This window comes from Kocuria subflava (genome assembly GCF_012163155.1).
Lineage (GTDB): Bacteria > Actinomycetota > Actinomycetes > Actinomycetales > Micrococcaceae > Kocuria > Kocuria subflava.
In genome coordinates this window covers 173,015-230,685 of sequence record NZ_JAAVUN010000002.1, presented here as the reverse complement: position 1 = coordinate 230,685, position 57,671 = coordinate 173,015, and the positions used below count along the sequence as shown (strand labels likewise).

The 57,671-nt window shown below is 63.7% G+C and carries 54 protein-coding genes (2 of these 54 running past the window's edge); 22 read left to right on the top strand and 32 right to left on the bottom strand.

Annotated features, from left to right (window positions below):
- On the top strand, positions 1-833 hold the 3' portion of the coding sequence (gene serB, locus GTW58_RS02545) for a phosphoserine phosphatase SerB (RefSeq protein ID WP_119933674.1). It extends 100 nt beyond the left edge of the window; 833 of the gene's 933 nt are visible here — the last part of the coding sequence; its start codon lies beyond the left edge, outside the window; the stop codon is at positions 831-833.
- Between the two features lie 139 nt (positions 834-972).
- Here serB and GTW58_RS02540 read toward each other — a convergent pair whose 3' ends face one another.
- Both GTW58_RS02540 and fabG read right to left on the bottom strand, forming a co-directional pair.
- Complete coding sequence (locus GTW58_RS02540) at positions 973-1,743, bottom strand: SDR family oxidoreductase (RefSeq protein WP_047690905.1); 771 nt, start codon at positions 1,741-1,743, stop codon at positions 973-975.
- Positions 1,744-1,911: 168 nt separating this feature from the next.
- Positions 1,912-2,643, bottom strand: coding sequence for a 3-oxoacyl-ACP reductase FabG (fabG, locus tag GTW58_RS02535; protein WP_119933666.1), 732 nt, complete (start codon positions 2,641-2,643; stop codon positions 1,912-1,914).
- Between the two features lie 316 nt (positions 2,644-2,959).
- Here fabG and GTW58_RS02530 point away from each other — a divergent pair, with 316 nt between their 5' ends.
- The 3 genes from GTW58_RS02530 (at position 2,960) to GTW58_RS02520 (ending at position 4,820) form a co-directional block, all read left to right on the top strand.
- Complete coding sequence (locus tag GTW58_RS02530) at positions 2,960-3,484, top strand: DUF3099 domain-containing protein (protein ID WP_157980574.1); 525 nt, start codon at positions 2,960-2,962, stop codon at positions 3,482-3,484.
- Between the two features lie 98 nt (positions 3,485-3,582).
- Positions 3,583-3,834 carry a hypothetical protein gene (locus GTW58_RS02525; RefSeq protein ID WP_047690892.1) on the top strand — a complete coding sequence of 84 codons (252 nt, stop codon included), beginning with the start codon at positions 3,583-3,585 and terminating at the stop codon, positions 3,832-3,834.
- Positions 3,831-4,820: an SURF1 family cytochrome oxidase biogenesis protein gene (locus tag GTW58_RS02520; protein ID WP_052209626.1), complete on the top strand. Its 990-nt coding sequence runs from the start codon at positions 3,831-3,833 to the stop codon at positions 4,818-4,820. Before GTW58_RS02525 ends, GTW58_RS02520 begins: the two co-directional genes overlap by 4 nt.
- An 81-nt stretch (positions 4,821-4,901) precedes the next feature.
- On the opposite strand, the gene GTW58_RS02515 is transcribed toward GTW58_RS02520, so the two are convergent.
- Positions 4,902-5,600, bottom strand: a complete 699-nt coding sequence (locus GTW58_RS02515; RefSeq protein WP_157980575.1) for a hypothetical protein — start codon at positions 5,598-5,600, stop codon at positions 4,902-4,904.
- A 418-nt stretch (positions 5,601-6,018) separates the two neighbouring features.
- Here GTW58_RS02515 and GTW58_RS14965 point away from each other — a divergent pair, with 418 nt between their 5' ends.
- Complete coding sequence (locus GTW58_RS14965) at positions 6,019-7,140, top strand: PqqD family peptide modification chaperone (protein ID WP_119933669.1); 1,122 nt, start codon at positions 6,019-6,021, stop codon at positions 7,138-7,140.
- 20 nt (positions 7,141-7,160) lie between these two features.
- On the opposite strand, the gene GTW58_RS02505 is transcribed toward GTW58_RS14965, so the two are convergent.
- Positions 7,161-8,759: an ABC-F family ATP-binding cassette domain-containing protein gene (locus GTW58_RS02505; RefSeq protein WP_119933670.1), complete on the bottom strand. Its 1,599-nt coding sequence runs from the start codon at positions 8,757-8,759 to the stop codon at positions 7,161-7,163.
- Between the two features lie 286 nt (positions 8,760-9,045).
- Here GTW58_RS02505 and GTW58_RS02500 point away from each other — a divergent pair, with 286 nt between their 5' ends.
- The 6 genes from GTW58_RS02500 to GTW58_RS02475 all read left to right on the top strand — a co-directional run bounded on the left by GTW58_RS02500 (position 9,046) and on the right by GTW58_RS02475 (position 13,911).
- Positions 9,046-10,356: an MFS transporter gene (locus tag GTW58_RS02500; protein WP_119933671.1), complete on the top strand. Its 1,311-nt coding sequence runs from the start codon at positions 9,046-9,048 to the stop codon at positions 10,354-10,356.
- A gap of 99 nt (positions 10,357-10,455) precedes the next feature.
- On the top strand, positions 10,456-11,100 hold the full coding sequence (locus GTW58_RS02495) for a biotin transporter BioY (protein WP_047690883.1): 645 nt from the start codon (positions 10,456-10,458) through the stop codon (positions 11,098-11,100).
- Complete coding sequence (locus GTW58_RS02490) at positions 11,097-11,885, top strand: energy-coupling factor ABC transporter ATP-binding protein (protein ID WP_231559434.1); 789 nt, start codon at positions 11,097-11,099, stop codon at positions 11,883-11,885. The genes GTW58_RS02495 and GTW58_RS02490 overlap by 4 nt, the downstream gene beginning before the upstream one ends.
- A complete protein-coding gene (locus tag GTW58_RS02485; protein ID WP_119933672.1) occupies positions 11,882-12,520 on the top strand; it encodes an energy-coupling factor transporter transmembrane component T family protein in 639 nt (212 codons plus the stop codon). The genes GTW58_RS02490 and GTW58_RS02485 overlap by 4 nt, the downstream gene beginning before the upstream one ends.
- Positions 12,521-12,671: 151 nt before the next feature.
- Positions 12,672-13,610 carry a KPN_02809 family neutral zinc metallopeptidase gene (gene ypfJ / locus GTW58_RS02480; protein ID WP_119933673.1) on the top strand — a complete coding sequence of 313 codons (939 nt, stop codon included), beginning with the start codon at positions 12,672-12,674 and terminating at the stop codon, positions 13,608-13,610.
- Positions 13,611-13,635: 25 nt separating this feature from the next.
- Entirely contained in the window at positions 13,636-13,911 is a 276-nt protein-coding gene (locus GTW58_RS02475; protein WP_047690877.1) for a muconolactone Delta-isomerase family protein, read from the top strand.
- A 104-nt stretch (positions 13,912-14,015) separates the two neighbouring features.
- On the opposite strand, the gene GTW58_RS02470 is transcribed toward GTW58_RS02475, so the two are convergent.
- The 12 genes from GTW58_RS02470 to GTW58_RS02415 all read right to left on the bottom strand — a co-directional run bounded on the left by GTW58_RS02470 (position 14,016) and on the right by GTW58_RS02415 (position 24,648).
- The gene (locus GTW58_RS02470; protein ID WP_157980576.1) at positions 14,016-14,336 is read right to left on the bottom strand and encodes a helix-turn-helix domain-containing protein; all 321 of its coding nucleotides are present in this window, start codon (positions 14,334-14,336) and stop codon (positions 14,016-14,018) included.
- Positions 14,337-14,347: 11 nt separating this feature from the next.
- On the bottom strand, positions 14,348-14,674 hold the full coding sequence (locus tag GTW58_RS02465) for a type II toxin-antitoxin system RelE/ParE family toxin (protein WP_157980577.1): 327 nt from the start codon (positions 14,672-14,674) through the stop codon (positions 14,348-14,350).
- Positions 14,675-14,850: 176 nt separating this feature from the next.
- Positions 14,851-15,189, bottom strand: a complete 339-nt coding sequence (locus tag GTW58_RS02460; protein WP_047690225.1) for a metal-sulfur cluster assembly factor — start codon at positions 15,187-15,189, stop codon at positions 14,851-14,853.
- 31 nt (positions 15,190-15,220) lie between these two features.
- Positions 15,221-15,982, bottom strand: a complete 762-nt coding sequence (gene sufC, locus GTW58_RS02455; RefSeq protein WP_119933015.1) for a Fe-S cluster assembly ATPase SufC — start codon at positions 15,980-15,982, stop codon at positions 15,221-15,223.
- A gap of 43 nt (positions 15,983-16,025) precedes the next feature.
- Complete coding sequence (sufD, locus tag GTW58_RS02450) at positions 16,026-17,234, bottom strand: Fe-S cluster assembly protein SufD (protein WP_119933046.1); 1,209 nt, start codon at positions 17,232-17,234, stop codon at positions 16,026-16,028.
- Positions 17,235-17,343: 109 nt separating this feature from the next.
- Positions 17,344-18,795 (bottom strand): Fe-S cluster assembly protein SufB, encoded by a 1,452-nt coding sequence (gene sufB / locus GTW58_RS02445; RefSeq protein ID WP_119933016.1) that lies wholly within the window; start codon positions 18,793-18,795, stop codon positions 17,344-17,346.
- Between the two features lie 67 nt (positions 18,796-18,862).
- Positions 18,863-19,615 carry a helix-turn-helix transcriptional regulator gene (locus GTW58_RS02440; RefSeq protein WP_119933017.1) on the bottom strand — a complete coding sequence of 251 codons (753 nt, stop codon included), beginning with the start codon at positions 19,613-19,615 and terminating at the stop codon, positions 18,863-18,865.
- Positions 19,616-19,734: 119 nt separating this feature from the next.
- Entirely contained in the window at positions 19,735-20,799 is a 1,065-nt protein-coding gene (locus GTW58_RS02435) for a COX15/CtaA family protein (RefSeq protein ID WP_232818039.1), read from the bottom strand.
- 122 nt (positions 20,800-20,921) lie between these two features.
- Complete coding sequence (locus GTW58_RS02430; RefSeq protein WP_189587233.1) at positions 20,922-21,725, bottom strand: ABC transporter permease; 804 nt, start codon at positions 21,723-21,725, stop codon at positions 20,922-20,924.
- On the bottom strand, positions 21,722-22,726 hold the full coding sequence (locus GTW58_RS02425) for an ABC transporter ATP-binding protein (RefSeq protein WP_119933048.1): 1,005 nt from the start codon (positions 22,724-22,726) through the stop codon (positions 21,722-21,724). Before GTW58_RS02425 ends, GTW58_RS02430 begins: the two co-directional genes overlap by 4 nt.
- A gap of 53 nt (positions 22,727-22,779) precedes the next feature.
- Positions 22,780-23,688 (bottom strand): dihydrodipicolinate synthase family protein, encoded by a 909-nt coding sequence (locus GTW58_RS02420; protein ID WP_232818040.1) that lies wholly within the window; start codon positions 23,686-23,688, stop codon positions 22,780-22,782.
- Positions 23,689-23,706: 18 nt separating this feature from the next.
- Positions 23,707-24,648: a heme o synthase gene (locus GTW58_RS02415; RefSeq protein ID WP_255409143.1), complete on the bottom strand. Its 942-nt coding sequence runs from the start codon at positions 24,646-24,648 to the stop codon at positions 23,707-23,709.
- Positions 24,649-25,073: 425 nt separating this feature from the next.
- On the opposite strand from GTW58_RS02415, the gene tkt reads away from it, so the two are divergent.
- The 6 genes from tkt to GTW58_RS02385 all read left to right on the top strand — a co-directional run bounded on the left by tkt (position 25,074) and on the right by GTW58_RS02385 (position 33,393).
- Entirely contained in the window at positions 25,074-27,191 is a 2,118-nt protein-coding gene (tkt, locus tag GTW58_RS02410; protein WP_119933019.1) for a transketolase, read from the top strand.
- A 26-nt stretch (positions 27,192-27,217) separates the two neighbouring features.
- Positions 27,218-28,324 (top strand): transaldolase, encoded by a 1,107-nt coding sequence (gene tal / locus GTW58_RS02405; RefSeq protein ID WP_119933020.1) that lies wholly within the window; start codon positions 27,218-27,220, stop codon positions 28,322-28,324.
- Positions 28,325-28,435: 111 nt separating this feature from the next.
- Complete coding sequence (locus GTW58_RS02400; RefSeq protein ID WP_119933021.1) at positions 28,436-30,055, top strand: glucose-6-phosphate isomerase; 1,620 nt, start codon at positions 28,436-28,438, stop codon at positions 30,053-30,055.
- A gap of 14 nt (positions 30,056-30,069) precedes the next feature.
- Positions 30,070-31,611, top strand: a complete 1,542-nt coding sequence (gene zwf, locus GTW58_RS02395) for a glucose-6-phosphate dehydrogenase (protein WP_119933022.1) — start codon at positions 30,070-30,072, stop codon at positions 31,609-31,611.
- A complete protein-coding gene (locus tag GTW58_RS02390) occupies positions 31,608-32,552 on the top strand; it encodes a glucose-6-phosphate dehydrogenase assembly protein OpcA (RefSeq protein WP_052209544.1) in 945 nt (314 codons plus the stop codon). Before zwf ends, GTW58_RS02390 begins: the two co-directional genes overlap by 4 nt.
- Positions 32,536-33,393: a 6-phosphogluconolactonase gene (locus tag GTW58_RS02385; protein WP_157980493.1), complete on the top strand. Its 858-nt coding sequence runs from the start codon at positions 32,536-32,538 to the stop codon at positions 33,391-33,393. Before GTW58_RS02390 ends, GTW58_RS02385 begins: the two co-directional genes overlap by 17 nt.
- Before the next feature lie 131 nt (positions 33,394-33,524).
- On the opposite strand, the gene secG is transcribed toward GTW58_RS02385, so the two are convergent.
- The 11 genes from secG to GTW58_RS02330 form a co-directional block, all read right to left on the bottom strand.
- Complete coding sequence (secG, locus tag GTW58_RS02380; protein WP_047690206.1) at positions 33,525-33,785, bottom strand: preprotein translocase subunit SecG; 261 nt, start codon at positions 33,783-33,785, stop codon at positions 33,525-33,527.
- Between the two features lie 55 nt (positions 33,786-33,840).
- Positions 33,841-34,656 carry a triose-phosphate isomerase gene (gene tpiA / locus GTW58_RS02375; RefSeq protein ID WP_119933024.1) on the bottom strand — a complete coding sequence of 272 codons (816 nt, stop codon included), beginning with the start codon at positions 34,654-34,656 and terminating at the stop codon, positions 33,841-33,843.
- Positions 34,657-34,701: 45 nt separating this feature from the next.
- The gene (locus tag GTW58_RS02370) at positions 34,702-35,922 is read right to left on the bottom strand and encodes a phosphoglycerate kinase (RefSeq protein ID WP_047690202.1); all 1,221 of its coding nucleotides are present in this window, start codon (positions 35,920-35,922) and stop codon (positions 34,702-34,704) included.
- 184 nt (positions 35,923-36,106) lie between these two features.
- Positions 36,107-37,111 carry a type I glyceraldehyde-3-phosphate dehydrogenase gene (gap, locus tag GTW58_RS02365; RefSeq protein WP_119933025.1) on the bottom strand — a complete coding sequence of 335 codons (1,005 nt, stop codon included), beginning with the start codon at positions 37,109-37,111 and terminating at the stop codon, positions 36,107-36,109.
- A gap of 352 nt (positions 37,112-37,463) precedes the next feature.
- Positions 37,464-38,447 carry a DNA-binding protein WhiA gene (gene whiA / locus GTW58_RS02360; RefSeq protein WP_119933026.1) on the bottom strand — a complete coding sequence of 328 codons (984 nt, stop codon included), beginning with the start codon at positions 38,445-38,447 and terminating at the stop codon, positions 37,464-37,466.
- Positions 38,448-38,554: 107 nt separating this feature from the next.
- Positions 38,555-39,637: a gluconeogenesis factor YvcK family protein gene (locus tag GTW58_RS02355; RefSeq protein ID WP_052209540.1), complete on the bottom strand. Its 1,083-nt coding sequence runs from the start codon at positions 39,635-39,637 to the stop codon at positions 38,555-38,557.
- A gap of 1 nt (position 39,638) precedes the next feature.
- Positions 39,639-40,472: an RNase adapter RapZ gene (gene rapZ, locus GTW58_RS02350; protein WP_119933050.1), complete on the bottom strand. Its 834-nt coding sequence runs from the start codon at positions 40,470-40,472 to the stop codon at positions 39,639-39,641.
- Between the two features lie 153 nt (positions 40,473-40,625).
- A complete protein-coding gene (gene uvrC / locus GTW58_RS02345; protein WP_119933051.1) occupies positions 40,626-42,695 on the bottom strand; it encodes an excinuclease ABC subunit UvrC in 2,070 nt (689 codons plus the stop codon).
- Complete coding sequence (locus tag GTW58_RS02340; protein ID WP_119933027.1) at positions 42,688-43,374, bottom strand: lysophospholipid acyltransferase family protein; 687 nt, start codon at positions 43,372-43,374, stop codon at positions 42,688-42,690. The genes uvrC and GTW58_RS02340 overlap by 8 nt, the downstream gene beginning before the upstream one ends.
- Positions 43,371-46,265: an excinuclease ABC subunit UvrA gene (gene uvrA, locus GTW58_RS02335; RefSeq protein ID WP_119933028.1), complete on the bottom strand. Its 2,895-nt coding sequence runs from the start codon at positions 46,263-46,265 to the stop codon at positions 43,371-43,373. The genes GTW58_RS02340 and uvrA overlap by 4 nt, the downstream gene beginning before the upstream one ends.
- A gap of 113 nt (positions 46,266-46,378) precedes the next feature.
- The gene (locus GTW58_RS02330; protein WP_047690191.1) at positions 46,379-46,801 is read right to left on the bottom strand and encodes a hypothetical protein; all 423 of its coding nucleotides are present in this window, start codon (positions 46,799-46,801) and stop codon (positions 46,379-46,381) included.
- A gap of 68 nt (positions 46,802-46,869) precedes the next feature.
- On the opposite strand from GTW58_RS02330, the gene GTW58_RS02325 reads away from it, so the two are divergent.
- The 4 genes from GTW58_RS02325 to GTW58_RS02310 all read left to right on the top strand — a co-directional run bounded on the left by GTW58_RS02325 (position 46,870) and on the right by GTW58_RS02310 (position 51,512).
- On the top strand, positions 46,870-47,526 hold the full coding sequence (locus tag GTW58_RS02325; protein ID WP_047690190.1) for an MBL fold metallo-hydrolase: 657 nt from the start codon (positions 46,870-46,872) through the stop codon (positions 47,524-47,526).
- 117 nt (positions 47,527-47,643) lie between these two features.
- Positions 47,644-50,256 carry a DEAD/DEAH box helicase gene (locus GTW58_RS02320; protein WP_119933029.1) on the top strand — a complete coding sequence of 871 codons (2,613 nt, stop codon included), beginning with the start codon at positions 47,644-47,646 and terminating at the stop codon, positions 50,254-50,256.
- Between the two features lie 79 nt (positions 50,257-50,335).
- On the top strand, positions 50,336-50,953 hold the full coding sequence (locus GTW58_RS02315) for a sigma factor-like helix-turn-helix DNA-binding protein (RefSeq protein WP_047690184.1): 618 nt from the start codon (positions 50,336-50,338) through the stop codon (positions 50,951-50,953).
- A gap of 49 nt (positions 50,954-51,002) precedes the next feature.
- Entirely contained in the window at positions 51,003-51,512 is a 510-nt protein-coding gene (locus tag GTW58_RS02310; RefSeq protein ID WP_052209539.1) for a hypothetical protein, read from the top strand.
- Positions 51,513-51,647: 135 nt separating this feature from the next.
- Here GTW58_RS02310 and GTW58_RS02305 read toward each other — a convergent pair whose 3' ends face one another.
- From GTW58_RS02305 to coaE, 5 genes are all read right to left on the bottom strand, one after another.
- Positions 51,648-52,901 carry a TerC family protein gene (locus GTW58_RS02305; protein ID WP_052209538.1) on the bottom strand — a complete coding sequence of 418 codons (1,254 nt, stop codon included), beginning with the start codon at positions 52,899-52,901 and terminating at the stop codon, positions 51,648-51,650.
- A gap of 224 nt (positions 52,902-53,125) precedes the next feature.
- Positions 53,126-53,347 (bottom strand): hypothetical protein, encoded by a 222-nt coding sequence (locus GTW58_RS02300; protein WP_047690181.1) that lies wholly within the window; start codon positions 53,345-53,347, stop codon positions 53,126-53,128.
- A gap of 35 nt (positions 53,348-53,382) precedes the next feature.
- Positions 53,383-54,639: a Na/Pi symporter gene (locus tag GTW58_RS02295; RefSeq protein ID WP_168023449.1), complete on the bottom strand. Its 1,257-nt coding sequence runs from the start codon at positions 54,637-54,639 to the stop codon at positions 53,383-53,385.
- Positions 54,640-54,765: 126 nt separating this feature from the next.
- Positions 54,766-56,886: an excinuclease ABC subunit UvrB gene (gene uvrB / locus GTW58_RS02290; protein ID WP_047690180.1), complete on the bottom strand. Its 2,121-nt coding sequence runs from the start codon at positions 56,884-56,886 to the stop codon at positions 54,766-54,768.
- Positions 56,887-56,954: 68 nt separating this feature from the next.
- Positions 56,955-57,554: a dephospho-CoA kinase gene (gene coaE, locus GTW58_RS02285; RefSeq protein ID WP_047690179.1), complete on the bottom strand. Its 600-nt coding sequence runs from the start codon at positions 57,552-57,554 to the stop codon at positions 56,955-56,957.
- A gap of 71 nt (positions 57,555-57,625) precedes the next feature.
- On the opposite strand from coaE, the gene GTW58_RS02280 reads away from it, so the two are divergent.
- Positions 57,626-57,671, top strand: the 5' end (the start) of a protein-coding gene (locus tag GTW58_RS02280; RefSeq protein ID WP_119933031.1) for a YigZ family protein. It continues 653 nt past the right edge of the window; the window shows 46 of its 699 coding nt (coding positions 1-46); it begins with the start codon at positions 57,626-57,628; its stop codon lies beyond the right edge, outside the window.

Below are 57,671 nucleotides of genomic sequence, written 5' to 3'. Positions count from 1 at the left end.
AGCACTACGGCCGCGTTCGCGTGACCTCCACCGCCTCCGGCGGCAGCGAAGAATCTGAAGCATCCGGGTACTCCGCCATGACCGCCAGGGTCACCGGTGGCGACCTGGAGAAGCTGCGCACCCAACTGCGCCCGGATCCCATGGGCTTCCGTTGGCACAGCGTTGACGTCAACGTCATTCCAGGTCAGCTCTTTGATCCCGATGCCAAGAAAATGCTGATCATGGACGTGGATTCCACCCTGATCCAGCAGGAGGTCATTGAACTCCTGGCAGGTCACGTGGGCCGCCAGGAGGAGGTCGCTGCCGTCACGGACCGTGCCATGCGCGGCGAACTGGACTTTGCGCAATCCCTGCGCGAGCGGGTGGCGGTGCTCAAAGGCCTGCCCGTGTCCGTTCTGGAGGACGTGGTGGCACAGGTCCGTTTCAGCGTGGGCGCCCGCGTTCTGGTGGACACCTTCCACCGTGCCGGGCACACCGTTGCCGTGGTGTCCGGGGGCTTCAGCCAGATCCTCACTCCCCTGGCTCAGAAGCTGGGGCTGGATCACCACTTGGCCAATGAACTGGAAATTGAGGACGGTCACCTGACCGGACGCGTGGTGGGCCCCATTGTGGATGCCGACGTCAAAGAACGCATGCTGCGGGAATGGGCCCAAGCCGATCAGGTCAGCCCGGAACAGGTGATTGCCGTGGGCGATGGCGCCAATGACGCCAAGATGCTGGAAACCGCCGCGGTCGGCATCGCCTTCAACGGCAAGCCGAACCTGCGCGCGGAGGCCGACGCCCAGATCAACCTGCCCAACCTGGACTCGGTCCGCTTCTTCGCGGATCTCTGAGCAATCGGCGGCGGTCACTCCCCAGCTGCTGGCCCAGTTCGCCTCACAACACTGATACCCCACGCATTGCGTGGGGTATCAGTCCGTTGGTGGGAGATCGGCGGCGCGGCAGGGCGTCGTCGTCGTGCCGGGTGAAGCCTCAGTTCACGGGCTGTGCGGCACCACCGTCAGCGGGGAAATCCCCGGAGCCGCCCGCCAACTCGATGTGGCCGGTCTCAACGTCGGCGGTGACCATCTTGGCGATCTCCGTGGCGAACTCGTTGACGGACAGCAGCTTGCCGGCGGCCTCGCGGCGGGCCTCAAGGGCACCGGGCTGTGCGCGGTTGAGCAAGGTGGCGGTGACGGTGCCTTCGATCATGTCGCCGGAGACCACCACAAAGTCCACGCCTGCTTCCGTCATCTCCGGGATACGGGAGGTCAACTGATCCTCACCGGCGCGCTTGGACTTGGCCACGTCAGCGTAGGCATCCATGGTTTCCACCTCGCGGATGAAGTGGGCCTGGTGGCTGGTCACGAACACCACGCGGCCACCCTGCGGCAGGTACTTCAAGGCTGTGGTCAGGGCATCGTTCTGGGCATCGCGGTTCAGGCGCATGGCGTAGTCCTCGCCCATGCCGGATTCCATGCCGCCGGAGGCGTTGAGGATCACCACGTCCACGGAGCCAAAGGCTTCCACGGCCTGATCAAACAGAGCCTGCACGGTGTCGGTGTCCGTGAGGTCGGCGCCCACGGCAATGGCCTTGCCACCGGCTTCCTCGATCTCCTTGACCACCTTGTTGGCGCGGGGGGCCTTCTGGCGGTAATTGACCACCACGTTGGCCCCCTCACCGGCCAGGATCTTGGCTGTGTCTGCACCCACCCCGCGGGAGGATCCGGTGACCACAACGGTTTTGCCGGCAACTGAGTTCATCAAGATCTCCTTGAGTTCGGGGATTTGCGTCGGGTCAGCGGCCGTTTCCGGCGGCTCACCCAACGCAAACAACGGTTTTGTTCAGCCTATCCAGACGGAGCGGACAGCCCAATGGGAGGGACCGCTCACGGGTGCGGCCAGCTCAACTGAGCGCAACCAAGAGGGCGCTCACAGCCCCATGCCAAGCCCGCCGTCCACGCGGATCACGGTTCCGTTGACGTAACCGGCCCCGGGGGAAGCCAGCCACTGCACGGCGTTCGCCACCTCTTCCGGGTCGCCGAACCGTGCGGCGGGGATGGAGGTCATGTAGTTGGCGGTGACATCTTCCGGCAGTTCCGCGGTCATGTCCGTGGTGATGTACCCGGGGGCCACCACGTTGGCGGTCACGTTGCGGGCACCGAGTTCACGGGTGATGGCCCGAGCCATGCCGGTCAGCCCGGCCTTGGAAGCGGCGTAGTTGGCCTGGCCGGGAGCGCCAGTCACGCCCACCACGGAGGAAATGAAGATCACGCGGCCACGCTTGAGCTTGAGGAAACCCTTGGTGGCGCGCTTGGCCACACGGAAGGCACCCACCAGGTTGGTGTCCAGTACGGAGGTGAAGTCATCCTCGCTCATGCGCATGAGCAGGGTGTCCTTGGTGATGCCTGCGTTGGCCACCAGGATCTCCACGGGACCCCAGGTGGACTCGATTTCCTTGTAAGCGGCTTCCACAGATTTGGTGGAGCTGACGTCACACTGCACGGCGTCAACACCTTCGGGGGCGTCTCCGGAGCGGTAGGTGATGATCACACGGTCACCCTGTGCGCGGAAGGAATCGGCGATGCACTTGCCGATACCGCGGTTACCGCCCGTCACCAAAACAACACGGGGCTCTGTGGTTTCCGGGGTTGCAACTGCCATGGGAGATGGGTGCCTTTCGGTCATGCTGACGTGTTGTGGCCGCTGTGGTCACCTCGGTTAGGGGGACGTGACCTTGCGTGCGACCGGCTCAGACTATCCCCACCTGTGTAGGTAATCCTATGGCACGCCCAACCAGATGATGCACGTGGGCTTGTGCAAAGGCTCCAGAATTGCGCCGTACCCGGCCATTCTGGGGATCGCAGGCGTACCTGCTGCCCTTGCTCCGTCAACGGTTGGGTGCAAGCTCACACGGGTGCACAATGAGTTGTTGGGCTGTGCAACGCCCACCGTGCCCGGACTGTTCAGGAGGTGTCATTTGGCCAAGCGATACCTCACTCCCGCAGACATGGCACAACTCCAGGACAGACCTGGGCCGCCACACTCACCGACCCCGTCGTCGTCGTCCGTCAGCGCTCCGCGTAGGGGCCGTGAACGGGACACTGTTCACTCGATCACCGCCACTCCGGAGGCGCTGTCCGTGAACATGGGGCGGCGGATGAAGGTCTACGGCGTGCAGATGTTGCTGCGTGTGGCCTGCTTTTTTGGGTTCGTGCTGATTGACAACATCTGGTGGCGCATCGCGTGTGTGGTGGGCATGGTGGTTCTCCCGTGGTCTGCGGTGCTGCTGGCCAATGCGGGCGCGGACAAGTCCGAACGTTCCTCCCAGTACATGAGCCCGGAGCACCACCTCGAACTCTCTACAGTTCCCCACACGTCCCACGACGACGACGCCGCGGCCTCCCGTGAAGGCCATTTCCATCGTGAGGGGCAAACTGGAGTGGAGCCGGACAGAACCGATGTGGTGCGAGACAGAACCGTGGTGGAAGGCGAATGGTCGTGAAGGTGACTGCCAGCTGACACGGTTAGGCTGGTGGCTGCCCTGATCGTGCGAGTGCACGGTCCACTCATTCAGTAGTTTTCCAGGAGCATTCCGGCCCCATGTCCTTCGACCTGTTGGGTTCCCTGTCTCAGGGGCCACAATCCCAAGCGGCGCAGAGTTCCGGCCCGGAGGCGGTGCAGTGTTCGCGCCGAGGCTGCACGGTACAGGCCATGTGGAAGCTGGAATGGAACAACCCCAAGGTGCACACCCCGGAACGCCGCAAGGTCTGGACGGCCTGTGATGAGCACCGGGAGCACCTGGCGAATTTTCTGCGCCTGCGCGGTTTCCTCAAGGATGTGCTGCCGCTGTGAAATCCAAGATCGCGGCTTATTCGTTTCTGCTTTCCGGGCGGTGGATCGCCTGGTTCCTGTTGTGCTGCCTGGCCTCTGCCCTGTGTGTGTATCTGGGGTCCTGGCAGATGGCGCGCGCTGATGCCATGACGGCTCGCAATGACTTGATCATCAACAACTACGATGCCGCTGCTCTGACTGGCCCTGAAGCCGTGGATCAGTTCCAAGACTTCTCCCCCAACAACCAATGGCGCCCTGCGGAGGTTACCGGTGAATACCTCCCCGGTGAGACCCTGTTGGTGCGCAACCGCGCGCACAACGCGGTGATCGGTTACGAGGTGCTGGTGCCGTTCCGTACGGAGACCGGGTCCACCGTGGTTCTGGACCGGGGGTGGATTGCCACCTCTGATGCCGGTGACGGATCGGCTTCTGAGGTTCCTGCCCCACCCACCGGCACGGTGACAGTGACCGCGCGGTTGCAACCCGGTGAGGGTGAGGTGAACCGGCAGTCCCCGGACGGGCAGGTCCCGTCCATTTACCTACCGGGTGTTGCAGATGCCACCGGGTTGGATGTGTCCCAAGGGGCTTATGGCCAGGTGGCTGCAGAGAGCCCAGCCCCGGACGTTGCTCCCGAGTCCTTTGTGCAACCTGACCTGGACTATGGTCCCAACTTGTCCTACGCCCTGCAGTGGGATGCCTTTGCCGTGTTGATGTTTGTGGCCTACGGGTATTCTGCGCGCCAGAAGGTGCGTAACGATCAGTGGGATCGTGAATATGCTGCCCAGATTGAGGATGAACTGTCCCGGTACTACGACTCACAAGGCAACTTTGTGCCCCAGGGCGATGGCATGACGGAAGAGGACGTGGTTCGTCGGCTGGAGATGGTGGACGACATGCCCGCCCACCTCAAAGACATCATGCGTCCCAAACGCGTCAAGCGCACCTACGCGGTGGTGGATGCTGAGGAGGAAGACGCCCTGTTGGCGGCCCATCACGGCCGCAACTGAGCTTGTTGCTGGTGGTTGAAGACCTGTGGCCCCGCTCCTCGACGTGAGAAGCGGGGCCACAGATCTAGTAGTGCCGTGGGATCAGCAGACGGCGGGCTGCTCGTGCTGACCGGAGGCGGCGCCGCCAATGTACGCGGGACTGCTCTGACCCGTGCTCGAGCTGTTGCAGAAACGACCGTCCCAGGAGCAACGATTGCCCGGAGGGGTGACACCGGTGGGATACGTGGTGACGTTGTCCGTGCCGTTGGTGTTGAGCAAACGGGAGTATGAGATGGCCGGGTAGCACGTCTGTGCACCGGACCTGGTCAGATAGACGTGCGGCGTGCGACCGGTGGTGTTCACGGAGGTGGGGTGAGGGCGGGCAACGGTGTAGGACAACTCGCCACCGCTGAAGGTTCCGCTGCTACCCACCGTGCCAGTGGTGCTGGTTGAAATATTTGCACCCGGACGCACCGAGTAAAGGTCGGTCCAGACCAGCGCGGGTGCACACCAGGTGCCTGTACCGATGGTGAGGTCCTGGTTGAACACGAGTGTTGCTGTGAAGGAGGAGGTAGCCGTGCCCGCGGGCTGCGAGAGTTCCAGGCTCCAGATGTTGTTCTGAGAGGAGTTGGTCGTCGGCACTTCATTGGTGCCACCAGTACCCGCGCCGCCACCAGACACATTGACGGTCCAGGTCAGTCGCGTACCTGCAGGGATGACTCCCGTGCTGGAGGTGACGCCAAGGTAGATCGAGTGCACCTGGTAGTTGATGGTGCCGCCACCGTAAAACAGACGGCACACGGTGGCAGTCACCTCAGCCCGCGATGCGGCGTAGGCCGTGCTGCGCTAGCAACTGCAATGGCGGGTACGGCCCAGGCCGCACCCTTGGCGATGGTTCGCCGCGAGATGGTGGTTTCAGTCATGACGTGCGGTTCTCCCCGAATTGCGTGCGTGAATGTGGCAACTAGTCCGCTGCCCGCGATCCCCGCGCGCACCCCGGATGCTTTTGGACACAGTTGCGACACTGTGAAATTAACAGGTGGGCATGTCCTACATGAACCATCATGAAGATGTGACCTTGACCCAGCTTCAAGTTGCGACGGCCTCGCTCCGTTGCAGCTGGTAATGGCGTCCTCTCGGTGACAGTCTGTGACCAAGCTCTCTGCGTCCGCAGACACGCGCGAGGCCGCTGAATGATTGCCATTGGTACTCTCCCGGCGTGACTCAACCAACGTTGCCGGTAGCCGCAGGGGCGGGAATCAACCACCTCAGCATCGACGACGAGTCCCTGGAAACCATCCGCACCGTCTGGAATCGCTGCCTCCCGGAGGCATTGGACGCGGCGCAACCACCGGCCGTCGTCGTACTGGCTGACTACTGGAAAGACTCCGGGGAGATGCCTTCGGGTCGCAGCGATGCGGTGGTTGGTGACGTCACGGCCACCGCCATTGACGCCGGCATCGGTCACCGCGTCATGTTCCACGCGGCTGGACTCAGTGATCCTGAATCCCGGCGAACGATTGCTCTGGTGGCCCCCAGCGGGACGGGCAAGACCACAGCGGTGGCCGCACTCGGTAGCCAGTTCGGGTACGTGACGGATGAAACGGTGATCATTGACCCCGATTCGCTGGCCATCACACCGTTCCCCAAGCCGCTGTCCATCCTGGGGCCCTCCGGTCAGCGGCCCAAAACTCTCTTCTTCCCCGACGAACTCGGCCTGATGGCCACTCCTCAGAATCCCACGTTGGGTGCCGTGGTGGTTCTGGCCCGCGACCCCGACCACGACGACGCCCCCCACCTTGAGCGCCTAACCCTGGCCGATGCGTTGGGTCACCTGGTCCCGCAGACCTCATCTCTGGCGGCCTTGGACCGTGGGTTGGCAACCCTGGCGGGGGTTGTGGATCGGGTGGGTGGATGCCACCTGCTGCGCTACAGGGAAATCCACACCGTGGGACCGCTGCTGGAGAAACTCCTGGCTGCGGAACCTGTGCAGGAGTCGCCGGCTTGGTCGGCTGTTGAGCTACCAGTCGAGGGCCGCGTGGATGAACCTGCAAACACTTCAACTGTGCCCGATGGCTGGGTCCAACGAGCCACGGCCCAGGACGTCTTGGCGCTGCCTGATGACTGCTTGGCCGTGCTGGTGGACAGCAATTTCATGGTGTTGCAGGGACTGGGACCGGTGATCTGGGAGTCGCTGGATCAACCCACGCCGCTGGACACCCTGGTGGATCAACTGGCCTCTCACCCGGAAGCCCCGGAGGAGGCAGAACAAATGGTTCGGGATGCCGTGGCGCAGCTGGCCGAGCGTGGAGTCCTGTTGCTGGATCCGGCGAATGCTTAGGGTCAAGCCAAAGTGCTGGGTCAGGCCAATGAGATCAAGTCCTGATACTCCTTTGACCACAGGTCCTCGATCCCGTCCGGCAGCATGACCACGCGCTCCGGATCAAGAGCCTCCACGGCACCTTCGTCGTGGGAGACCAGGACCACCGCACCTTCGTAATTGCGCAGTGCGGCCAGGATTTCTTCACGGGAAGCCGGGTCCAGGTTGTTGGTGGGCTCATCCAGCAGCAACACGTTGGCAGAGGAGGCCACCAGCGTGGCCAAAGCCAAACGGGTCTTCTCGCCACCGGAGAGGACACCGGCGGGTTTGTCGACGTCGTCGCCCTGGAACAGGAATGAGCCCAGAATGGTGCGGGCCTGGGCGACCGCGAGCTCGGGGGCTGCGGTCTTCATGTTCTGAAGGACCGTGCGGTTCGTGTCCAGGGTGTCGTGCTCTTGGGCAAAGTAGCCGAGCTTCAAACCGTGCCCGGCCTCGATCACCCCGGAATCCGGCTGCGTGACGCCTGCCAGCATCCGCAGCAGAGTGGTCTTGCCGGCACCGTTGAGCCCCAGGATGACCACCTTGGAACCACGGTCAATGGCCAGGTCAACGTCTGTGAATATCTCTAGAGAGCCATAAGCCTTGGACAGGCCCTGCCCACGCAACGGGGTCTTGCCGCAGGAGGCCGGTGCCGGGAACCGGATGGCCGCCACCTTGTCCGCCACGCGCTCCCCCTCAACCCCTGCCATGAGGCGTTCGGCGCGTTTGATCATCTGCTGAGCGGCCACCGCCTTGGTGGCCTTGGCTCGCATCTTCTCCGCCTGGGCCATCAGGGCGGAGGCCTTCTTCTCCGCGTTGGCGAACTCGCGCTTGCGGCGGTGTTCATCCTGCTCACGCTGCAGCTTGTAGTGCTTCCAATCCATGTTGTAGATGTCCACGACGGCGCGGTTGGCATCCAGGTAGAAGACCTTGTTGACCACCATTTCCATGAGCTCAACATCGTGGGAGATGACCAACAGCCCGCCCGAATAGTTCTTCAAGAAGTCGCGCAGCCAGGTGATGGAGTCGGCATCCAAGTGGTTGGTGGGCTCATCCAGCAGCATGGTGTCCGCATCGGCAAACAGGATCCGGGCCAGCTCCACGCGTCGTCGTTGACCACCGGAGAGGGTGCGCAAGGGCTGAGTGAGCACACGCTCTGGCAGGTCCAGGTTTGCGGTGATGGTGGCGGCCTCGGACTCCGCGGCGTAACCGCCACCGGCCACGAACTCCGCCTCCAGCCGCGCGTAGCGCTTCATGGCCTTCTCCCGGATGGCATCTGTGGGGTTGGCCATGTCCTCCTCGGCCACCCGCATCCGGGCGATCACCTCCGCCAGTCCGCGGGCTGAGAAGATGCGGTCCCGGGCCAGCTGCTCCATGTCATCAACCTTGGGATCCTGGGGCAGGTAACCCACGGTGCCCGTGCGGGTCACGGAACCATCCGCCGGCAGCGTCTGACCGGCCAGCACCTTGGTCATGGTGGTCTTGCCTGCGCCGTTGCGACCCACCAGGCCAATCTTGTCCCCCCGCTGTACCCGGAAATTGACCTGGTCCATCAGCAGGCGCGCGCCAGCACGCAATTCCAAGTTGGACACAGTGATCAACGGGGTACAGCCTTTCGTGGGAGCGCCGCCAAGTAAGCAACATGGCGGCAAGACCGATCAAGTCTAGCGGCGAGTCACTCTCCTACGCAGTGTGGTCAAACATTGCTGCGCCCATACGATCTCCGCCTCAGACCGGGCCACCCAGCTGTGACAGGGAAAGAGCCGTTGGCGGCGCCATAAAGTGGCTGTTTCCCTGTCAAACGCGGCGCGGGTAGCGGCTGATCATTGGCTACGCTTTGCCTTGGACCGCGGTTGGCGGTGCCACCGTGCAACGCCAAGGACCCCCGTGAACCTTCGTGATTTCATCGATCAACGCCCCATGTCCGCCTACCAGTGGTTGGTGGTGGGGCTGTGCGGGTTGCTCAATGCCCTGGACGGGTACGACGTCCTCTCCATGGCCTTCACCGGATCCGCTGTGTCCCAGGAATTCGGGCTGACCGGATCTGAACTGGGTGTGCTGTTGAGTGCGGGTCTGGTGGGCATGGCGGTGGGTTCCCTGGTGATTGGTCCGCTGGCTGACCGTTACGGCCGCCGCCCGCTGTTGATCGTGTCACTGATCATCAACGGTGTGGGTATGGGCTTGTCCTCCATGGTGTCCTCCCATTGGGAACTGGCGGCCTACCGGGTTCTGACAGGCATTGGTGTGGGCGGAATCCTGGCCTGTACGGCGGTGATCGCCAGCGAGTACGCCAACAACAAGCGGCGCGGAATCGCCATCAGCGTCTTCACCGCAGGCTACGGGGTGGGCGCCACGCTGGGCGGTCTGGGTGCCGCTCAGTTGATCCCCATGTTCGGCTGGCGTTCGGTGTTCTTGGTGGGGGCCATCTGCACCGTGGTGGTCCTGGGGCTGGTCATCGCCCTGCTGCCCGAGTCCGTGGACTACCTGGCCACTGGCCGCCACCCGCGCTCCGCTCAGATCGCGGCCTCGGTGGCTCGCAAACTGGGGATCGACGACGCCCCCGCCCTCCCCACCGTGACTCAGTCAACGCAGAAGCAGAGTCCCGGTGGTGTGCTCAGCACCCGCTACCGCTCACAAAGCCTGTTGCTCTGGGCCAGCTGGTTTGTGGTGATGTTCGGCTTCTACTTTGCCAACACCTGGACTCCGGCGCTGTTGGTGGAATCCGGCATGACGCAGCAGCAGGGCATTCTGGGCGGCATCATGCTCACGGTGGGTGGCACCTTTGGCGCGCTGTTGTACGGCACATTGACTTCACGCTGGAGTGAGAAGGCCGTGTTGATTGTGTTTGTGATACTGCAGTCGGCCGCCTTGGTCCTGTTCATCACCACCACCTCGGTACCAGCGGTCGCCTTCTCCGCCGGTGTTGTGGTGGGAATGTTGGTCAACGGCTGCATTGCCGGCATGTACACCCTCTCCCCCATGACGTACGAACCCGCTCTGCGTGCCACCGGTGTGGGCTGGGGCATTGGTGTTGGCCGGGTGGGAGCCATCCTGGCGCCCCTGACCGTGGGTGCCCTGTTGGATCGCGGGTGGTCCCCGGTTCTGCTCTACGTGGCAGTTGCCGCTGTGGGGCTGCTGGCTTCGGTGGCGGTGTCCCGGTTGCGGGTGGGGCAGGCCGCGCGTTTGTCAGGGAAATGACCCGCTGGGCGCACTCAGAACGGTCATTTCCCTGACAAGCGCGCGGCACCCCGGGGGCGCTGGTCTGACTCAAACTTGAACAGTGTTTAAGATGCTCGCATGAGTTCTTCCAGCACCACGTCCCCAGCCTCACCATCCGCCACACCACGCGACCCCCAGCACCGCCCTGCGCAGCAACGCTCGGCCGGTACGGACCTTGCACTGATAGCTGTGTTCGCTGCCTTCTGCGCAGTCATGTCCGTCATGCCGGCCATCCCCGTGGGACCGCTGGCCGTGCCCATCACCTTGCAGACGCTGGCGGTGTACCTGACCGGTCTGGTGCTCGGCGGACGCCGCGGCGGTCTTGCCGTGCTGCTCTACGTGGTAGTGGGTGTGGCCGGACTGCCCATCTTCTCCGGATTCCGTGGCGGCCCCGGTGTGCTGGCAGGACCGTCCGCCGGTTACATCATCGGCTTTGCCGTGGCCGGTCTGTGCACCGGCCTGTTGGCCTATGCCGCACTGCGCCGCGCCCGCACCAACCGCTCTCGGCTGATCGGCCTGTTTGTTGCCGCACTCCTGGGTGGATTCGTGGTCTGCCGTCTGACCGGCATTCCCGGAATGTCCATCAACGGTGGCTTGAGCCTGCGGGACGCGTTCTTTGCCGACGTCGTCTACTGGCCCGGTGACCTCATCAAGTGCGCCGCTGCTGCTCTGGTGGCCGCCGCCGTTCACCGCGCCTTCCCGCGCCTGGCCGGTAGCCGTTGATCTTCGGCCGCCGCTCCCGGGCCGCTGCCCGCCACGACGACGACGCCCAACCCAACCCGGCCCTGGGCATCCACCTGGACCAGGTGGATGTGCGATTGCCCGGAGTGGACGGGCAACTGCAGGAAACCACCATCCTGGAGGACATCACCCTGGAGCTGACCCAGGCGCGGACCGCGATCCTTGGACTCAACGGCTCCGGCAAGTCCACGGTGTTGCGACTGCTCAACGGTCTCATGACACCCAGTGATGGCTCCGTCACGGTGCATGGGATCGACGTCGTCCAACAGCGCAAGGCGGCCCGGCGGACAGTGGGATTCGTGTTCACCGATCCCCTGGCGCAACTGCTGATGCCAACGGCCTTGGAGGATGTGGAGCTGTCCCTGCGTGAGGTTGAAGCCGATGCCACACAGCGGCGGGAGCTTGCCCAGGACTTGTTGGCGGCTGCAGGGTTGGCGGATCGGATGCATCATTCGGTGTACGACCTCTCCGGTGGCCAACGTCAACTGGCCGCGCTCACGGCGGTCTTGGCAGTGGAACCGTCCGTCCTGGTGTTGGATGAGCCCACCACGTTGTTGGATCTGCGGAATCGGGCGCGGTTAATGGAGCGGTTGGCTGGTCTGCCACAGCAACTGGTCTACGCCACCCACGATCTCGAGTTGGCTGCCACAGCCCAGCAGGTGGTGGTGATCCATGACGGCCAGGTGTTCGCCTGTGGAGGCCCCGAGTTGGTGGCCGACTACCACCAATGGTGTGTTGACGGGTTCCCTGGCTGGGACCAGTTGTGAGCGCCCAACGCGAGTTGTTCGGCACCTACCGCCCCCGGGACAACTGGCTGCACCGAGTGCCCGTGGGCGCCAAGGGGCTGGCGCTGCTGGTGCTTTCCGTGATTTTGATGCTGCCCTGGCAACGCTGGATTCCGGGTCTTGATCACCCGTGGCCGGTCCCGCTGGCCTGCGTGGTGCTGTTGATGATCCTGGGTGCCACCGGTGGTGTTGGCTGGCGTAGCTGGTGGGGCACCATTCGGCCGGCTCTGCTGATATTCGTCCTGTTGGCCGGCTATCACGTGCTGGTGGGGACTCCCCACCGTGGGGCAGGGGTGCTGCTCACGGTCCTGGGTGCCATGTTCGCCACCCGGATCCTGCTGGAAACCACGCCGCAAGCAGTGCTGTTGGACGGCCTGGTGCGACTGCTCGGGCCCTTGCGTGGGGTGGGGGTCAAACCGGAACGGGTGGGGTTGGCCATCCAGATCATGCTGCGCGCCATTCCCTACCTGTTGGGTGTGGTCGCGGACGTCCGAAGCGCCGCGGCAGCACGCGGCATCAGGATGGGGCCCGTCCGCGCAGCAACGCCGGCCGTGATTGCTGCGGTGGCCCATGCGCAACGCACCGGGGAAGCGTTGGCGGCGCGGGGACTGGACTGACGTGTCCGGTGGGCTCAGCTGGCATGGTTCCGGCGATGGCACCTTGCCTTTAGTGCTGGCTGCACCTGGGCTGTACCGGAGGCTGATCCCGGCGAGCATTGGCGGCTGCGCCTGACGGGCTGTGGGGCTCAGCTCACATTAGGATGCACACATGACTTTCAATCAGGGGTCCCGTCTGGACACGTCCCGCGTGCAGACCGGCGGACGTGGGGGTGGCGGTGGCCGCGGCGTCATGGTGGGTGGTGGCCTGATCCTGACCATTGTTCTGGGGCTGCTGTTCGGCCAGCCCATGCTGGGTGGCTTGGACAATGCCGTCAACCAGGGCAACTACTCGGAATACTCCACGGGATCCGGCAACGCGGCTCAAGCTCAGGACGAGTTGGCGCAGAAGTGCCAAACCGGTGCAGATGCCAATCAGCACACGGACTGCCGTGTGGTGGCCACCGCCAACAGCCTGGATGCCATGTGGGCCACCTACCTCCCGGAGTCCACCGGCGTGCAGTACAACATGCCGGGTCTGGTGCTGTTCTCCGGCTCCGAGTACTCCCCCTGCGGTACGGCCTCCTCTGCAACGGGTCCGTTCTACTGCCCGTCCAACCAGACGGTCTACCTGGATGATTCGTTCTTCGCCACGTTGCAGACCGACTTTGGCGCCCAAGGCGGACCCTTGGCCGAGGAATACGTGGTGGCACACGAGTTCGCCCACCACATCCAGTACCAACTGGGCTACTTGGGCTCTGCCGCCAGCTCCCGTCAGGGGTCGGATTCAGGTGCCGTTCGAGTGGAACTGCAGGCCGACTGCTACGCCGGACTGTGGGCCAACCGAGCCTCCAGCGACGACTTCACCGGTGCGGTGGTGCTCAACGACATCACGGAGGACGACCTGCGTGCGGCCATGTCCACCGCAGCCTCCATCGGTGATGACCACATTCAGCAGACCACGTCTGGGCGTGTGAACCCGGAGGCCTTCACCCACGGCACCTCCGAGCAGCGCATGGCCTGGTTCATGAACGGCTACCGGACCGGGGACATCGGCCAGTGCGACACCTTCAACGCCACTGACCTGGATGATCCTGGCAGCATCCGCTGACAACCCAACGATAGGAAGACACCACATGAAGTTCTTGTGCCAGATGCAGGTCACCTTTCCCGAGTCCATGAGCCCGGAGGAGGTGGCCCAGAAGCAGGCTGAGGAGAAGGAGTACTCCCAGGCCCTGCAACGTTCAGGTGAGTTCGAGGCCATCTACCGGGTGGTGGGAAAGTACGCCAACGTCTCCATCTTTGAGGTGGAGTCCAACCAGCGTCTGCATGAGATCCTCTCCGGATTCCCCATGTTCCCGTACATGAGCATCGAGACCACGGCCCTGGCCACGCACCCCAACGCCATCTGAGGTCCCACCACCCCTGAATCAGAACTGCCGAACGTTGCGAGTTCGTTCGATTCCAACGGGTGGAATCGAACGAACTCGCAACGTTCGGCAGTATGGGGCGTACCTTATGCGGAGGCCAGCTCCTGAACGTAGGTCCGTTCCTGCTCGATGTGAACTTCAACCACCCCCGCACGCGCCAGTCGCTGCAAAGTCTCGATCGATGGTGTGACGTCCCCTCGTTCCAACCGAGCTACGTGGGGCTGCTTCCAACCGAAATTGTTTCCGAACGCCGTCTGCGTGAGGTTGTGCTCGCTGCGGTAGCGGACCACCGCTCGACTGACCGCGTCTGCCAGTTCAAGTCGATCGGCCTCAGCAGCGTACTCAGGGTCGGCTTCCCGGCGCCCGTCAGCGATCTGATCGTGACTCTTCAACTCGGAGAGCTTCATGGTCATCACCTTCATTCTTCGATCTGGTTCAGGCGTTCCTCTGCGGCGCGGCAAGCTCGGTCAAATCCCTTGGAGTCGTGCTGGGCTTCCGGCCCGTAGGCCCCGATGACGAACACGTCCCCAATCCGCCGATACAAGGCTCGAGTAAGGCTTCGGCCACCGCGGGGCCGGAGTTCGCGCAGCTTTGTGGCGCCCTTCACTGCGCTGGAGTGCGGAAAGGGAAGCCCCGGTCCAGACTGTTTGAGTTTCGCAATGGCGTTGTCCACAGCCACGGCCTCGCGAGCGTCGAGTTTGGCGTACTCACGTTCGGCGTCAGGGTGGTCGGCAACGGTCCACATGCCAGCAAACATACCATTGGTGTTATAGCGGGCAGCGCCCCATCCCTGAATCAGAACTGCCGAACGTTGCGAGTTCGTTCGATTCCAACGGGTGGAATCGAACGAACTCGCAACGTTCGGCAGTATGGGGCGTGCGGGCCGGGTAAGACCGGTTGGGCCTGACGACCGCGCCGAGATCAGATGTTGAAGCCCAAAGCCCTCATCTGATCCCGTCCGTCCTCCGTGATGCGTTCCATGCCCCACGGCGGCATCCAGACCCAGTTGACGTGCCACTCGTCAACCATGGGACCAACGTTCTGCTCCACCTGCTCCTCGATCACGTCCTGCAGCGGGCAGGCTGCCGTGGTCAAGGTCATGTCCAGCTTCAGGGCCCCGTCCTCCATGTAGGAGGCCCCGTAGAGCAGGCCCAGGTCCACAATGTTGACGCCCAGTTCGGGGTCGATCACGTTCTTGAGCGCTTCCTCGACCTCGTCGATCGACGGCGCCCCTGCGGGAACTTCTGCGGTCTCAGTCATGACGTCTCCTTCCAGGCAACGGGCTGATGGATCAGCGAGCGGCTGCGACGTAGTTGTCGTAGCCCTCTTCTTCCAGCTGCAAAGCCAGCTCGGGGCCGCCCTGCTCCACGATCCGGCCGTCGTTGAAGACGTGGACGTAGTCGGGCTTGATGTAGCGCAGGATGCGGTTGTAGTGGGTGATCAGCATGACGCCAAGGTTGTTTTCCTCCTTGGCGCGGTTCACGCCTTCGGAGACCACACGCAGGGCATCCACGTCCAGACCGGAGTCAGTCTCATCCAGCAGTGCCATCTTTGGCTTGAGCAGTTCCAGCTGCATGATCTCCATGCGCTTCTTCTCACCGCCGGAGAAGCCCTCGTTGACGTTGCGCTGAATCATGGTGGGATCCATCTTCAAGCGGTCGGCAACGGCCTTGACGTCCTTGGTCCAGGTGCGCAGGGAGGGAGCTTCCCCGTCCACTGCGGTCTTGGCGGAGCGCAGGAAGTTGGAGGTGGTCACGCCGGGGATTTCCACGGGGTACTGCATGGCCAGGAACAGTCCGGCGCGTGCGCGCTCGTCCACGGACATCTCCAGGACGTCCTCCCCGTCCAGCCGCACGGAGCCGGAGTCCACGCGGAACTTGGGGTGACCTGCAATGGTGGAGGCCAGGGTGGACTTGCCGGAGCCGTTGGGGCCCATAATGGCGTGGACTTCACCTGAGTTGATGGTGATGTTGACGCCCTTGAGGATCTGCTTGCTGTTGTCCTCGTCCAGCAGCACGGATGCGTTCAGATCTTTGATTTCCAGAGTGCTCAATGTCTCTCCTGAAGTTCTGTGAAAAATGTGTGGTGGGCCGGGCTCAGTGGTCGGCGTTGGACAGTTCGGCTTCAACGACCTCGCGCAGGCGGGCCTCAATGCCTTCGTCCTCGATCTGCTGAAGGATCTCGAACAGGAAGCCCCGAACCACCAGGCGGCGGGCTTCCACCTCCGGGATGCCGCGGGACATCAGGTAGTAGAGGTGTTCGGCGTCCAACTGGCCGGTGGTGGAGGCGTGACCGGCACCTGCGATCAGGCCGGTTTCGATCTCCAGGTTGGGGATCGAGTCCATGCGCGGACCGTCGTTGAGGATCAGGTTGCGGTTCAGCTCGTAGGTGTCTGTGCCTTCGGCCTCGGGGCGGATCAGCACGTCACCCACCCACACACCGTGGGCTGCGCGGCCCTGCAGGGCGGACTTGTAGGTCACCCGGGACACGCAGTTGGGCTGAGAGTGATCCACGAACAGGCGTGATTCCAGGTGCTGGCCGTCATCCACAAAGGTCAGGCCGTACATCTCCACCTCACCGCCGGGTGCGGTGTAGCGCACGGACGGGGTGACGCGGACGGTGTCGCCGCCCAGGCTCACGCACACGTGCTTGAACCGGGCGTCCCGGCCCAGCTTGGCGTGCTGGGCGGAGGCGTGGGCGGTGCCCGCATCCTGCCATTCCTGCAGGGAGACCACGGTCAGGTTGGCCGAATCCCCCACCGTGAACTCTACGTTCTGGCTCACCACGGCAGTGCCGCTGTGGTGCAGCACCACGCGTGCCTTGGAGAACGGCTTGGCGTCGATGATCACGTGCTGGGCTGCCGGATCCGTGTGGGTGCCCTTGATCTCCACGGAGATGGTCTGATCGACCTCGACCTCCTGCGGGATGGTCACCACGGTGGCCTGGGAGAAGTGCGCCCAGGCATTCGCGGACAAGCGGTCCTCCGGGATGCCGGCGGAACCCACGCGGGCGTCGTCGCGACCCACGGTTTCCACGGTCACCAGATCCGTGCCGGACACCGTCACGGACGGTGCCTCACCGGTGAGGTCGGAGGTGTGCAGCCCGTTGAGACGCTTCAGCGGGGTGAAGCGGAAGTCCTCTTCACGGCCCGTGAGCTCGGGAAAATCGGCAAGGTCGTAGGAGGCGGTGCGCTCCGCACGGGAGTTTCCTGCCGGCTTCTTGGGGTCGCGCCGGATGGTGACCTCAACCTCGCTGTCATCACCTGCGGTGTGCTCCGTGGCGAGCTTCTCGCCCTCCTGGGTCATCCCAGGAATGGCCACTCGGGCCTCATCGGTACGCACCCCGGCAACGACGTCGTCTTCGGCGGTGGTCACATCGGCCCCGGGTGCGGGTCGCGTGGTGGTGTTGGACGTGTCAGCCAACGGAGCCCTCCATCTGCAGTTCGATCAAGCGGTTGAGTTCAAGTGCGTATTCCATGGGCAGTTCGCGGGCAATGGGCTCCACGAATCCGCGCACGATCATGGCCATGGCCTCTTCCTCCGCAATGCCGCGCTGCATGAGGTAGAACAGCTGCTCCTCGGAGACGCGGGAAACGGTGGCCTCGTGCCCCATGGAGACGTCGTCCTCACGGATGTCCACGTACGGGTAGGTGTCCGACCGGGAAATGGTGTCCACCAGCAGGGCGTCGCACACCACGTTGGACTTGGCGTTGTGAGCGCCTTCCCGAACCTGAACCAGACCGCGGTAGGCCGCGCGGCCACCGTTACGGGCCACGGACTTGGAGACGATCGAGGATGAGGTGTTGGGGGCCACGTGCACCATCTTGGAACCGGTGTCCTGGTGCTGACCCTCACCGGCAAAGGCGATGGAGAGGGTCTCACCCTTGGCGTGCTCGCCGGTCATGTAGACGGCCGGGTACTTCTGGGTGACCTTGGAACCGATGTTGCCGTCGATCCACTCCATGGTGGCGCCCTCATGGGCAATGGCCCGCTTGGTCACCAGGTTGTAGACGTTGTTGGACCAGTTCTGGATGGTGGTGTAGCGAACGCGGGCGTTCTTCTTGACGATGATCTCCACGTTGGCCGAGTGCAGGGAGTCGGTCTTGTAGATCGGTGCCGTGCAGCCCTCGATGTAGTGCACGTAGGAGCCTTCATCAGCAATGATCAGCGTGCGCTCGAACTGCCCCATGTTCTCCGTGTTGATGCGGAAGTAGGCCTGCAGGGGGATCTCCACGTGAACGCCCTTGGGTACGTACACGAATGATCCACCGGACCACACAGCCGTGTTCAGGGCGGCGAACTTGTTGTCACCGACCGGGATCACGGTGCCAAAGTATTCCTCGAAGAACTCGGGGTGCTCGCGAAGGGCGGTGTCGGTGTCCATGAAGATCACGCCCTGCTCCTCCAGGTCCTCACGGATCTGGTGATAGACCACCTCGGACTCGTACTGGGCGGCCACACCGGCCACCAGTCGGGAGCGCTCGGCCTCCGGGATGCCCAGCTTCTCGTAGGTGTCGCGGATGTCCTCCGGCAGGTCCTCCCAGGACTGCGCCTGCTTTTCCGAGGCGCGCACGAAGTACTTGATGTTGTCGAAGTCGATCTCCGACAGGTCCGCACCCCAGGTGGGCATGGGCTTGCGGTCAAAGAACTTCAGGGCCTTCAGACGCATGTTCAGCATCCACTCGGGCTCGTTCTTCTTGGCGGAGATGTCCCGAACGACTTCCTCACTCAGACCACGACGCGCGGATGCACCGGCAACGTCAGGGTCAGCCCAGCCGTATTCGTAGTTGCCGATGCCCTCGAGCTCCGGGTTCTTCTCCAAGATTTCGCTAATGACGGTGTCATTGGCGTTCGTCACGTCAGTCATGACGGCCTCCTCGTGTCGAGCAGTTCGGTGTGCAGGCGGGCTGGGGTCAGCCCTGGTTGATGGGCAGTCAGCGACCCGGCGTACCGGTGCGTCCCGCAGTCTGTTGTGGCCTGGACAGCGGCACATGTGTGTTGCACACGTGCGCACCGGCGGCCAGTGTGGAAAGCCTGCGGATGTCAACATCCAGCAGGGAGGCGATCATCCGGGTCTCTGCCTCGCAGAACTCGGGGTGTTTGGTGGCGATCTCCTGCACCGGGCAGTGTCCTTGACACAGCTGGGCGGAGAGCACCCGGTGGCGGCTGGGTCCCACTTTGACGGTGTTGGCCGAGGCGGCGTACCCATCTGCCGAGAGCAGACGAACCAAGACGTCCAGCCGTTCTGCGACGTCGTCGCCAGCGGCCTCCACGGTGGGACGGTACCGGCGTTCCATGTGTTCGAACTGTTGGTCCACAAAGGCGCGCAGCGCCTGCTCCCCGCCCAGGTCGCGCAGGGCATCCAGTGCGTCAGCGGCAATGCCCAGGTAATCGTTGCCCAGGCGTTCGTGCCCCTCAGGAGCGACGACGTAGCGCCTGGCCGGGCGACCAGCACCCGAACCCCGGCGGCGCACCATGGTGACCTCAATGAAGCGGTCCCGCTCCAGGGCATCCAGGTGACGGCGAATGGCTGCCGGGGTCAGATCCATGCGGCGGCCAAGGTCACGGGCGGAAACGGGACCATGTTCCAGAACAGCATTGAGCACGCGGGAACGCGTGGTGGACTCCGTGGATTCCTCAACCGTCTGGGGCTGGTTCACGGTGGTGGACGAATGCTCCACGGTCATGCGCTGCCTCCCATCACGGTCACACGTCGGCTCCACATCGGGGCCAAATTACACAACCAAAGTATGTCTAAATTCATTCCCGGTGACTAGGAAGGCTCACCTCAGTAGGTGTGCGCGCCTCAGTGCGTGGGGTCCGTGACCGAGCTGGTGGTGACGTCTGCGGGGTGAGCAGTCAGCGCAAAGGCCTTCTCCACGGCAAAGGCCACCACGGAGACCATCAGGGCGGATCCCACCAGGTGCAAGCTGACCGCCACAATCGGCAGTCCGTTGAAGTATTGGTAGAAACCCACCATTGCCTGCAGCACCACCACGAGCCCCACCAGCGCGTATGCCCGCCACACCGGCTGTGGCCAGGAGCGGCGTCCCATGACCAGGGCGGCAAGCACAAGTGCCACCAACAGGTACGCGGGAATGGCATGGGCACGGGTGATCATCACGGCGTCAAAGGTGTGGCGGACCACTTCACCGGCATCGCCGGAGTGGGGGCCCGTGCCCGTGACCAGCGTGCCCAGATAGACGATCACCAGTGTGAGCAATCCCATAACAATTACCATGCCCCGAATGACGCCGCGGGCGTGTTGCGCCTGGCCGGGTTGTTCGCGGTGGTCGACGTCATGAAGGCTCGCCCGGCGGACCCGGTTCACGTAGGTGGCCGCCAGGTAGATCATGACGGCGGAAATCATGAAGTGGATGCCCACGATCCACGGGTTCAGCCCGGTCCGTACCGTGATGCCCCCCACCACCGCCTGCAGCGGAATGCCCAAGCCCAGGAACAGGGTCAGCAAGAAGAAGTCACGACGCTCCCGCCGCATCTTCAACACCGCCAGGAAGGCCAGGATGGCCACCACGGCCAGGGCGAACGTCAGCAGGCGGTTGCCGAACTCAATGGCACCGTGAATGCCCATCTCCGTGGTGGAAGTCCAGGATTCTTCCGTGCACCGCGGCCATGTGGGGCAGCCCAGACCGGAGCCGGTCAGGCGCACCAGTCCCCCGGTGAGGATCAACAGGGAGTTGGCCAACAGGGAGGCCCACGCGGTCAGGCGCACCCAACCGTCCACCTGGGTCCGCAGGAAGAACGACGACGCCCGCTCACCCAGCGTTTCCGGCTTCCCCTCAGGGCCGGGACCACCGTCAGGGTGTGCCTGGCCGGAGCTGGACGGGGTGCGGGCGGGGGCGGAACTCACGGGGTCACATCCATACAGGGTGGTGGTTTTCAGGGCCGATCCAGTCTAACGCCGGGACACCACTGGGAGATCGGGGCTCAGCTCCGGCGGGACCGTACGCACAGCTCAGCGGAACGCTCTTGTCAGCTCCAGCGGAACCAACGCGCAGTGGCCGCCCAGGCGATGGCAGCCCATGCCGCCAGGACAACAACTGGCCCCAGCAGAGCACCGGGGTCATCAGGCACCATCACGTGCCGCAGACCGTCAGCCAGGGCAGCCGATGGCAACAACCCGATCAGCGGCGCCAGCCACTCCGGCAGCGCGGAGGCCGGAGCCAGCGTGCCACCGACCACAGCCAACAACACCCACAACAGATTGACCACGGCCAGTGTTGCCTCCGCCCGCATGGTGCCTGCCGCCAACAGGCCCAGTCCGGTGAAAGCCACCGCTCCCAACACCAACAACGGGGCGGCCTCCAGCAGTGCGGACGCGGAGGGGTGCCAACCCATGAACCATGCAACCGCGCCGATCAACACGGTCTGAGCCGCCAACACCAACAGGATGGCGCCGAGCTTGCCGGCAATCAGACCACTGCGCCCCAGAGGTGTGGTGGCCAGCTGACGCAGCACGCCGTATCGACGATCAAAACCGGTCTGAATCCCCTGTCCGGAGAAGGCGTTGGAGATCACGCTGAGCGCCAAAACTCCTGGCACGGCGTAGTCCAGACGGCTGGCGCCTGCTGGCAGCACGGAGTCCAACAGATCCATCCGGGACAGGGCAACCAGGGCGATCACCGGCAGAATCACCAGCAGCAGGAGTTGCTCGCCGTTGCGCAACATGGTCAGGGCCTCATACCGGGTCTGGCTGATGACCCGGCGCCACATGGGTGCGGGATGTGCGGTGCGCGGGTTCGCCGTCGTGGTGATGGAACGTGCGCTCGTGTTCATCGGATCTCCCGTCCGGCCACTGCCAGGAAAACGTCCTCCAGGGTGCGCGGCTGCAATGTCATGGACGTGGGCAACTCTCCTGTGGTGGCCAGCCAGGTGGTGATCTCCTCCAGCAGTTGCGGCCCAAAGGTGCCGGTCACGGTGACCTCCTCCTGGTGCATCTCAACCTGCACACCGGACTCAGGCCCCGCACCCGTCAACGACGGCGGCGCCTCCTCCCACAGGTCACGTTGCCTGGCGGTCAGGCCCACGCGCAGCACTCCCGTGGTGTCATCCCCGGCAATCAGCTCGGCGACCGTACCCGACCTCCGAACGGTTCCCCGGTCCACGATCACCACGTGATCGGCCAGGCGTTGGGCGTCGTCCAACAAATGGGTGGTCAGCACAACTGCCGTGCCGCGCTGTTTGAGCTGGGCGATCAGGTCAAAGACCACGGCGCGGGATTGCGGGTCAAGGCCTGCTGAGGGTTCATCCAAGAACACGACCTCCGGATCCCCGGCCAAGGCTGCGGCCAGGGCCACGCGCTGCTTCTGGCCGCCGGAGAGGCGACGCAGCGGAGTCTTGAGGTAGGAGTTGATGCCCAGGGTGTCCATCAGTTCTTGCATGTCCGCAGGCCGGCGGTACATGGAACTGATGTGTTTGAGGAACTCACCGGGGCGGGCGCTCTGGGGCAAGCCACCGTCCTGCAGCATCACACCAGCCCGCGCGCGCAGTGCTGGCCCTGCGTTCCACGGGTTCTCCCCGAGGAGCCGAACGCTGCCGCCGGTTGGTTTCAGCAAACCCTGCGCACACTCCAAAGTGGTGGTCTTGCCCGCGCCGTTGGGACCCAACAGGGCGGTGACCTGGCCGTGAGCCGCCTGGAAGCTCAAGCCATTGACGGCCTTGACACTGTGATGGCCTCTCCCAGCAGCAACCTTGAACTCCATCTGGAGGTTGCAAACCTCCAGCGCCGCTGCCGTGTTGGTGGTGGCGGAGTCTTGAGGTGAGGGGGGTGGCGTCATCTGGTCCATGGGCACTGAGCCAGTGTAGGTACTTCAGCGCCCGCCGTTGGAACTCACGCGCGCAGCGCTGCTCGAACCACCTGGACAGCTTCGGCTATCCGCTGCCGACTTTGGGACGTCACGGGGTGAATGGGTCGGCGGGGTGCTGCCGTACGGACCCCACAGACGTCGTTGAGCGCGTAGATGGAACTCAAGGGTCGTTCCCAACGCAGGACGTCGATCAATGGCGCAAAGGCCTGTTTCCACCGGGCCAGTGCCTCCCGGTCCTGGGTCACGGCAGCGGCGCGGAAGGCCACGAATTCCTCCGGGAGAGCCGCAGCCAAGCCGGTGTGCCAGGCCATGGAGGGATCGGCGTCGTCAATGATCAGTTGTGGGCTGGCCACGCCAAAGGAAGTCCCGGGTTCACACAGTTGGTCGAACAGGTGGCGGCGGTTCTGCAGGGCCCGGACGGAATCAGCGGTGTCCTTGAAGGCCACCACGTTCTCCAGATGGGTCAGTTCCGCGGCCAAATCCACGGGGTAGACAAAGCCCGTGGTGGCGGGGTTGTTGTCCAGGCACAGGGGAAGGCCCACGGAGGAGGCCACGGTTTCCACCTGGTCAGCGATCTCCGGGGAGCGCAAGGCCACGTAGGACAGCGGGTTGACCACCAAGGCATCCGCCCCGGAGTTCTCCGCATCCCATGCCAGTTCCAACACCTGCTGAGTGGTCAGCGCGGAAATCCCCACGCCCACCGGCACGCCTGATCCGGCGGCTGCAGCCGCGGCAGTGCGGACGACGTCGCCGCGTTCGTCGTTGCTGAGGTAGGCGAAAGAACCGGCGGTGCCCAGAACGCAGATCTCGTCAACACCCGATTCGGACAGGGCGCCCACCTGCTGGGACAGTGCCTCCAGGTCCAATACTCCTCCGGGGGCAAAAGGCGTGACCGGATAGGCCACCAGACCGGAGAAGCGCATGCTCAGCATGGTGGGCAGTCTACGGGGTCACAGAATGGGGCCACCCACAAAGGGGTCCACCGCAACGGCCACGAAAACCAAGGTCAAGTAGGTGATGGAGCCGTGGAACACGCGCATGGCCTGTTTGTCGGTAGCTTCCCCGGCATTGGCCAGGCGCAGCAGACGGTGGCATTCGTAGACAAACCAGGCACCGGCCGCCAAGGACACGCTGGCATAAAGCCACCCCGCGCCACCCACAGGCACCAGCAGCAACGAGCAGATGGCGGTCGCCCAGCCGTAGAGCACCACCTGGGAGGCCACTTTGCCCGCAGGTGAAATGGCACCCAGCATGGGAATCCCGGCGCGGGAGTAGTCAGCGGCGTACTTCATGGACAGCGGCCAGTAGTGCGGCGGGGTCCAGAGGAACACCACGGCAAACAGCACCACCGCCGGCCACTCCACGGTGCCGGTCACGGCGGCCCAGGCGATCAGCACGGGCATGCAACCGGCCACGCCACCCCACACAATGTTCTGGGAGGTGCGGCGCTTGAGGATGATCGAGTAGAAGACTGCGTACAGGAAGATCGCCACAGCCGTCAGCACAGCTGCCAGCAGGTTGACGAACACCAGGAACCAGATCACGGAGACCACGGCCACGATCCAGGCAAAGATCAAGGCCTCCCGATCCCCCACCACACGCGTGACCAGCGGCCGCTTGGAGGTGCGCTTCATCACGCGGTCGGATTCGCGGTCAATGTAGGAGTTGAAAGCTCCGGCCGCACCGGCCGAGAGCGTGCCGCCAATCAAGGTGTTCAGGATCAGCCAAAAACTCGGCATGCCCTGCTGGGCAAAGATCATGGTGGGCACCGTGGCGATCAGCAAAAGCTCCACAATGCGCAGCTTCATCAGCTGCAGGTACGCCTTGATGCGGTCCATCAGGGAGGTGTTGCGGCCTGCTGCAGGCTCGTGAGCGTCACCGGGGGCAGGGATCACGGCGTGCTCCGAGGCGTGCGTTGAGCTCACGTGTTTCGCTCTCCCTGACGTTGTTGGTGGTGCTGAGGTGATGGCGGTGCTGACTAGGCAGTGCTGTTCTAGCGGTACTGAGTTGGCGTTGCGTGATGTGCCAGTCATGGCAATGGACACAACGGAATTCCGCCCAGTCTAGCGCGAAACACCACATTCGGCAGGCATTCGCTGACCGGTCCTGCTGCGCCCGATCCCAGATGTATCATGGCTCACGCCGCAGTTATGCCGCACGCGCAATCAGCAGGAAACCCTCCGTAGGCAAATACGGGTCCCCACGGGTGTGACTTAGGCTGATCATCGAACAGCACCGCGTCTGCCCGATCTGGTGCGCCCAGATCGGCAAGCACGGTGCCATCAGCGAACCGTCTCATTGGAAGGACAGTGTTCCCGTGCCTCAGTCTGAGCAGCTCACCTGGACCGATCTTGATCGCCGAGCCGTGGACACCGTGCGTGTTCTGGCTGCTGATGCCGTGGAGAAGGTTGGCTCAGGCCACCCCGGCACGGCCATGAGCCTGGCGCCCGCCGCCTACCTGCTGTTCCAGAAGGTCATGCGCCACGATCCCTCCGATGACCGTTGGACCGGCCGCGACCGCTTCATCCTCTCCCCCGGCCACACCTCGCTGACGCTGTACCTGCAGCTGTTCCTGGGTGGGTTCGGCCTGGAGATGGAGGACATCGAGTCGTTGCGCACCTGGGGCGCCAAGACCCCGGGCCACCCTGAGTACCGGCACACCAAGGGCGTGGAGATCACCACCGGCCCCTTGGGTCAGGGTCTGGCCTCCGCCGTGGGCTTTGCCTACGGACAGCGCTACACCCGCGGCCTGTTCGATCCGGAAGCTGCACAGGGCGAGTCCCCCTTTGATCACCACATCTACGTCATCGCCTCGGACGGTGACCTCCAGGAAGGCGTAACCTCGGAGGCGTCGTCGTTGGCGGGGCACCAGGAACTGGGCAACTTGGTGGTCATTTACGACCAGAACCAGATTTCCATCGAGGACGACACCGACGTCGCGTTCACCGAGGACGTCGCCATGCGTTACGAGTCCTACGGCTGGCACGTCCAGACCGTGGACTGGACCAACGGTGGCGGCGAGTACCAGGAAAACGTCCAGGCGCTGTTCGATGCCATCAAGGCAGCCGAGGCCGAAACCTCCAAGCCGTCCTTGATCAACCTGCGCACCATCATTGGCTGGCCTGCTCCCAACAAGCAGAACACCGGCGGGATCCACGGCTCCAAGCTGGGTGCAGAAGAGTTGGCAGCCACCAAGGAGGTGCTCGGCTTTGATCCCGAGCAGCACTTTGTGATCGACGACGACGTCCTGGCCCACACCCGTGAGCTCCTGCAGCGTGGTGCGGATGATCGCAAGGCGTGGGAAGAGACCTTCCAGGCCTGGCGGGAAGCCAACCCGGAGCGTGCCAAGCTCTACGACCGCCTGCGCGATGGCGAGTTGCCCCAGGGTTATGCGGATGCGTTCCCGGTGTTCGAAGCCGGCAAGGACGTGGCCACGCGTTCCGCCTCCGGCAAGGTCATCAACGCCATTGCGGACACCTTCCCCGAGCTGTGGGGTGGATCGGCTGATTTGGCTGGGTCCAACAACACCACCATTGAATCTGCGGCCTCGTTCATCCCGTCCGAGCACTCCACTGCCAAGTGGACGGGCAATCCGTACGGCCGTGTCCTGCACTTCGGCATCCGCGAGCACGCCGCTGCTTCGATCGTCAACGGCATCACCATGTCCTCTCAGACCCGGGCCTTCTCCGGGACGTTCCTGATCTTCTCCGACTACCAGCGTCCGGCGGTCCGCCTGGGCGCGCTGATGAAGGTCCCCGCCATCCACGTGTGGACCCACGACTCCATTGGTCTGGGTGAGGACGGCCCCACGCACCAGCCCGTGGAGCAGCTTTCCTCCTTGCGCGCGATCCCGGGGTTCGACGTCGTGCGGCCTGCGGATGCCAACGAGGTCTCCGTGGCCTGGAGGACCGTCCTGGAGAACCGGGAACGGCCGGCCGGCCTGGCACTGACCCGGCAGAACGTGCCCACGTTCCTGCGCGAAGGCATGGAGGGTGACGGTGAGAAGTTGGCCTCGGCCGAAGGCGTGGCCCGCGGCGGTTACGTCCTGGCTGACACCGACGGCACCCCGGACGTGATCCTGATCGGCACCGGATCCGAGGTCCAGCTGGCTCTGGAGGCCCGTGAGTCCTTGGCAGCCGAGGGCATCAAGGGTCGTGTGGTCTCCATGCCATGCCGCGAGTGGTTCGACAACCAGGACGCCGACTACCGGGAATCCGTGATCCCCTCCGCCGTTCAGGCACGCGTGAGCGTTGAGGCGGGCATTGCCATGTCCTGGAACGACATCCTGGGCTCCTACGGTCGCGCGGTATCCCTGGAACACTTCGGTGAGTCGGCTGCTTACGAGAAGCTCTACCAGGAGTTCGGCATCACCGCCAAGGACGTCGCCTCCAAGGCCCACGAATCCATAGACGCCGTGGCTGCAGCCCAGCGCTGAGCCCACCAACTGCAAAGGAGTCCGCAATGACTGCCTCAACCAAGAAGCTTTCCGATGCCGGCGTGTCCATCTGGCTGGACGATCTCTCCCGCGAGCGTCTGACCAGCGGGAACCTGCAGGAATTGATCGACACCAAGGACGTGGTGGGTGTGACCACCAATCCCACGATCTTTGCCGGTGCTCTCTCCAACGGTGCTGCCTATGCGGACCAGGTCAAGGAACTGGCCGCTGCCGGCGCGGACGTGGACGAAGCTGTTTTCACCATCACCACGGATGACGTCCGGGACGCCTGTGACGTGTTCGCCAACATTGCAGAGGCCACCCAGGGCCAGGACGGCCGCGTGTCCATTGAGGTGGACCCGCGTCTGGCCAATGACCCGGAGGCCACCGCCGCCATGGCCCGGCGGTTGTCGGACACCATTGACCGGGACAACGTGCTGATCAAGATTCCGGCCACGGAGGCCGGTCTGCCGTCCATTGCCGAAACCCTGGCAGAGGGTGTCTCCGTGAACGTCACGCTGATCTTTTCCTTGGAGCGCTACCGTGCCGTGGTCAACGCCTACATGTCCGGGTTGGAAAAAGCTCTGGAGAACGGCAAGGACCTCTCCACCATTCATTCGGTGGCCTCCTTCTTTGTCTCGCGCGTGGATTCTGCCGTGGACGCCAAGCTGGAGGAGATCGGCACGGATGAGGCTTTGGCGCTGAAGTCCAAGGCCGGTCTGGCCAATGCCCGTCTGGCGTACCAGGTGTACGAGGACTCCATTGGCACCGAGCGCTGGAAGCGTCTGGAATCCGCCGGTGCCAACCGTCAGCGTCCCCTGTGGGCCTCCACCGGCACCAAGGACCCGGCCCTGCCGGCCACCCTGTATGTGGACGGCCTGGTTGCACCCAACACGGTCAACACCATGCCGGAGAAGACTTTGGACGCCACGGCTGAGCAGGCCCAGATCACCGGTGACACCATCACCGGCACCTACCAGGAATCCAACGCCCTGTTGGATCAGTTGGCGCAGCTGGGCATCGACTACAACGACGTCGTGGCAAAACTCGAATCCGAAGGTGTGGAGAAGTTCGAGGCCTCTTGGGCCGAGCTTCTGGAAACCGTTCAGACCGCGCTGGATCAGGCACGCTGATCCGCTGATGTGTGTGGGTGTGGCCGGTTGACCGGTCACACCTGCACACATCTCCACCCACCGAACACCCCATGCATGCAGGAGCGCCACCGGGCGCTCAGAGAGGACGTCATGAGTTCCCTGTCCGTGATGCTCAACGGTGCCGCCAGCAAGGCAGCCGACCGCCATGTTCCCACCCTGGTGGAGGAAAAGTTCGCCTCCCGGTTGTTCGCCAAGGACCACACCATGTGGGGCCCTGCTGCGGAGGACGAGTCCTCCAAGCGCCTGGGATGGGTGGATGCCTCTGAGGTCTCCCGCCCTCTGGTTGCTCAGATCAATGAGCTGCGTGAGTCCTTTGCCGCAGAAGGCGTGGACCGATTCGTACTGGCCGGTATGGGTGGCTCCTCCCTGGCCCCTGAGGTGATCACCAAGACCGCCGGCGTGGAGCTGTTCGTGTTGGACTCCACCGACCCCGTCATGGTGCAGGCGGCCCTGACCAAGGACATTGCCCGAACCGCTGCCGTGATCTCCTCCAAGTCCGGTTCCACGGTGGAGACCGATTCTGCACGCCGTGCATTTGAGAAGGCCTTCAACGACGCCGGAATCGATGCCGCGCGCCGTCTGGTGGTGGTCACCGACCCCGGTTCCCCGTTCGATCAGGCATCCCGGGACGCCGGTTACCGTGCGGTATTCACGGCTGATCCCACCGTCGGTGGGCGCTTCTCCGCCATGACGGCCTTTGGCCTGGTCCCCTCCGGTCTGGCCGGCGTTGACCTGGAGGCCCTGCTGGACGAGGTGGACGAGGCCGCCGAGGTGCTGCGTGAGGACGCCGAGGACAACCTGGGCCTCCTGCTGGGCGCGGTCATGGGCGGTACCACTCCCCTGCGCAACAAGTTGTTGATCCAGGACTGCGGCTCCGGGATCGTTGGATTTGCCGACTGGGCCGAGCAGCTCATCGCCGAGTCAACCGGCAAGGACGGCACCGGCATCCTCCCGGTGGTGGTCACCGACGACGTCCCCGAACTGAAGGCTCCCGTGGCATCTGACGTTCTGCCCGCCTACCTGGTTCCGCAGGACACCGAGACTGCACCCGAAGGCGATGCCGTGGCTGTGGCCGGTTCCTTGGGCGCCCAGATGCTCCTATGGGAAGTCGCGACCGCTGTGGCCGGCAAGCTGCTGGGCATCAACCCCTTTGACCAGCCCGATGTGGAGTCCGCCAAGACCGCCACCCGTGCCGTGCTGGCCGACAAGCCTGAGCCCACCCCCGCTGTCCTGGTGGACGGCTCCGTGGAGATCCGCGGTGCCGCCGATCTGTTGGACGGGGCACAGAACCTGACTCAGGCCGTCGTGGCCCTGCTGGACCGGTTGCCGGCTGACGGCTACGTCTCCATCCAGGCCTACTTCGACCGCCTGACCTGGACCGAGTTGGAGGATGCTCGCCCCCTGGTGGCCACTGCCACGGGCCGTCCCACCACCTTTGGCTGGGGACCCCGGTTCCTGCACTCCACGGGCCAGTTCCACAAGGGTGGCCCCGGTGTGGGCGTGTTCCTGCAGATCACTGCTGACTCGGAGACCGACCTGGAGATTCCCGGGATCCCGTTCACCTTTGGCGAGCTCATCTCCGCCCAGGCCGACGGCGATGCCCAGGTCCTTGAGGAGCACGGCCGCCCCGTGCTGCGTCTGCGTCTGACGGACCGGGAGACCGGGGTCTCCCAGCTGCTGGACGTGTTGACTGCACTCGCCCAGCGCTGAACCAGAGGAGCAAAGTGCCCACCTCCAACGCGCACACCAACCCCCTACGGGATGATCGCGACAAACGCCTTGTGAGGGTCGCCGCCCCGTCCGCGCTGGTGCTCTTTGGCGTCACCGGGGATCTGGCCCGCAAGAAGTTGTTGCCGGCCATGTATGACCTTGTGAACCGAGGGTTGCTGCCGCCGTCGTTCTCCTTGGTGGGTTTTGGCCGCCGTCCGTGGAGCGCCGACGACTTCCGCGCCTACGTCCGGGAATCGGTGGAAGCCCATGCCCGCACGCCGTTCCAGGACGTGGTGTGGGACCAATTCGCCGAAGGTCTGCGGTTTGTCCAGGGTGAATTCGATGACACCGCTGCCTACCAGAGCCTGCAGAACGTGCTGCGGGACCTGGATCGGGAACGTGGCACCCGGGGCAATCACGCCTTTTACCTCTCCATTCCGCCCAAGGCCTTTGAAGTTGTCTGCCACCAGTTGGCGGAGAACGGTCTGGCGGATCACGAGGACGCCTCCGGGTGGCGGCGTGTGGTCATCGAAAAGCCGTTCGGCCATGATCTGCGCTCAGCCCAGGAGCTGAACCAGATTGTGGAGTCCGTGTTCGCCCCGGATGCGATCTTCCGGATCGATCACTACCTGGGCAAGGAAACGGTGCAGAACCTCTTGGCCATGCGCTTTGCCAACACCATGTTTGAACCGCTGTGGAACGCCAATTACGTGGACCACGTGCAGATCACCATGGCAGAGGACATCGGCATCGGCTCCCGCGCCGGTTATTACGACGGCGTGGGTGCTGCCCGTGACGTCATCCAGAACCACCTGCTGCAGTTGTTGGCGCTGACAGCCATGGAGGAGCCCTTCGACTTCTCCGCCAAGGCTTTGCAAGCTGAAAAGGCCAAGGCGCTGGCTGCTGTGCGTCTGCCGGAGGATCTGAGTGAGGGTTCTGCGCTGGGTCAGTACCAGGGCGGGCTGCAAGGTGGCCAGGAGGTCAAGTCCTTCTTTGACGAGGACGACATCCCGGATGACTCGCGCACGGAGACCTTTGCCGCCTTGAGGTTGGAGGTTTACAACCGGCGGTGGGCCGGGGTGCCGTTCTACCTGCGTGCCGGCAAACGTCTGGGGCGGCGGGTCACGGAGATCGCCGTGGTCTTCAAGCGCAGCCCGGACCGGTTGTTCACCACCCATGACACCGGTGAGTTCGGCAACAACGCCATTGTGATCCGCATTCAGCCGGATGAGGGTGTCACCATCCGGTTTGCCTCCAAGGTGCCGGGCACCCAGGCGGAGATCCGGGACGTCACCATGGACTTCGGTTACGGGCACGCGTTCACGGAATCCTCCCCCGAGGCCTACGAACGCTTGATCTTGGACGTGCTGCTGGGTGAACCGCCGCTGTTCCCCCACCACGAGGAAGTTGAACTCTCCTGGAGGATCCTGGATCCGTTCGAGGAGTACTGGGAGGCCAACGGGGTGCAACCGGAGGGTTATGCACCCGGCTCCTGGGGGCCGCCGTCTGCAGATCGACTGATGGAACGTGATGGAAGGACGTGGCGCCGGCCATGATCGTCAATCTGGAGAACACCACCACCTCTGCCATCGACAAACAGCTGCACCGTCTACGTGACGAGGGCGGTGTGGTTGCCCTGGGCCGTGTGCTCACGCTGGTGATCATGGCAGAGGCGGGGCACTCGGAACGCGCCCTGGATGCAGCCATCCTGGCCAGTCACGAGCACCCCTGCAGGATCATCATGCACGTGTCCCACTCGGCCTCGGACTACACCCGCCTTGACGCCCAGTTGCGCATTGGTGGCGACGCCGGCGCCTCCGAGGTGGTGGTGCTGCACGGTTACGGGGAACTGGCCGAGCCCTCAGAGATGTTGGTCTCTGCGCTGTTGTTGCCGGATGCACCGATTGTGGCCTGGTGGCCCCATCGGGTTCCCAATAAGCCCTCTGATTCGTCCATCGGCAAGATTGCCCACCGGCGCATCACTGATTCCTCCAATGCCCAGAACGTGTGCGAGGCCTTGACCCATCTGGCACAGCAGTACGCCCCCGGAGACACTGATGTGTCCTGGACGCGTCTGACCAACTGGCGGGTCCAGCTGGCTGCTGCCATGGACCAGGCCGAACCGGGCCCGGTCTCAGAAGTGGTGGTCACCGGTGCAGCCGACTCATCACGAGTGCACCTGCTGGGTGCCTGGCTCAGTGGGCGGCTATCGGCTCCGGTGCGGTTTGTGCACCCGGAGAAGTCTCAGCACGGTTTGGGCGGTGTTCGTTTGGTGCGTCCCAACGGGGACATCGCCTTGGAACGCCCGGGCAACTCCCTGGGGACTTTGATCCAACCTGGCCAACCGGATCAGCGGGTGGCCATCCCCCACCGTGAGCTCAGTGCCTGCCTGGCTGAAGAACTGCGTCAGCTGGACCCGGATGAGGTCTACGGCGAGGTTCTGGCCTCTGCCGTGCACGTACTGCCCTGTGGTGTGTGTGGTGAAGGCGCTGCCTGAGCACCCTGAAGGTGTGCAACCGGAGGGTGTGCACCCTGAAGGTGTGAACGCTGAAGGTGTGCAACCTGATGTTGTCAGGGAACAGACCACGGCCCTGTTGGTGGAGCATGTGGCGGCCCGGGTCAATCAGGTTCTGGTGGAGGCGCAGGAGGACCGCGGCAGAGCGTCCTTGGCGCTGACTGGCGGTCCACTGGTCATCACCGCCATTCAGGCATTGGCTGCCTCCACCAGGACTGCCGAGTTCGTTCCCGACTGGAGTTGCGTGGACCTGTGGTGGTGTGAGGAGTACTTCCTTCCCCAGGAGCACCCACAGCGCAATGCGCAGCGTGCAGCAGCCGCCTCTGAGAACTTCATGTTGCTCAGCCAGGTGCCCCCGGAGAACGTCCACGTGATCGGCGACTCGGACCAGTTCTTCACAGCCGAGGATGCCGCCGCTGACTACCTGGCGGAGTTGAAGGCGGCCGCTGACGCTGACGGCAACGGGGGTGAGTTCCCCATCGTTGACATCGCCCTGTTGGGTGTTGGTGCTCACCAGCCTGTGGCCGCCCAGATGTCAGGTTCCACGGGCGCCCAGGCGCTTGATTTAGACCGGTTGCCTGAGCCAGGCCGGATGCATGAGGCTACCGTGGTGGTGTGCGGCTCCCACCAGGAGCCATCTCCTCTCATCGCCATGACTCTGCCCCTGATCTCGACCTCGCACCACTTGTGGATGTTGGCCTCAGATGCACAAGAGGTGGCAGCAGCTCAGCAGTTGGTGCGCAACACAACTGCAGGAGGATCACAGGGCCTGGGTGTCTCCGGTCAGTTCTCCACGGTCCTGTTCACCACCTCGGAGGACTGAGTTCTACGCATTGTGGACCGCCATCAGCTCTCGATGGCGGCCCACAATGCGTAGAACTCGCATCACCACAGATGTGAGGCCCGGATCCCACAAGGATCCGGGCCTCACATGTTCTCAAGCCAGTTGGCTGCTCAGACTCCAGCGGCCGTGGTGGCAAAACGCATGGTCAGGGCAAAGCCCACAATGCACAGTGCCCACACAATGATCACCGTGGTGGTCAGACGCACCAGGTTCTTCTGCGCGACGCCGGAGGTGTTCAACGACTGTGTCATGCCGCCGCCGAACATGTCCGACAAACCGCCACCCTTGCCCTTGTTCAGCAGGACCAGCACCACAGCCAGCAGACTGGTGAGCACAATCACCACCAGCAGGATGTCTTGCAGAATATCCATGGTTCAGTCCTTGAGGCGTGCAGCCTTGAGATGGTTGTCGGGGTTCAAGCCCTGATCAGTCCGTGACCAGGTGCTGCTCGAACTTGGCAATGTTAGCAAACTCCTCAGCATCCAAGCTGGCACCGCCCACCAGGGCACCGTCCACGTCCTTGCCCTTGAGGATGGCTCCCACATTGGAGGACTTGACGGAACCGCCGTAGAGGATCCGAACCTTGTCCGCGGTCCCGGCGTCGTAGAGCTCGGCCAGATCTGCGCGGATGGCCTGGGCCATTTCCTGTGCGTCCTCCGGACCTGCCACCTCACCGGTGCCGATCGCCCAGACGGGCTCGTAAGCGACGACGACCTTGGCCACCTCTTCTGCAGAGAGACCCGCGATGGATCCGCGCAGCTGCTCCAGGGTGAAGCTCACGTGCTCGCCGGCCTTCCGGGAGTCCAGGCCCTCGCCGATGCACAGCACGGGCAGAAGGTCGTGACGGAAGGCGGCGTTGATCTTGGCCAGGCACTGCTCGTCAGATTCACCGTGGATGGTGCGGCGCTCCGAGTGGCCCACCAGCACGTAGGTGCAACCCAGCTTCTTCAGGAACTCACCGGAGATGTCACCGGTGTAGGCCCCGGAGTCCTGGTCGGAGAGGTCCTGGCCACCGTAGACAACCTTGAGGTCATCACCGTCAACAATGGTCTGCACGGAGCGGATGTCCGTGAACGGCGGGAAGACGGCCACCTCCACACGACTGAAGTCGTGCTTGGCGTCCTGCAACGTCCAAGCCAGCTTCTGCAGCAGGGCAACACCCTGCTGGTGGTCCATGTTCATCTTCCAGTTCCCGGCAATCAGCGGGGTGCGGTCGAACTGACCGTTGGTCTGCGAAGTCATGTGTACTCCTAAGAGATAGTGATGTGATCCGGGCTGACGGCTGCGTCAGCCGATGACGGAAACGCCGGGGAGGTCCTTGCCCTCGATGAACTCCAGGGAGGCACCGCCACCGGTGGAGATGTGGCCGAACTGGTCATCGGAGAAGCCCAGGGTGCGCACGGCTGCGGCGGAGTCGCCGCCACCGATCACGGACATGCCCGATCCGTTGGCCAAAGCTTCCGCAACGGCCTTGGTGCCACCGGCAAAGGCTTCCATCTCGAACACACCCACTGGGCCGTTCCAGAAGATGGTCTTGGCCTCGGAAATGGCATCCGCAAAGGCCTTGGCGGAGTCCGGACCGATGTCCAGGCCCATGCCGTCTGCGCCCAGTTCGCCACCTTCGATGTCGTTGACCGGGCGGACCTCGTGCTTGGCGTCAGCCTTGAACTCAGCGGCGTAGACAACGTCCGTGGGCAGCACGATCTCCGTGCCGGCCGCGGTTGCCTTGTCCAGGTAGCCCTTGACAGTCTCCACCTGGTCTTCTTCCACCAGGGAGCCACCAATGGAGTAACCCTGAGCCTTCAGGAAGGTGAACACCATGCCGCCTCCGATCAGCAGCTTGTCCGCCTTGCCGATCAAGTTCTCGATCACGGCCAGCTTGTCAGAGACCTTGGATCCACCCATGACCACAATGAACGGGCGCTCGGGATTGGAGATGACCTTGGTGAGCACGTCCACCTCAGTCTTGACCAGATCGCCCAGGTAGGCCGGCAGAATCTTGGCGACGTCGTAGACGGAGGCATGCTTGCGGTGCACGGCACCAAAAGCGTCTCCTACGAATGCGCCGTTTTCACCAGTGAGGGCCGCCAGTTCCTTGGCCATCTCGGTGCGCTCGGCCTCGTCCTTGGAGGTTTCGCGAGCGTCAAAACGGACGTTCTCCACCACCAGCACCTGGCCGTTGGTCAGAGCAGCTGCCTTGGCCTGGGCGTCCTCCCCGGTGACGTCGGTGGCGGTGACCACGTCGAGGTCGGAGAGCTCAGCCAGCTTGGCTGCAGCCGGAGCGATTGAATACTTGGGGTTGGGTTCACCCTTGGGGCGGCCCAGGTGGGCGGTCACGATCACGCGGGCGCCGGCCTTGGAGAGCTTTTCGATCACGGGCAGGGAGGCGCGCACGCGGCCGTCGTCGGTCACGGTGGAGCCGTCCAGGGGAACGTTCAAGTCTGAGCGCACCAGGACGGTACGGCCTTCAACGCCTTCGTTGAGCAGATCTTCCAGGGACTTGGCCATGGCAGGTGTTCCTTTCATTCAGGAATGGATCGCAGGTTCAAGACAGGTAATGGGTTCAGCAATGACAACGCGCGGGGTGCCCGCAGCGGTGCTGCGCACACCTCGCGCGTCCATCAGCGGAGGTTGCCCGTTGTCCGGTACCGGTTCATGACCACGTAACGGCGCGGACAATCCTGGCGCGGAATCAGAACTTGGAAGCCACGAAGTTGGTCAGGGAGACCAGACGGGAGATGTAGCCCCACTCGTTGTCGTACCAGGCGATGACCTTGACCTGGTTGTCGATGACCTTCGTCAACGGGGCATCGAACACGGTGGAGACCGCGTAGCCTTCGATGTCCTTGGAGACGATCGGGTCCTCGGTGTACTCGATGATGCCCTTCATGTCACCCTCGGCAGCTTCCTTCAGAGCCGCGTTCACGGACTCCACGGAAACTTCCTGCTCGGCGTCGAAGGTGAGGTCGACCATGGAGCCGGTGGGGGTGGGGACGCGAACGGCAAAGCCGTCCAGCTTGCCCTTGAGCTCCGGCAGCACCAGGCCGACGGCGGCAGCGGCACCCGTGGTGGTGGGAACCATGTTCAGGGCGGCGGCGCGGGAGCGGCGGAGGTCGCTGTGGGGGGCGTCCTGCAGGCGCTGATCAGCGGTGTAGGCGTGAATGGTGGTCATCAGACCGGCCTTGATGCCGAACTTGTCGTTCAGGACCTTGGCCAGCGGTGCCAAGCAGTTGGTGGTGCAGGAAGCACCGGAGATCAGGTTCATGGACTCGGAGTCGTAGGACTCGTGGTTCACGCCGTAGACGAAGGTGCCGTCCACTTCCTTGCCGGGAGCGGAGAGGATGACCTTCTTGGCGCCTGCATCCAGGTGAGCATGCATTTCCGGGCCCTTGGCAAAGCGGCCGGTGGACTCGATGACGATGTCCACGTCCAGCTCGCCCCAGGGCAGCTTGGTGGGATCCGGCTCGGCCAGGAACTTGACCTCGTGGCCGTCCACGGTCATGGAGTCACCGTTGAGGGTGACCTCACCGGGGTAACGGCCGTTGATGGAGTCGTACTTGAGAAGGTGAACCAGGGTCTTGGGGTCGGTGAGGTCGTTGACGGCAACAACCTGGATGTCCTGGCCCTGCTCCTGCACGGCGCGGAAGAAGCCGCGGCCGATGCGGCCGAAACCGTTAATGCCAACCTTGATGGTCACTGGGATCGATCTCCTATGCGTTCGGTGACGTCGTCCGACGAGTGCTCTGCCAGTCTGCCTGGCCTACGGTCGCCTGACATCTAATGGTCGGAAGTTGCCGTGTGGTTTTGTGAGGGATCTTGACTCCTAAGAGTTGCGATCCCAACCGGTCGGTCCCGCCGTCCTGGCGACGACCTCACGAGCTATCCCGCTCAGTTGCCAGTCTAGAGGCAAGACCAGGCACATGCCAGACCATTTCTGGATTTCCTGAGCTTTTCTGACTCAAACCCAACCAATCCCACATCTGCTCTGTTTCACGGGTTTGTGTTCGCTCTCAGCGGGTTACGCCGTGCGTGTCTGCCGGTGCATGCGGTCACAGACCGTGCTCGACCTCGTGCCCCACGCTGGCCTCCGTTCCGGGAACGCCCAGTTCCTCGGCGCGGCGATCGGCCATGGCCAGCAGCCTGCGGATACGACCGGCAATGGCGTCCTTGGTCAGGATGGGATCGGACAACCGCCCCAACTCATCCAGGCTGGCCTGCTTGTTGGCCAAGCGCAGCTGGCCGGCCGCGCGCAGGTGGTCCGGGACGTCGTCGCCCAGCAGTTCCAGAGCGCGCTCCACGCGCGCTCCCGCTGCCACGGCGGCCTGGGCGGAGCGGCGCAAATTGGCGTCGTCAAAATTGGCCAGACGGTTGGCGGTGGCCCGGACCTCCTTGCGCAGACGCCGGTCCTCCCACGTCAGCAACGTGTCATGTGCGCCCATGTGGGTCAGCAGCGTGGCGATGGCATCGCCGTCGCGAATGACCACGCGATCTCCCCCGCGGACCTCGCGCGCTTTGGCAATCACGTCCAGGCGGCGTGCGGCACCCACCAGAGCCAGGGCGGCCTCCGGTCCCGGGCAGGTGAACTCCATGGCGGCGGACCGGCCGGGTTCGGTCAACGAGCCGTGGGAGAGGAAGGCGCCGCGCAGCACGGCCTCGGCATCCCCGATCGAGCCGTTGACGATCACCGGTGGCAAGCCGCGGACGGGGCGGCCGTGAGAGTCCAGCAGGCCGGTACGGCGGGCCAAGGCCTCCCCGTCACGGACCACGCGCAACACGTAGTGATTGCCGCGGCGCAATCCCCCACCGCTGATCACGCCGAGTTCGCAGGTGTGTCCGAACTCTTCCATGATGGTGGCGCGCAGGCGCCGGGCCACGGCAGCGGAGTCCAGTTCAACTTCCACCACGATGCGGCCGGAGACAATGTGCAGACCACCTGAGAATCGCAGAACGGTTGATAGTTCGGCCCGGCGTTCGGAGGCCTTCTTGGTCTCCAGCCGCGCCAACTCGTCCTTGACCGATGCCGTCAGCGACATCTGATTCCTTTCCGCACGGGGTCATGGCCTGATCTGTGGGCAGAGCATCCCCGCAAACAGATCCCCCATAGGCTACCCGCAGAGCACCACTTGTGTGATGGGAGCCTTCAGCCGCCCATGACCTCCTGGTATGCGGCGGCAAGTTTGAACGGTGAGTGCACCTGCTGCCCGGAGCCACGGCGCAAGTCCGCAAAGTGCACTGCCGCGCCCATGGCCGCGGCCACCTCTTCCAGGTGGGCACGGTCCTCCACCGCACTGGGGTCAACCACCACGGCGTCGATGCGCAGTTCCGGTGCATGATCGTGCAGGACCTGCAGTTCCTGAGCACTGGTCTTTCCGGCAGTTTCTGCGTCACGGGACAAGTTCATGGTGATCACCCGCTGCCCCTCCGTGTGGGCCAAGGCCTGGCGCAATTCCGGCAGCAGCAGGTGCGGCAACACGGAGGTGTGCCAAGAACCGGGGCCCAGAATCACGCAGTCGGCGGCCTCCACGGCATCCAGGGCCTGCTTGCACACGACGGCTCCCGGGGGTTGCAGCCGTACGTTTTTCACGAACGGCTCCTTGGCCAGCGCCACCTGACCGGTGACGGTGCGAACACCGTCCGTGCCTTCCACATCTCCCTCGATCACCAGTGGTGTGATCGACATGGGCAGCACCTGCCCTTGGGCCCGCAGCAGAGCACCGGCCCAGCGCAGCCCCTCCACCGGGTCTCCCAGCAATTCCCACAAGGTCACGATCAACAGGTTGCCCAGCGCGTGCCCTTCCAGGGGTGTGTTGTGCTCGGGCAGGGCACCGAATCGGTGCTGCATCACATCCCGCCAGGTCATGCCCCAGTCGGAATCGTCACACAGGGCAGACAACGCCATCCTCAGATCCCCCGGCGGCAGAACCTCCAGTTCCTCACGCAACCGCCCGGAGGATCCGCCGTCGTCGGCCACGGTGACAACAGCCGTGAGGTGATTGGTCAGCAAACGCAATGCAGACAACGACGCCGACAGCCCGTGGCCACCACCCAGCGCCACCACGGCTTTGCCTGCACCGCGGTGGGGGCGGGCAGGAACGTCATCCCGCTCCCGAGCACGGGTGCGATCAGCACGCGGTGCCGTGAAGGGCACTGTGGGAATGGAACCCGTGGGAATGGAACCTGTGGGCAAATCCGGGTAGAACGAGCCGGAGGCGGAAGTGGTCATCTCATTCCCGCCCGATGTCCCGGTGCTCCACGTTCACCGTGACCCGCGGGAACTTGGACAGCCGCCGTGCGACTTCCTCCGTGACGGCCACCGACCTGTGCTTACCACCGGTGCAGCCAATGGCGATGGTGGCGTAGTGCTTGTTCTCCGTGCGGTATCCGTTGAACACCGGCTCCAACATGGAAGTGAACATCTCCACGAACTTGCGGGTGCCCTCCTCCTTGAACACGTAGTCGCGGACTTCAACATCCTTGCCCGTACGGGGCCGCAAGGCAGGCACCCAGTGGGGATTGGGGATGAATCGGACGTCGGCCACGTAATTGGCATCCGCCGGCAGCCCGTACTTGAAGCCGAAACTCATGACGGTCAGGTGCAGCACCACCGGGCCATCCGTGGTGTAGAGGTCCGCCACGGCCTTGGACAATGCGTGCACGTTGTACGTGGAAGTGTCCAGGACAATGTCTGCGGACTCGCGCAGGTCCTTGAGCAGAGCGCGTTCGGCGGCAATCCCGTCCATGATCCGGCCACCCGCCTGGAGGGGGTGCGGGCGGCGCTGATGTTCGTAACGGGCCACCAAGGATTCATCCGAGGCCTCCAGGAACAACACGGAGAACTCCACGCCGCTGGCCTCCATGGCGGCCAGGGTTTCCCGCATGTCGTTGAACAGCGCCTTTCCGCGGACATCGATCACCACGGCGAGGCGCGGGATGGCTTCCGGAGTGCGGGAGACAAGGTCCGCCAGGGTCTGCAGCATTTGCGGTGGAAGGTTGTCCACCACGTACCAACCCTGGTCCTCCAGTGCATTGGCAGCCGTGGAACGCCCGGCACCGGACATTCCGGTGACCACCAGCAATTCGGCTTTGCGATCGGGCTGGGCCACTCGATTGGACTCGGACGTGGATGGGGACGAGGACTGGACAGGTTCCTGGGCAGGGATCTCATGCGTCACTGTCCCAGTTTATCGGGAGGCACCGACGCCACAGGAGAGTCAGTCCATGATTTCGCCAGTGGCCATGTTGACGGCCGATTGTGCCGTGTCGTCATCCTGATGGATGGCAGCCATCACCTTGGCGGCCAGGGCCGGGCCGAAGCCGGGCACCTCCTGGATCTCCTCCAGCCGTGCGGACTTGAGCTTCTTGGCCGAACCAAAGTGTTTGAGCAGGGCCTTTTGCTTGGCCGGTCCAACACCAGGCAGTTCATCCAGTACGGAGGCGATCATGGACTTCCCGCGCTTGGCCCGGTGGAAGGTGATGGCAAAGCGGTGGGCTTCATCCCGGACACGCTGCATCAGGTACAAGGCCTCGGAGGCTCGGGGAAGAATCACCGGGAACTCGTCATCCGGAACCCACACCTCTTCCAGGCGCTTGGCCAAACCCACCACGGCAACGTCCACCACCCCCAGATCCTCCAGGGCTCGGGAGGCAGCAGCCACCTGTGGCGGACCACCGTCCACCACCACCAGGTTGGGCGGGTAGGCAAACCGTTTCCGGGCCGCGGGATCCGTGTCCAGGGAGTCTGGGTCCAAGGCTCCGGTGGTGGGTGCGCACTCCTGCTGTTGTTCCTCCTGCTGGGCCAGATGCCTGCTGAACCGGCGATGAATGACGTCGTACATGGCCGCCGTGTCATCCCGTGCGGCCTCCCCGGTGATGGAGAACTTGCGGTACTCGGCCTTACGGGGCAGTCCGTCCTCGAAGACCACCATGGAGGCCACCACATTGGTGCCCTGCACATGGGAGATGTCGTAGCACTCGATGCGCATCAGGGCATCGGGCAGATCCAGTGCTTCCTGCAGCTGCTGGAGGGATGCGGAGCGAGTGGTGATGTCACCGGCTCGCCGGGATTTGTGCAGCGCCAACGCCTGCCGGGCGTTCTCCTGCACCGTCGCCATCAGATGGGCTTTGTCCCCGCGCTGGGGCGTGGAGATGGTGACCTTGGAGCCGCGCAGTTCACTGAGCCATTGCTCCAACTGCTCGGCCTCCTGAACCGGGTGGGAGACCAACACCGTGCGCGGTATCAGATCCTCGCGGTAGTCCAACTCCACGGTCCGCGGACGGTGGTGGGAACCGCGCTCCTCGCGTGCTGCCTGAGCCTTGAGCTCTGCACCGGTGATGCTGTCCGCGGCCCCCTCCCCGTAGACCTGTTGCAACAACGCCTCCAGCAGGTGGGCGCTGTCCGTTTCCTCCACCTTCTCCGTGACCCATCCGCGCTGGCCACGGATGCGTCCACCGCGCACGTGGAAGACCTGGACGGCGGCTTCGAGTTCATCATCGGCCAACGCAAAGAAGTCGGCATCCACGGCATCGGAGAGCACCACGGCATTGCGCTCGAAGGCCTTACGGAGGGCTTCGACGTCGTCGCGCCGGGCCGCAGCGGTCTCAAAGTCTTGGACGGCTGCGGCTGCCATCATCTTCTCTTCGAGTTCCTTGATGAACGGCTCCGCCCGACCCGCCATGAACTGGCACAGGTCCTCGACCAGCGCGCGGTGATCCTCCTGGGAGATCTCCCCCACGCACGGTGCGGTGCATTTGCCGATGTAACCCAACAAGCACGGGCGCCCTGAGCGTTCAGCGCGGCGGTACACGCCCGGGGCGCAGGAGCGTACGGGGAAAACTCGCAGCACGGCATCCAGGGTTTCCCGGATGGCCCACGCCTGGGAGTACGGACCGAAGTAACGGGTGCCCTTCTTCTTGGTTCCGCGAGTCACCAACGCCCGGGGTACCTTCTCCCCCATGGTCACTGCCAGGTACGGATAGGACTTGTCATCCCGGTAGGCAATGTTGAACCGCGGTTGGAACTGCTTGATCCAGGTGTACTCCAGCTGCAGGGACTCCAGCTCCGAGCTGACCACCACCCATTCCACACCGGCGGCGGTTGTCACCATGGTGCGGGTCTTGGGTGCCAACGAGTGCAGCGGGGCAAAGTAACTGGAGAGCCTGTTGCGCAGGTTCTTGGCCTTGCCCACGTAGATGACCCGGCCCGTGGCGTCCCGGAACCGGTACACACCGGGATCCGTGGGAATGTCCCCCCGCGCAGGCCGGTAGCTCCGTGGATCAGCCACGAGCAGCGTCACGCTCCACAGAAGGCGGCGTGTTGTAGGTGTCGGCGCGCTCCTGGCCGGAGAGCTCGGCAATGGCGTCCATCACCCGATCCACGACGGCGCGGCGCTGCGCGCCGGTCTGGCGCCCGTCCACCCGGTCGATCTGCAGCGGCTTGCCGATGTGCAGCTCAAACTTGCGCGGCACGATCATGCGGGAGCCGGGTTTCTGCAAACGTTCCGTGCCCTTGAGGGCCACAGGGACCACGGGGGCCCCGGTGGACAAGGCTGTGAAGGCCACGCCACTGCGTCCGCGGTAGAGCCGACCGTCACGGGATCGTGTGCCTTCCGGGAACACTCCAAAGACTCCGCCGTCTGCCAGCAACTTCAAGGCGGGGTCCAGGGCGGTCACGGATTCGGACTGTCCGGAGCGGTCCACCGGAATCAATCCCAGAATGTTGTAGACAAAAGTCATGACCTTGCCCTTGATGCCGGGGGCATTGGCAAGAGACGCCTTGGTGATGAACCCCACCCGGCGTGGCATCAACGCGGAGACGATGATGCCGTCCAGGAAGGACAGGTGATTGGAGGCCACGATCACGGGACCGGTGGCAGGAAAGTTCTCCTGCCCTGTGATGACCGGCCGACACACCAACCGGAACAGGTGGCCCACTGCTTTTTGAGTTGCCCGGTACAGCTTCACTGCTCCCCCTCGAAGATCTCCTTCAGGAACATACCCGTGTGGCTGGCAGGATTCTGCGCAACCTGCTCCGGGGTTCCTTCGGCCACCACACGGCCACCGCCCGAACCGCCGTCGGGCCCCATGTCAATGACCCAGTCGGCGGTCTTGATGACGTCCAGATTGTGCTCAATGGTCATCACGGAATTGCCCTTGTCCACCAAGCCCTGCAGGACCTTGAGCAGCTTGTTGATGTCCTCAAAGTGCAGTCCCGTGGTGGGCTCGTCCAACACGTAGATGGTGTCTCCGTGGGAGCGTTTCTGAAGTTCAGCAGCCAACTTGACCCGCTGGGCCTCACCACCGGAGAGCGTGGTGGCAGGCTGCCCCAGCCGCACATAACCCAGTCCCACGTCCACCAGAGTGTTCAGGTGACGTGCAATGGCGGTGTAGGCGGAGAAGAACTCGGCCGCTTCCTCGATGGGCATGTCCAGAACATCCGCAATGGATTTGCCCTTGTAGTGCACATCCAGGGTCTCGCGGTTGTAGCGGGCGCCCTTGCAGACCTCACACGGCACGTAGACGTCCGGCAGGAAGTTCATCTCGATCTTCAGCGTGCCATCGCCCGAGCAGGCCTCACAGCGTCCTCCCTTGACGTTGAAGGAGAACCGGCCCTGCTGGTACCCGCGGATCTTGGCCTCCTGAGTGTCCGCGAACAGCTTGCGGATGCGGTCAAAGACTCCGGAGTACGTGGCCGGGTTGGAGCGCGGGGTGCGGCCGATCGGTGACTGGTCCACATGGACGATCTTCTTGAGCTGGTCTGCGCCCTCAATACGCTTGTGCCGGCCCGGGACCTGTTTGGCACCGTTGAGCTCGTTGGCCAGCTTGGTGTAGAGAATCTCGTTCACCAGGGAGGACTTGCCGGATCCGGACACACCCGTCACCGCGGTGAAAACACCCAGCGGGAAGGTGACGTCAATGTTCTGCAGGTTGTTCTCCTGCGCACCAACCACCTTCAACACACGTTTGCGGTCAATGGGCCGCCGGGATTGCGGGACCTCAATGCCCTTGCGGCCAGACAGATAGTCCGAGGTGATGGAGTCCTTGTTGGCCAGCAGTTCCTGGTAGCCACCGGAGTGCACCACTCGGCCGCCGCGTTCGCCCGCTCCGGGGCCCACGTCCACGATCCAGTCGGCTTCACGAATGGTGTCTTCATCGTGTTCCACCACGATCAAGGTGTTGCCCATGTCCCGCAACTTGGTCAGCGTTTGGATCAGACGCCGGTTGTCGCGTTGGTGCAGGCCGATGGACGGTTCATCCAGCACGTAGAGCACACCCACCAGGCCTGCACCGATCTGGGTGGCCAGGCGGATGCGCTGCGCCTCACCGCCGGAAAGTGTTGCAGAGGCACGCTCCAGGTTCAGGTAGTCCAGTCCCACGTCCAGCAGGAACGTCAGGCGGGCCTCGATCTCCTTGAGCACCTGATCTGCAATACGCGCTTCACGATCCGTGAGTTCAAGGCCCTGGAAAAAGGCCAGTGCTTCCCGCATGGGCAGGGCCGTTGCCTGGGCGATAGACAAACCACCCACGGTCACGCCCAGCATGGTGGGGTTCAACCGCTGACCCTGACACTCCGGGCAGGGGATCTGGCGCATGTATTGCTCATACCGGTCCTTGGCGTGCTCGGACTCGGTCTCCTGGTGCTTACGGCGAATGTAGGTGTAGACGCCCTCAAAACCCTGGCTGTAGCGCCGTTCGCGACCCCACCTGTTCTTGTAGGAGACGGTGACCTTGTAGTCCTTGCCCTCCAACAGCGCCTTGCGGGCAGTCGCGGACAGGTCCTTCCAGGGGGTGACCAGGTCAAAGCCCAGGTCCTCCGCCAGGCCGGCCATCAACCGGTTCCAGTAGTCACTGGTGGACTTGCCCAGGGCCCACGGTTGGATGGCACCTTCCACCAGCGTCAGGTCCGCATCCGGGACCACCAGATGTTCGTCAACTTCCAGCCGGGTGCCGATGCCGTCACATTCGGGGCACGCACCAAAGGGTGCATTGAAGGAGAACGCCCGCGGCTCGATCTCGTCAGTGCCCAGACGATGCTCATTGGGGCAGGCCAGGTTCTCGGAGAACGTCTGGCGCTGCTCCACCCCCTCGGGTGCATCCTCACCGTCGCGCAGCACCAGCTCCACCACCACGCGGCCATCGGCCAGGCCCAGGGCGGTCTCAATGGAGTCCGTCAGACGGCGCTCCATGCCCTCCTTGATCACCAGGCGGTCCACCACCACCTCGATGTCATGCTTGTACTGCTTCTTGAGCTTGGGCGGGTCATCCAGGGTGACCTGCTCGCCGTCCACCACGGCACGGGAGTAACCCTGCTGCTGCAAAGAGCTGAACAGATCGGCGAACTCGCCCTTGCGGCGTCGTACCACCGGGGCCAGGACCTGGAAGCGGGTGCGTTCCGGCAAGGTGAGCAGACGATCAACAATCTGCTGGGGGGTCTGTTTGGTGATGGGCTCCCCACAGACCGGGCAGTGCGGGTGGCCCACTCGCGCCCAGAGCAGGCGCATGTAATCGTAGATCTCCGTGATGGTGCCCACCGTGGAGCGCGGGTTCTTGGAGGTGGACTTCTGGTCGATGGAGACCGCGGGAGAAAGACCCTCAATGAAATCAACGTCCGGCTTGTCCACGCGCCCCAGGAACATGCGTGCGTAGGAGGACAGGGACTCGACGTAGCGGCGCTGGCCTTCGGCAAAAATCGTGTCAAAGGCCAGGGAGGACTTGCCGGATCCGGAGAGCCCGGTGAAGACCACCATGGCATCACGCGGGATGGTCAGGTCCACGTTGTGGAGGTTGTGCTCCCGTGCACCCTGCACCACGATCTCCGTGAGATCGGTGGGGGCTGTGGCCTGGGCCTGGGGCACGGACGCTACGGGGGAAAGAGTTTGTTCAGGCACGCCGTCCAGCTTATCGCCGGTGACCGACAACCAGAATTGCGCCCCAACCGTGTGTGCTCAGGCGGCGTTGGACGGACCGCTCAGATCCGGTCCCGCCGGTAGGCCAGCAGCAGCCATGCCAGATTGACCACCAGGCCGGCCAGCGGCACGGTACCCACTCGCCAGTTCCACAGCAGTCCCGTTCCGGCGGACAGCGTGAAGACCACCGCACCCAGAACACAGAGTGCCGCCATCAGGTGCAGCACGTAAGGCACCCCTTTGAGCCACAGCACCAGCGGAATGGCGTACACCAAGCCCATGCCGACGACGGTGCCCAGGCTGGGGCCTGGATCAATGGTCATACCGAGTTCCGGGTTAGCTGCTGCGGCCACGATCTCCGGATCATGGGTCTGAATCCAGAACGTGGCCATCAGCAGCACGTAGGACAGGATTGTGACTGCCGTGAGACGTGCCGGGCGGCGGCGCTCCCATTGCTGGTCAGCCGGGGGCAACAGTGTGGGCATGGCGCCTTTCATCACACATCGCATTGCCGGGATGAACACAACCCGTCAACCGTCTTACAATCGTCGGCATGATCGTAACCGACACGCAGACCGTTGATCTGGCCGAGATCACGGTCCGTTCCATCCAGGTCAGCGACATGGCGAACAACGTCTACCTGTTGACCTCCAAGACCCACGGCACCCAGGTGCTGATCGACGCCGCGGATGAACCCAAGTCCATTGCAGGCCTGGTGGGCGCCGGCTGCCACGACTGCAGCATGTCCGGCAGCTTGCAGATGATCATCACCACCCACTCCCACTGGGATCACGTGCGTGCCCTGGCAGAGGTCAAGTCACGCTCGGAGGCGGTGACCGCCTGTGGCTCGGCGGACGAGGACGACATTGACGTGGCTATGGATCTGACCCTTGACCACGGGGATGTTGCGGAGTTTGACGGATTCGACCTTGAGGTGATCGGGCTGCGCGGGCACACCCCCGGTTCCATCGCCCTGGTCTACCGCGATCCCCACGGCCCCGCGCACATCTTCAGCGGCGATTCCCTGTTCCCTGGCGGGGTGGGCAAGACCAACTCGCCGGAGGACTTCAAGCGGCTTTACAAGGACGTTGTCACCCGGATCTTTGACCGTTTTGACGACGACACCGTGATCCACCCCGGACATGGCGACTCCACCACCCTGGGTGCTGAGCGTCCGCACCTGAAGGAGTGGCGCGAACGCGGCTGGTGACAGCTCTGCCGTTCTTGTGACGACGCCGCCCCTCACCGTCTGCGGACAGGTGAGGGGCGGCGTCGTTGTGCCGGTCCACGGCTGGGATGTCCGTACGCGCGGATATGGTGGGTGACGATGTCACTTCTTGATGCTCTTGCCCCTGGATTGTCCGCCCCCGGCCAGCACTACCTGCGGGGTGATTTTGCGCGCAACCCGCTGACGGCGGATGAGATCTATGAAGGCTTTGTGGGCTGGGCCGCCTCACGGGACCTGGAGCTGTATCCGCACCAGGAAGAAGCGGCGCTGGAAGTGGCCGGCGGGGCCAACGTCATCCTGGCCACACCCACGGGTTCCGGCAAGTCCATGGTGGCGTTGGCGGCGCATTTTGCGGGCCTGGCCACCGGGCAGCGCTCCTATTACACAGCCCCCATCAAGGCGCTGGTCTCTGAGAAGTTCTTTGCCCTGTGTGAGGCCTTCGGCGCGGAAAACGTGGGTATGGTGACCGGTGATTCCGCCGTCAATGCAGAGGCGCCCATTGTGTGCTGCACGGCGGAGATCCTGGCCAACATCGCCTTGCGTGAGGGCCGTGACGCTGATCTGGGGCCCGTGATCATGGACGAGTTCCACTTCTACGCCGATCCCCAGCGCGGTTGGGCCTGGCAGGTTCCCCTGGTGGAACTCCCGCAAGCCCAGTTCCTGCTGATGTCTGCAACCCTTGGGGACACCACCCGCATCCAGCAGCGCCTGACGGATCTCACCAGCCGTGAGGTGGCCGTGGTGGACAACGCCGAACGACCCATCCCGCTGACCTACTACTACTCCCAGATCCCCGTCCTGGAACAGATCGAGGAACTGGTCTCCACACACCAGGCACCGGTCTACGTGGTGCATTTCTCCCAGCTGCAGGCCATGGACCAGGCACAAGCCCTGATGAGCGCCAATGTGCTCAGCAAGGCGGAGAAAGAACGCGTGGCGGAGGTGATCGCCGAGTTCAAGTTCGCCGCCGGGTTCGGCAAAACACTCAACCGCCTGGTCCGCAACGGGATCGGCGTGCACCACGCGGGGATGCTGCCCAAATACCGGCGCCTTGTGGAGCAGCTGGCCCAGGAAGGGCTGCTGAAGGTCATCTGCGGCACGGACACCTTGGGTGTGGGCATCAACGTGCCCATCCGCACGGTGTTGATCACGGCGTTGTCCAAGTTCGACGGCGTCCGCACACGCCGGCTGCAGTCCCGGGAGTTCCACCAGATCGCGGGCCGGGCCGGACGCGCGGGGTTCGACACCCAAGGCACCGTGGTGGTCCAGGCACCCGAACATGACATCGAAAATGCTCGTGCCATGGAGAAGGCGCGGCGAAGGCACGGCGATGACGAGAAGAAGTTGCGCCAAATCCCCAAGAAGAAGCCGCCGCAGGGCTTTGTCTCCTGGTCTGACAAGACGTTCCAGGCCATGGTGGACTCTCAGCCGGAACCCTTGCGCTCCACCTTCGGGGTCACGCATGCCATGTTGCTGAATCTGCTGCAGCGTCACAGTGATCCTGTGGCCGCCACGGTGCACTTGTTCAACGGCCTGGACGGTACGGCTGCGGATCGTCGTCGTTGGGTCAGGGAATCGCTGGGGATCCTGCGGGAGCTGCTGGCCACGGGCGTGGTGGAGCGGTTGCCGCACCCTGACGACGACGGTCGGCGCTACCGCCTGACCGTGGAGCTGCAGGAGAACTTTGCGTTGAACAACGCGCTGTCACCGTTCGCCCTGGCAGCGCTGACCCTGCTGGACCCGGAGGCTGACGGATTTGAACTGGATGCCGTCTCCGTGATCGAGTCCACGCTGGAACGACCACGCCAGGTGCTGGTCATGCAGGAGAAGAAGGAGAAATCCGAGGCCTCGGCCCGGATGAAGGACGATGGCCTGGAGTACAACGAACGCATGCGGGAGTTGGATGAGGTCACGTGGCCCATGCCGCTGCGTGACCTGTTGGAGGAGGCCTTTGAAACCTACCGGTCCTCCGCCCCTTGGGTGGCCCAGCATGAACTGACCCCAAAGTCCGTGGTCAGGGGCATGTTTGAACGGGCCATGACTTTTGGCCAGTACGTCCAGTTCTACTCCTTGACCCGCTCGGAGGGTGTGCTGCTGCGCTACCTGACGGATGCCTACCGGGCCCTGCGTCAAACGGTGCCCATTGAGCTGCGGACAGAGGCCCTGGAGGACATCATCGAATGGTTGGGGGAAACCATCCGGCAGACGGACAACTCCCTGTTGGATGAATGGGAGAAGTTGGCCCGGGGCGAGGAAGCCCCCATGGGTACCTCCCAGGACTCGTTGGCGGAGCTCATGGAGGAGCAAGCTCCTGCCATCACCAGCAACGTGCGGGCCTTCCGCATCATGGTGCGCAACGCCATGTTCCAACGTGTGGAGCTGTTTGCCCAGGAGAAGGACAAGACCCTGGGGGCTCTGGACGGCGGTACCGGGTGGGACCGGGACCGCTGGGCGGAGGCATTGGATGACTACTTCAACGAATACGAGGACATCTACACGGACGCCCAGTCGCGTGGGCCGGCCTTGATCCGCATTGACCAGGACCCTGCCGGTCTCAAGGGATTCTGGACGGTCCAACAGGTGTTTGATGATCCTGACGGCAATCACGACTACGGCATGAACGCGCGCATTGATCTGGCGGCATCGGATGCAGACGGCTTTCCGGTGGTGCTCATGGACAACGTGGGGCCGATCACCCAAACAGGTCGGTGACGGACCCAGGGCTTGATGCCGCATGCATCGCCAACTGCATATAGTGTTGATATGCACCTGAACACGCATAGGAGGATCCGTGCCGTTTGTTCTGACCGCTGACCGCCGGGACTCCCGCAAACACCCCGGTGAGCTGGACATGGCGGCCCACCGCGATCTTCTGCGCTCACAGGTGCCCGGTGCCACTCTGAACTGGCAGGTTTCAGCAGGTGACGAGCTCCAAGCCCTGTACTCGGACCCTGTTGCCGCTGTGGCGGCCACGCTGCTCCTGGTGGAAGCCCAGATCTGGTATGTGGGTGTGGGAGTGGGCGCGGTGGACACTCCCCTGCCCACCAGTGTCAGTGAGGCCACCGGGGACGGCTTTGTGAATGCGCGCCACGCGGTGGATGCCGCCAAGGCGTCGTCCTGGGACACCGCTGTGCGCGGCGCTGATAGTGACACAGCTGCCCACCAGGCGGATGCCCTCCTGAGCCTGCTGGCCGCTGTCCGACGACGCCGCACACCCACCGCCCGTCAAGCTGCCACCCTGGCCGATCAAGGGTTGACCCAGCAGCAGATCGCTGAAGAGCTAGGCATCACCCAGTCCTCGGTGTCCAGACGGCTGAGCACTGCGCTGTGGCAGGAGGAGCACGCCGTGCGTGGTGTCCTGGTGGACTTGTTGGAGCAGGCTGATGGGCAGGGGCACATCCATGAGTGAGGCGGCTCAGCAGCACGCAAGCACTGCACCAGGGTTCACAGGATCATTGATGAGCCTCCGTGGTGCTGTCACGGTCTGGATTCCCCTGATGCTTTTCCTGAGCACTGCCGGGTGGATGGCCGTTGCAGGTTCCGTGCCCGTTTGGTTCAGCGGGACAGCCCTGGTGGTGGGTTTTGCCTTGTCAGGTGATCCCGTGGTGCGTCTGATCCTGCACATTGCCCGGGATCTGGAAGCGCAGCGCCGAAAAACCATGGCCATCATCACGGCCGGGCGGTCCACCGAGCTGACGGCCGCCGACGCTGCGGGGCCCGGTGAACCGGTGGGCCCACCTCTGCGCGGCGGTCTGGTGATCGGTGTGCTGGAACGCTTGAGCGTCATGGCCTGTTTTGTCCTGGGGTTCCCCAACGGTGTGGCCATCGTGGTGGCCATCAAGGGCTTGGCGCGCTATGGAGAGTTCACCACCGGCCATCAGCGTGAGCAGTTCCTCATCGGCACCTTGGCCTCCCTGCTGTGGGCCGGGGCCGGTGCAGGACTGGTGCTGGTGATCTCCGCCACCTGACTCCGGTGGGACCCCGCCAAAGACCCTGCCAAAGACCCCGCCGGGTGAAGGGACATGGTGGAGGCCGGCACCCGTTGGGGTACCGGCCTCCAGTGATTCCCGTCAGGCAGGTCAGCGCATCAGACTGATGCAGGATCACACCTTGGGGTTGGTGTCCTTGTGCAGCGTCTCCGGCTCAGGTGCTTCACCCGTGCGCTCATAGTGCTCGTGCTTGCCGCGGGCACGGGCCAACAGGTCGCGGAACTCGTCTTCTTCCTCAATGAGTTCCTGCTGGTACTTCTCCGGCACCTTGGGCATGCGCTCAGCCAGCTTGGCGCCCTTGGCCGCCAAGCGTTCGCGCTCCGCCGTCGGGGCATCCTTGGGCAGGGTCACGTAAGCCTCGGCCACGTTGCGCAGGCCGGAGATCACGCGCAGGGCGCGGCCCTTGGGGCTGTAGAGGGAGAGCAGCACCGTCAGCACCAACACACCCACGATCACGGTCAGTGACTGGCTGATGGTGACCTCCGGCGGGAAGTGCACAGGCTGACCGTCATTGATGAACGGCAGATCGTTCTCATGCAGCGCGTGGACAATCAGCTTGTAGCCGATGAAGCCCAAGATGATGGCCAGTCCCCAGGACAGGTAGATCAGGCGGTCCAGCAGGCCGTCGATCAGGAAGTACAACTGGCGCAGGCCCATCAGGGAGAAGGCAACGGCCGTGAACACCAGGTAGGTCTCCTGGGTCAGACCAAAAATCGCGGGAATGGAGTCAAAGGCGAACAGGATGTCCGTACCGCCAATGGCCACCATCACCAGCAGCATGGGCGTCATCACACGCTTGCCGTTCTCCACCGTGAACAGCTTGTCGCCGTCGTAGTAATCCGTGGTGGGGATGAAGCGCTTGGCCAGGCGGATGATGAAGTTGTCTGCCTCGTCCTCGGCCTCGCCGTCCTTGAGTTCACCACGGATCAGGTTGACGGCGGTGAGGATCAGGAACAGGCCAAAGATGTAGAACAGCCAGGCCAAGGCGTTCAGGGCGGCAGCGCCGATGAAGATGAAGGCCGTGCGGGCCACCAGGGCAAAGGTGATGCCGAACAGCAGAACCTTCTGCTGATCTTCACGCGGGACCTTGAAGGAGGCGATGATGATCAGGAACACAAAAAGGTTGTCCACGGACAACGCCTTCTCCGTGATGTATCCGGCGTAGTACTCACCGGCGAACGTGGGACCCCACTGCCACAGCACGAACAGGCCGAAGATCAGGGCTGCACCCACATAAATCGCGGACCAGATGGCCGCTTCCTTGATGTGTGGTTCGTGGGCCTTGCGCACGTGGAAGAAGTAGTCGAAAGCCAGCATGCCGACGATTACGGCAATGGTGACTTCCCAGATCAAGGGTGAAACTTCCAAGGAAGCGTCCTCTCCAAGGTAGGTATGGTTCGAGAACGCAAGTCTCTCCGTCGGCCACCTCAGATCCCCGTGTGACGCACGGGTAGGTGGGGTTCCGACCGTTGTGCCCGGCGGGGCCGCCATGGCCCTGCGTGCTGACGTTCACAACGCGAGTGGATACTCCCTTACGCTGCGCATCATGGTACACGGCAGCTGTGCTTTGCCCAGGCTTGGTAAGACGTCTGTCATTCGCCGTCATCGCGACTTTGGTCACGCGCCAGGGCTTGCAGCAGCCCTTTGAGATCCGACCACTTGCCCTGGGCTGCGGACAGGTCTTCCGGCAGGTCACGAATCACGCGGTCAACATCCGACTGTTGGCGCGCTGCAATCTCGGCACGCAGTTGGCGGATCTCCGCCTCCGCCTGGGCCAAGAGGTTCTGGAGTTCGGATTCGGTGTTGGCGTTCATGGTCTCCTCCTGTTCTGGCTGGCTACCAGGCTTGGTCACAGCACAGCACTGATCAGCACGACGGCGCCCGGGGCCACCAGGAATGCGGCGATGATCCAGGCGGCTGCCACCCACTTGCGTTCAGCTGCCAGGGAGCCCAGCCAGGTGGCGCAGGCCAACGGAATGTTGCGCAGGAAGGGCAGGACGTAAATCAGAAGGATGCCCAGCAGGTTGAACAGTAGGTGGACCAGGGCCGCTTGCAGCGCGATGGTGGCGTTCTCCCCCGTGACAGCCATGGCCGCGATGAGTGCCGTGGTGGTGGTGCCGATGTTGGCTCCCAGTGTCACCGGATAGATCTGACGGGTGCTCAGGGCACCCGAGCCTGCAAAGGGCACCAAGACGGAGGTGGTCACGGACGATGACTGGGCCAGGACTGTCACCAGGGCACCGGCACCCATGGCCACGGGTGGCGTGCCGCCCACGGTCTTGTGAAGAATCTTCTTGGCCTTGCCCACCATGAGGGTCTGCAGCAGCTTGCCCAGGTAGCGCACGGACAAGAAGATCAGGGCCACACCACCCAGGATCTGCAGAACTGCTCCCATGGTTTCCCCGGGAAAACCCAGTACCCAGGCAAGTCCGTTCACCACGGGGTCAGTGACCATGGAGACCACATCGGCATCCCCCGGATCCGTGGTCTGGATCCCGGACAGGGGCCCGGTGATCAGTTCAGCCAACCGTTCCAGGGGGTGGAAGAGCATCTCCAGGGGCAGCAGCAGAGCCACGGCGAACAGGTTGAAGAAGTCGTGGACGGTGGCCGCGGAGAAGGCACGTCGGAACTCGTCCTTGGTGCCCACAAATCCCAGCGATGCCAAGGTGTTGGTGACGGAGGTGCCCACGTTGGCGCCCATGATGATGGGAACGGCCACGCTCAGCGGCAACGCCCCGGTCCCCACTGCCGTCACTGCGATCGCTGTGGTGGTGGAGGAGGACTGAATGACGGATGTGGCCAGGATTCCCACGGCAAGTCCCACCAAGGGATTCACTGCAAAGTCGAACAGCCCGGAAGCGGTGTCCTCCCCCAGATTCCCGAACCCGGTGCCGATCAATCCGACGGCACAGATCAGGGTGTAGAGCAGTCCCAGTGCGGCAAGGACTCGAACAGCAATTTGCCCGCGCGAGAGGTTGGTGGCGTCCTGGGAGAGTTCGTCCAAGTTTTCGCGGCTGTCACCACCGGTTCTGGCGAACTCGGTGTCAGTGCCCTGATTCTGGTCGGTGGTCGCGCGCTTGCGTTGACTCGTGTGCGACTGACTCACGGTTACCGCCCCCGGTGTTTCGGCCTGTGCTGTGAACAACTAGGTCACGTCCAGCCTCACGGGGCGGGGCAACGGCGGGCTGACGGGAAGGTGACAGCCAGGTGAAGGCGCCCTGTGCTCGGTCAGTCAGGACCCGGAGGCGTCCTGGACGTGGCGTAGTTCGCGTTTCAGGTCGGCCAATTCGTCGCGGATGCGTGCCGCCAGCTCGAACTTGAGGTCTGCCGCAGCCTGGTTCATCTGCTCGGTCAGCTGAAGGACCAGGTCCTCCAGGTTCTGTGCCGGGCCGGTTTCCACGCCGTCCTGGCGCAACTTGCGTTCCGCATCTGCCAGGGCTGCCGAGCTTTGGGCGTCCTTGGCAGGCGCGGTCTTGCCGCTGGCCGCCGAGCGCGCCGCCAGCAGTTCGTGGGTGTCTTCTGCTTCCCGGGCCAGCTGGTCCGTGATGTCCGCGATCCTCTTGCGCAGCGGCTGGGGATCCACACCGTGTTCCTTGTTGTACGCAATTTGGACTTCACGACGTCGATTGGTCTCATCGATCGCGGTCTGCATGGAGTCCGTGATCTTGTCCGCGTACATGTGGACCTGCCCGTTGACGTTTCGGGCGGCACGGCCGATGGTCTGGATCAGGGAGGTGGTGGAACGTAGGAAGCCTTCCTTGTCTGCGTCCAGGATGGAGACCAGGGAAACCTCCGGGAGGTCCAGGCCTTCACGCAGCAGGTTGATGCCCACCAGGACGTCAAATACGCCTTGCCGCAGTTCACTGAGCAGTTCCACACGCCGCAGGGTGTCCACGTCCGAGTGGAGGTATTGGACCTTGACGCCGTGCTCCATCAGGTAGTCGGTGAGGTCCTCGGCCATGCGCTTGGTGAGTGTGGTGACCAGAACACGTTCGTCGCGTTGGACACGAGTGTTGATCTCATCCAGCAAGTCGTCGATCTGCCCGCGGGTGGGTTTGATGACCACTTCCGGGTCCACCAGGCCCGTGGGGCGAATGATCTGCTCCACGTAACCGTCGGCCTTGCCCATCTCGTAATTGCCCGGTGTGGCGGAGAGATAGACGGTTTGTCCGATCCGCTCCAAGAACTCGTCCCACTTCAACGGGCGGTTGTCCATGGCTGAGGGCAGACGGAAACCGTGTTCCACCAGGGTGCGTTTGCGGGACATGTCGCCTTCGTACATGCCACCGATCTGCGGGACCGTCACGTGCGATTCGTCAATCACCAGCAGGAAGTCGTCCGGGAAGTAGTCCAGCAGACAGTGCGGTGCAGAGCCGGGGCCACGGCCATCGATGTGCCGGGAGTAGTTCTCGATGCCGTTGCAGTACCCCATCTGCTGCATCATTTCCAGGTCATAGGTGGTGCGCATCCGCAGCCGCTGGGCTTCCACCAGTTTGTTCTGGTTCTCCAGGGTCTCCAGGCGCTCCCGTAGTTCGTCCTCGATCTCAGTGACAGCCCTGGCCATGCGTTCGGCTCCGGCCACGTAGTGGGAGGCAGGGAATACATACATTTCGTTCTCGTCCCGGATGATCTCCCCGGTCAGCGGATGCAGCGTGTAGATGGCTTCAATTTCATCCCCAAAGAACTCGATCCGTATGGCGTGTTCCTCGTACATGGGGATGATCTCCACCGTGTCACCGCGGACCCGGAAGGTCCCCCGATGGAAGTCGACGTCGTTGCGCGCGTACTGCATGTTCACGAACTGGCGCAGCAGGTCATCACGGTCCATCTCCTCCCCCACCTTGAGGGTGACCATCTGCTGGATGTATTCCTCCGGGGTGCCCAGGCCGTAGATGCAGGAGACGGTGGAGACCACCACGACGTCGCGCCGCGTCAGCAAGGCATTGGTGGCGGAGTGCCGCAGCCGCTCGACTTCCTCATTGATGGAGGAGTCCTTCTCGATGAAAGTGTCCGTCTGTGGGACGTAGGCCTCCGGCTGGTAGTAGTCGTAGTAGGAGACAAAGTATTCCACCGCGTTGTTGGGCAGCAGCTCCCTCAGCTCACTGGCCAGCTGGGCGGCCAGGGTCTTGTTCTGCACCATCAGCAGCGTGGGCCGCTGCACCGATTCGATCAACCATGCGGCGGTGGCGGACTTGCCTGTACCGGTGGCGCCCAGGAGCACGATGTCGGTTTCGCCGTCGTTGACCCGCTGCGTCAGTTCAGCGATGGCCTTGGGCTGATCGCCGGCGGGTTTGAATTCGGAGACGACCTCAAAGGGTGCGACGACGCGGTTGATCTCCTGTGCCAAGCTCATGTGGCCAGCCTACGCCGGGGGACCGACACTGCATGAAGTGCCGTCGACCGCCGCTCGTCGAGTGATCCTCAACCCCGCGCCTGAGCCCACCACTGATCCACGGCAGCCTCCAGGTGATTCAGTGGCCCATCGTTCACGAACACGTGGTCCGCCACCGCGCGCCGTTGATCGTCGGTGGCCTGTGCATCAATACGAGCCGCTGCATCAGTCGCGGACATTCCCCGGTTCTGGATCATCCGCCGGATCCGCTCATGACGCGGAGCCTCCACCACCAAGACCACGTCAAAATCCTCTGCCTGCCCGGTTTCCACCAACAGGGGGATGTCGTGGACGATCACCGCGTCCTCACCGTGTTGAGCCACCGCGGCCTCCACCAATTCCTTGGAACGTGCACGCACCAGAGGATGGATGATCGCATTGAGGCGGGCACGGGCGTCGTCGTCGGCAAAGACCAGCTCCCCCAACGCGCGTCGGTCCAGTGAACCGTCCGCTGCAATCATCTGCGGACCGAATTCACGGGCGATCGCCACCAGACCTGGCTGGGCAGGCTCCTGCAACTGCCGGACAATGGCATCCGAATCCACCAGGACGGCCCCGTTGGCCACAAGACGCGCAGCCACAGCCGATTTTCCGGAGGCGATCCCGCCTGTCAAAGCAATGTGCAACATGGTCCCAGGCTACCCAGCGGGCGGACCGGAGTGGCGCAGATCAACTCTTACAGGCCCATAGACTGGTTCTCATGCCGCAGCCTTACACGGTCCTGAGCTCAACCACTGCGTTGCGCC

What these genes read in the sequence shown, in the direction of transcription:
- fabG (WP_119933666.1), bottom strand. Translation starts at nt 2,643, where the DNA reads ATGGCAGTTGCAACCCCGGAAACCACAGAGCCCCGTGTTGTTTTGGTG.
- GTW58_RS02495 (WP_047690883.1), top strand. Translation starts at nt 10,456, where the DNA reads ATGAGTTCTTCCAGCACCACGTCCCCAGCCTCACCATCCGCCACACCA.
- GTW58_RS02330 (WP_047690191.1), bottom strand. Translation starts at nt 46,801, where the DNA reads ATGCCCACACTGTTGCCCCCGGCTGACCAGCAATGGGAGCGCCGCCGC.
- uvrB (WP_047690180.1), bottom strand. Translation starts at nt 56,886, where the DNA reads ATGAGCTTGGCACAGGAGATCAACCGCGTCGTCGCACCCTTTGAGGTC.
- tpiA (WP_119933024.1), bottom strand. Translation starts at nt 34,656, where the DNA reads ATGACTTCGCAGACCAACGGTCAGTTCGACCGCACCCCGCTGATTGCC.
- GTW58_RS02300 (WP_047690181.1), bottom strand. Translation starts at nt 53,347, where the DNA reads ATGAACGCCAACACCGAATCCGAACTCCAGAACCTCTTGGCCCAGGCG.
- GTW58_RS02325 (WP_047690190.1), top strand. Translation starts at nt 46,870, where the DNA reads ATGATCGTAACCGACACGCAGACCGTTGATCTGGCCGAGATCACGGTC.
- GTW58_RS02465 (WP_157980577.1), bottom strand. Translation starts at nt 14,674, where the DNA reads ATGTGGACCGTTGCCGACCACCCTGACGCCGAACGTGAGTACGCCAAA.
- GTW58_RS02540 (WP_047690905.1), bottom strand. Translation starts at nt 1,743, where the DNA reads ATGAACTCAGTTGCCGGCAAAACCGTTGTGGTCACCGGATCCTCCCGC.
- GTW58_RS02525 (WP_047690892.1), top strand. Translation starts at nt 3,583, where the DNA reads ATGTCCTTCGACCTGTTGGGTTCCCTGTCTCAGGGGCCACAATCCCAA.
- GTW58_RS02370 (WP_047690202.1), bottom strand. Translation starts at nt 35,922, where the DNA reads ATGGCCAAGTCCCTGGAAGATCTGCTCAACGAAGGCGTTGAAGGCCGT.
- GTW58_RS02310 (WP_052209539.1), top strand. Translation starts at nt 51,003, where the DNA reads ATGAGCCTCCGTGGTGCTGTCACGGTCTGGATTCCCCTGATGCTTTTC.
- tal (WP_119933020.1), top strand. Translation starts at nt 27,218, where the DNA reads ATGACTGCCTCAACCAAGAAGCTTTCCGATGCCGGCGTGTCCATCTGG.
- GTW58_RS02425 (WP_119933048.1), bottom strand. Translation starts at nt 22,726, where the DNA reads ATGACGCCACCCCCCTCACCTCAAGACTCCGCCACCACCAACACGGCA.
- coaE (WP_047690179.1), bottom strand. Translation starts at nt 57,554, where the DNA reads ATGTTGCACATTGCTTTGACAGGCGGGATCGCCTCCGGAAAATCGGCT.
- GTW58_RS02460 (WP_047690225.1), bottom strand. Translation starts at nt 15,189, where the DNA reads ATGACTGAGACCGCAGAAGTTCCCGCAGGGGCGCCGTCGATCGACGAG.
- GTW58_RS02400 (WP_119933021.1), top strand. Translation starts at nt 28,436, where the DNA reads ATGAGTTCCCTGTCCGTGATGCTCAACGGTGCCGCCAGCAAGGCAGCC.
- GTW58_RS02420 (WP_232818040.1), bottom strand. Translation starts at nt 23,688, where the DNA reads ATGCTGAGCATGCGCTTCTCCGGTCTGGTGGCCTATCCGGTCACGCCT.
- GTW58_RS02390 (WP_052209544.1), top strand. Translation starts at nt 31,608, where the DNA reads ATGATCGTCAATCTGGAGAACACCACCACCTCTGCCATCGACAAACAG.
- GTW58_RS02470 (WP_157980576.1), bottom strand. Translation starts at nt 14,336, where the DNA reads ATGAAGCTCTCCGAGTTGAAGAGTCACGATCAGATCGCTGACGGGCGC.
- GTW58_RS02355 (WP_052209540.1), bottom strand. Translation starts at nt 39,637, where the DNA reads ATGACCACTTCCGCCTCCGGCTCGTTCTACCCGGATTTGCCCACAGGT.
- GTW58_RS02475 (WP_047690877.1), top strand. Translation starts at nt 13,636, where the DNA reads ATGAAGTTCTTGTGCCAGATGCAGGTCACCTTTCCCGAGTCCATGAGC.
- GTW58_RS02430 (WP_189587233.1), bottom strand. Translation starts at nt 21,725, where the DNA reads ATGAACACGAGCGCACGTTCCATCACCACGACGGCGAACCCGCGCACC.
- whiA (WP_119933026.1), bottom strand. Translation starts at nt 38,447, where the DNA reads ATGTCGCTGACGGCATCGGTCAAGGACGAGTTGGCGCGGCTGGAGACC.
- rapZ (WP_119933050.1), bottom strand. Translation starts at nt 40,472, where the DNA reads ATGTCCGGTGCCGGGCGTTCCACGGCTGCCAATGCACTGGAGGACCAG.
- GTW58_RS02440 (WP_119933017.1), bottom strand. Translation starts at nt 19,615, where the DNA reads ATGACCGTGGAGCATTCGTCCACCACCGTGAACCAGCCCCAGACGGTT.
- sufB (WP_119933016.1), bottom strand. Translation starts at nt 18,795, where the DNA reads ATGACTGACGTGACGAACGCCAATGACACCGTCATTAGCGAAATCTTG.
- sufD (WP_119933046.1), bottom strand. Translation starts at nt 17,234, where the DNA reads ATGACCCAGGAGGGCGAGAAGCTCGCCACGGAGCACACCGCAGGTGAT.
- GTW58_RS02320 (WP_119933029.1), top strand. Translation starts at nt 47,644, where the DNA reads ATGTCACTTCTTGATGCTCTTGCCCCTGGATTGTCCGCCCCCGGCCAG.
- ypfJ (WP_119933673.1), top strand. Translation starts at nt 12,672, where the DNA reads ATGACTTTCAATCAGGGGTCCCGTCTGGACACGTCCCGCGTGCAGACC.
- secG (WP_047690206.1), bottom strand. Translation starts at nt 33,785, where the DNA reads ATGGATATTCTGCAAGACATCCTGCTGGTGGTGATTGTGCTCACCAGT.